Raw genomic sequence first — 42428 nt, 5'->3', positions numbered from 1 at the left:
CATAACAAAGGCCGCCTAAGCGACCTCTTAAATTGTTAGCATTTAACATCACAAACTTTATGCGATCCGACACGCAGTAACGTACTAATGCAAAAAATACCGCCAAAAAGCAGCATTTTAAAAGTTTTATTTACTGATGTTATTGTGAATCAGCTATTGTTGAATTTGGCGTTCTTTAAGAAGAACTTCAAAATCAGAGGGGTAGGCTGTAACTAATTTACTGTCCACATTTAAAGCTTCAAGGTTATCTCGAAGACTGGCAATAGTACGAGGTATAAATTGACTTGAATCCCCCATCATACCCCGAATTAAATCTTTACCTAAATTTTCCAACCCACCACTAACAATGTCAAATTGTGTATATATATCAATATGATACCCGCCATCATATTGCCATAAACACGTATAGAACTGAGTGTTTTCACCTTGAGAACTCATAGATGAATCTGTAGCCTGTGCATAAATTAATGCACCGTCACAAGTAGGACGTTTAGCCGCACCTCCAGCTAAAGCTGCGAGCGCTGAGTTATTACCAAAAGGATTAACCAACTGAAATCGAGGTGATTCTTTTGGTATAGGATACGGAGGTAAATCTTCAGTTATCCTCACACTAGATGTATTAGCCTGTAAAGCCGTTTTAATTGCTTTTGACATATCCGAAGAGGAAACACCTTTAGAGACCTTAAGATCATAAACTGCATAACTTCGCTTAGTCTCTTTAGTTTTAGCTAAAGATGTGCTTTTACAGCCAGCTAAACTGAAAGCAGCAACAAGAGCTATAGATATAATTTTGATGTTCATCGTTATAAATTCCATTTAATACTATAAGTTATGGATTTTATACACGCACAAAGACTATAAGCAATAACTTGCATTAAATATCTATTCATAATGTAACGAGCATCCTAAATCGAACACTGAACAGAGGCCGTTTTATATGAAAATTTAATAGCTACTATGTTTTTCCTAAAAACGGCTGTATTTAACAGTATGCATCTATCCCGCACTAACAACGTGATCGCTGTTCAGGGGAAATAGGCAGGATGAGAAGTATTTTGATAGGTTTGTTCATAATTAACATGAGATAAGTGAATTTGCTATTTTGTTAACCGTGTTATTGAAATCAAAAACACCACTTACACATAATCTCAAGCTTGGAAGTCTTGTAACCACCCTACAAATAAGATACCAAAAACAGAGAAACAAATTTAATTATATTAATTTCAACACCTTAAAACATATGCGTTATATTGCTCATCAAATTTATATCACCAATTAAGACCTATTTATCACATTTTCAGTCTCAATTTAATGTATAAAAAATACACAAAAAATCATTGCCGATAGATTACTTATTATAATAGGCCCATGAAAAAAGTGCTGTGGCCACTTGTCATGATGAGTTAAAGGCCTACGCCTAACCATCTCCGATTTGGCATCCATATCGCGTTAGGCCAAACAGACACTCCAGGGTGGAAGAAGCCTAAATTATTGGTAGGAAAGTCATGTAGCGGAGAGATATAAATCTCTTATTAGATATCTAAGTGCTGCGATTCAATTCATCACTCACATCACAAATCAGCAAGCGGACAAAACACAATCTAGATTTAACAAAAAATAAACATAATGAATTTATTTGCAGAGGATCACATAACCAAATGCACTTAATTGTATAATGTTTGAGCTATAAACAATTAAATGGATATATAGATTTGGCTAAACTTCTCTCAAAAACAGACAAAAAAAATTGTACGATTAACATACATACTGCAGCTCAGCCCGCCTTTAATTTTTTCCACAATCAAGCACACCTCTTCGATAAGACATTATTTAATAAGGCTACGCTAGATGAATTAAATAAAGACTCAACACTGCACGCGATTAGAATAGATAATAATGAAATCGCCATATTTTCAGGTTTCGAATACATAAGTTTTAACTTAACAAGTCTCGATCTTAAACAGCACACCATCATTGTTTTTAGCAACCTAGGCGATGAAGAAATATCACGGCAGGCATGGCGTTCTGTTCTGCGCACCATCATCTCATCTGTCTCTTCACAGTCTATTGAGGAATTAAGACGAAATTTAAATGACACAGTCCCTAGCTATTATATTAAATCTATTTTTAATAAAAATATTCTCTCACAAAAGAAGTTAGCCCTACTCACCTCTTCTTCTCGTGATACTTTAGCTAAGCAATACCAAAGAGAAAAACGGTCACACAAAAAATCATCATCTATTTTCCAACAACTAATACAGGAAGATGGAAGTGAATAAATCAGAAATTGAAAGTTACTTTAAAGAAAAAAATATAAATCGATTTTTTAAAGCCTTATTTCCTTTTGATAAAGAATACAATGCAGCTATTGCAAATGAAGTTTTACGACTTTGCTCATTATTATCGACGCAATACATTCAACATTTTAAAGAAGAAGTCCTATTAACGCTAGAAGCCAAAAAAAATATAATAGAAACACCGCCAGAATCCATTTTGGTATTAGAGCACATTACCCAAAAAAAACAACTTGGCGTCCACTTTATTCCTGCTTTTATTTGCTCAACCTTATTACGCACGTCTTATAACAAGCACAAATTCGATCAATATAAAGCATTAGCTTTACTTGTTATCACTCGTTTATCTTATATAGGTGAGCATGACGCCAAAATAAAATCACTTTGTGATGAAATTAGACTGTTTTCTTTAGGGAAAAGAGAAACATTAGCTGGCTTTCTTCCAGATATTGGTCGCTATAATTTCAGCGAGCTTGTTAAGCTATTTAATTCACTCGTAGATAAATCATCTCCAACCTCCACAATCGGTCCAATTAGAAATCAACTGGAACATTACAATCGACCGCTTAAAGCAAGTCACGATTTTAGTAGAGGCTACCATAGATATATATCTACGCAACGATTTCGACAAGCGGGCTCATTAACCATTAAGCCTAAAGAAGTCCTTAATGACGAAGGTGATCAAGCAATAGAAATATCACAACTGCATTTCGGACCTAAACACTCAGAGAGTTGGCAAAATGAGGACAGTGCAGATAACGACTCACGAAGTATTAATATTGTTACAAGCACAAATAACACATCAAAAAGCGAAGCTTTAGCAGCAATACAAGCTCGAACAATATTTGCACAGATCAAAAAAAAAGCAATGCATCTACCCTGTGACATCTATGCAACAACCGAATTAGAATTAACGACTCTACTGGAAGCTTGTGTCAATAATATTATCATTAACCAAGAGACTGATATCAGCAAATTATTATTATTAATGTTATTAACTGGTAGTAATGATGATCAAGTAAAACGTTTCAAACCTTACCGAAACGATAGGAAACACATCATAGGTATTTTAAGAAAACACACCTTACCTAGCCATTCCATCAGAGATGAATTAAAGTGCCTCACTCAACCAGTAGAGAATTCAATTTGTCTTCCACTACCCAATACCATTAGTTCAGGGCTCAGCAGCTTTAAATTTAAAAACATTGATAAAACGTCACTTAAAAATTTTTTACAAGCAATCAACAACAGTAAAGGCACTCACCTTACCCTAACAAAAATTAGCGGTTATCTTCATTACCATTTTTCACAATTACAAATTGATCCTGTTATAACGCATATTATCAGCGGCACTGATATTAAGGTTTTGCCGGCGCTGTATTACACACAATTACCCCTCTCTACGTTACTAAATCACTATCAACAGTATCTAGAACACCTAGCTCTTTTAATCAATACGGAACTGTTATCAATTAACCCAACAGATAAAGAATATCTTATTGGAACCACATTACATTTTGACGATAAAAAGTTAACGTTACTTTTTAGAGCATTAAAAAAACAAATTCAAAAATACCAGGAAAAAACTGCGAAACAATTTTCAGAACAAGCACATAATGACATTACAGTTATAACGCAATTAGTATTAATGCTCGCTACAGGTTATCGTCCTGTTTCTGGTTGGTTTGGAAAACGGGTCGATTTTCACTTACCCACCAAAAGCTACTGGATTGCAGATAAAGCCTCATCCATTGGAGATAATAGCCGCTGTATAATTCTACCAAGTATCGCCATTAATTATTTACAGGACTACATAGACTATTTACGTCAGGCGATTATCTACCATGAAAACCAATCACCTGAAATCTATGACCGCTATAACGATTGTTTAAATAATCAAGCTCACTTTTTCTTTTTCAGACAAGAAAATAAGATCCTTGAGGTTCTACCTTCGAACTATACACATATCATTGATAGCACCTTTCCCATGCAACCCAATTGGGCCAGACATCACATCCGGTCACTGCTCTTCAAACATAATATTGCTCCAGAACTCATCTCTGCATGGATAGGGCATCAAGATATGGCTAAACCTGCATTTAATGCATTCAGTCAACTCAGTAGAAAACAATTACAACAAATAAGCGAAATTATTAATCAACATCTTATCGAAATTGGTTTGGGGGATTAGCGTGAAAAACGTCGGTGTTAACGCCAGAGAAGAATCACGAAGTAAGAAAAGGAATAAAGAAATTGAATTGCTTATCCAACACGCAACAGAGCTTTTTAAAAAGTCATTTCCTAATCCGAAAAATATTCCATCAAAGCAAGATTTTGAATCAAGGTGGCAACGATTTTTAGATAGTTGTGATAAGACTATTGGCACGAAAAAAAACTACAGACTGGCATTCAATTATGCAGTCAAAACTCTAAAGCAATATAAAGAGAACTATGGTTGGCCTTACTCTCCCCCTTCGTATTTAGTCTCTCACAAAGAGCCTCAACAATTACGTACAAAATCATGGTTAAACCAAGCATGGGCAGTGAACGACTTTTATCAGCACTGGTTTAATAATTTATTGTGTAGTTCAACACCACAATCAACGAAAGAAATTTATCGTAACCTTCTTCTGTCATTAGTTTTCCACAGCGGCCATTGCTTTGACAAAGTCATACTCTCTTTCCATCACCAGTTAACCAATGACAGTCTGATATTACATCATTGGAGTAAGCACGTCTTTTCTGCTCTAGAACTGACAACAACACAATTAAACACCAACTGTAAAATTAATGGTGAAAAGAAAACCATACAAACCTGTTACCTTCACCCTATAACGTTAGGGTTATTACGGCGGTGGCTAAAATGTAATAAAAACGGTTGGACGCCACCATCAGAAAAGAAATTATGCCATTTCCTAAAAGGAGGAGAGACACAGTCTGATAACTTTCCCAATACATTAAAAAGCTTTTGTCAGGCTGCAATTTATACCACTGAGCATTTCGATAGTGTCGAACTTAGTCAAGCTCTTGTCGAATATCGTATTGGTAAAATAAAATCTTACGGTATAGGACCAGACAATCTTGCAAGGATCAGCCAACCAAAAGTGAATGAACTGAATCACTTCGAATTCGATGTCACGGCAACCAATACCAGTCGCCCACAAAGCAACTTAGCGGCAGCCTTTAAACCAGCTTGTGATCAGCACTTCTTTACAAAATTTAAAGCCTGTTTCTATCAAGATAAAACCCAAACTAAGAAACTCACCAGTAACACTATTCGTTTTGAGCTTAATACTTTATTAACACAGCAAAAATGGTCTTTAGGCGAAAGAATATTATTAAAGTGGTTTATTCATAAAAGTCATTCGTGTGCTTCTTCAACGCTAAAACAATACCATGCCAGCTTAACAAGACGATGGTTGCACCTCTGCCAAGACTGCGATTTTTCTCAAATTGATGCAGAGTCATTAGAACACATCTACGAAGCAACGATAGATAAAATCGAAAAAAAACACTCACAAGAATACTTTGCCAAAAGACTTAAGGATCTCCATAGCTTTTCTGTTTTTAATGGATATTTACCAGAAATAAGCGTTCATTATTTTCATCAAGATGTTACACAACGTCATACACGAGCAGGTTTTATTGATGAAGATTTATTTTTGGCTCTACTTAACCATGTAGATAAACTGAATGATTTAGGTAACGATGAAAAGGGTTGCTTAAAAAGTTTATGCATTATCAGTTATCGCTGCGGGTTACGTCTTAGTGAGTTAATGAAGCTACAACTTAAAAATATTGAAGTCTCCGATATTGGGTGGATTAATATTCGAGACAATAAATATGGTAGCAATAAAACAGCAAGCAGCCTTCGTAAAGTACCACTCTATCCACTATTGCTTGAACATGAATCTGATATCATCAAGCAACACTTATCTCAAAAAAAACTACTCAGTAAAGCACCTGCAAGTCTGGCATTTAGTTTTGGTCAAAATCCATATCAACCTTTTGATACATTTCAAGTCTCAGCATTTGTTGGTAATACGCTAAAAGCACTTTCGGGACTGCAACATTTTGTCTTTCACCATCTAAGACATAGTTGCTTTAGCCGTCTTCAACTTATTTTTGAACTTGATAATCAAGAATTAAGTAACATCCCTAACCTCTGTGCTTATTCAACACAACAAATGGAGAGCATCAAAGAAGTGATTAAAGGGCGATCATTACAAAACGGTTACTTTGCTATCGCAGCATTCGCTGGGCATGAATCACCAGAGATGACATTTTCATACTACTTCCATTTTTCTGATTTGATTTCTTACTTGAAAATAAAACGTGCTGAATTCACATTAACGACGAAACAAAAAATCATGATCGGTATGACAACCAAGTACCAGATAAAGGATCCCAAGCATAATCATCTCGATTATCTGATTAAGAAACTCAACGTGATGGTATTACCTTCAACCGTTAAAAACGGGGTTACAGTGGATCACATCCATCAAACAGTATCAAATAACAGCTTAACGCTTTGTTATCGTGTACTTGAAGAATATCAAAAAGGAGTATCTCTTAAGGAAATCACACATCAATACCATATAAAGCAAAAAGACTTAGATAAGTGGTTAGCCAACGCTCATTTCATTAAATCATTACAAACTAATACGGCAATACCGCAATCTCGCCATTTCACTAAAGCAAGAGAGCACTTATTACTACCTGCAAAACTAACGTCAAATGGCGAAAATCAACTCATCAATAAGCTCATCGTTAAATTACGCAGTGAGTATAAAACTAATAAAACTGTTCTGTCAGATATGCTTGCTTACGCTTTAAATAATACAAGCGTTAGTAAATCAGGAATATATTTTAACGACCCCAAAAAACTAAAAATCTTCATTGAAACGTTTTCTTTTATGATCCCTAAATCATCATGGCGTGCAATCACCTTATACCATCAAAACAGCATCGTCTTAAATGAGTGGGAGTCTGCACTTAAAAGTATAAGGAAAAGACAGGGGAAAAAATCAAAATCTAAAAGCAAACTTGCACAAGGCGCAGTAAGGCTTGAATTTATCAGTCCAAACGAGGAAAAATTAAAAAAACAGCATGGATATAAAAAGTATTCAACACATACACTGCAGTATTTGTTCCATATGATGGGGATAATGATGTTGAAAAATAACACTATGCCAAAGAATACTCAGCAACAAAAAACCAATACAATAATTAACCCACCAAGAGTACGTAACGCCTTGGTCAGGTTAGTTTAATATGCGTATATGAGCGACATCCCCCTCATTTTTACCTTCATCTAAAGCGGCACTTCCTGCTTTTTTAGCTAAATCACCAACTGTTGACCAAATACTCATAATTATTATCTTTTTGCTTTTTATTAATTTATCATGCAAATTGATATAATTATGTGAACCAAGTCATCGTAATGATCTGATGCAACAAAGGCCGCCGAAACGACCTCTTTAATTGTTAGTATTTAACACCACAAATTTTATGCGAACAGATCTTGGTTTATTGATGTAATAGACTCTAATCCAAACATTGATATAGTCATAAGATCTGCTGGGTCTGAGTTATCAACAGGACACAAAACAATAGAAGTATCATCAAAACTAGCAACAATACCTATAAATTTCGCACCTGATATTGTCGTAATTTGGCATTCCATTTTGTGTACTTTTAGAAAACCTAAGCGACGCTGAATATGATTACTTTTATTACTCATTATAAATTCCTATTAATTCCATAATTTTATTAAAATCATGCTGTGTACGAACTTTTACTTTCAATAGATCACACCAAGCTAATTCAGGTATTTGTCTTAGATTACTGTTTCTACCATAAGGAGTCGTTTCAGGCGTTACCAAGGCATAATATTTGTATATATCATTCGGTAATACATCAATAAGGTCACTATCACCACAATAACGAGGAATAAAAATACTAGCGAATTTTGTTTTTTCGACAGCAATGACGATATCAATATTAGTACATAGAAAAGGGGTTAATTTGTTTGTTGGTTTATGTTCTGGGTGTGGAATAATATTAAAAACTTCATCAGAAAATTTCATTAATATATCTTCACTATACATTCGTTTATCTTCAGACATAGAACCAGAAATTAGAGCACTTAATACTTTTATAGTATTACGATGTTGTTCGTTTATTGCTTTTTCTAACCATGGAAGAAAAGCCTTATAATCAAATCGTAACTCTAAGCTAAGACCTAATATGCTAGTACGATCATGACAGTAGCGTTCTAAAGAACCTTTATCACCAATAATTTTTTTAAATGATTTTGAAAGAGCCTGGCTACGAACTATTAGTTTACTTTCAAGCTCAGGCATAATTAGCCCTTTAATACCTGCTAAGTCAGAAAAATCATAGATAATATCAATATTTGTGACGGGATATTGTCCTACGGGTGGAACTTGTGTGAAACGGCGTGAAGGATCATTTACCCATTTGAATATGGCAGGGTAATCATCACCGAATTCATTAAACTCTTCGTCTGAAAGCACTTTACTGGGTTTAGTTTTATCTCGACTATTAATCAAATTAATATCATCACAATTAGGGTTAATCTGATTGAAATAGTCATTATTGCAAGGATCTTCACCTTCCTCTTTCTTTTTCATTGCAAATAATAGAGCACAAATTGTTACATAAACATTTGTTTTAAAAATCATTTCATTTGCGATTTCAATGCTGTCTTTATCTATTAGAGTGTCATATTTTTCTCGTGATTTAAGTAATTGTCCTAAAAAAAGCACTTGGTTTTTAATGTGGTACATACTAAAGATGTAATCTTCATCAACTAATTTTTTTATGTCCCCCAAATAAAGCTGCTTAGCTGCAAAACGGCCAATATCATCACTAACTTCATCTTTTCCTAATTCAATGGTTAATGTTTCTCGCGTTGCCGCTTGGATTTCTTCAATGAATCTTTGGTTTAGTAATACCTGTGTCATGTATTGTTACCTTCTCGTCTTATAGGCATATCAAACACATTAGCCATCATTTGGTTTTGGTCAAATTTTTAATTAAAAAAAAGACCAAAAACCAAAAAAATAAATAAAAAGATCACAATTGGGTGTTTTTTTGTTGTTTTTTTTAGCTTGGACGTGCTAGCGTAAGTGTCATTGGTTACTAAGGATATTCATAATGCCTCAAAAAAAAACACCTAAACGCCTAGCGCAATACATTAATGCCGCAATTGTTAGATCGCCAAAGTTACAAACTGAAATAAGCAAAGAAGCGGGATATTCAACATCCAACAACCTAACGATGATAAAACAAGGGAAATCAAGGGTTGCACTGAATAAAATAGAGTCGTTAGCGAATGCGTTGAACCTCTGTCCAGTCACACTAATGAATTTAGCGCTGGAAGAATATGAGCCTGCTATATTTGAGTTTATTCAGAAAAAAAGCACGCTACTATCAGCGAATGAGCAAGCTATCATCGCGATTTATCGCATGTATGCGGGTACCAAAGAGCCAACACTCAGTGAAAGTACTACCGACAGGTTAAAGCAACTTTTTCTTGAACTAGACGCTTCATTACCTAAGAGGGAGAGTGTTGAATGATAAAAACTATAATGCGGTGATAACTACTATTTCTTCAACAGCTTTAGCCTCAAAAAAGTGAATTAATACTTATCAATTTAGATAAGTTAGCCAAGTTATAAGAAAAAGTACTTTCGTTAACATATGAATAATCAATAAATATCACTAAGTATGTAAATAGGAGTTTAAATGAATCAGTTACACCTAAAAATAACGAACGGAAATATAAAAAATGGTCACTTTTATATTCCAGCTGATTGTCCCATTTTCCCTGCAACCTCTTGGGGAGGGAAGAACAAGAGTGAGATGGGTAGCAAATTCAGTGTCAGTTTTGAAGGAACAGGCGAAACCGTAATGACGGATATTGATGGGAGTAAACGCTTATTGCGTATGGCGCGCGGACAAACATCTCGATTCTACAAGAAACACCATTTATCTGAAGGCGATATCATCTGTATAGCAAAAGAGGGGGATCTTAGGTTCAAAGTCTCAATATCTCGTTGACAGCAGCACCATGAGAAACCCAGATATATAAAAATATAGATAAAAGCGTGGCAGGCTTTAAATATTTACTTAGATCAAATGTTGATTGATAGAATCAGTGTACCCCGTAAGTTCGGCGATGAACTGCGTCAGATATATTTACCCTAAAAACGGTTATATTTAACAGCATGCCACTTCCCTCATCCACCACAAGGATTTCTATAATCAAATAGAGCGTATTGCATCTTGAATATAAATGGCACGAAATTAGATCCGACCATTATCAGATCTAGGTGATGATATTCAATTTTTGCTAGATCAGAATCTTCAAAGAAAAAGCACTTTGAACTTTTAATAAGCAGTAAGCCCCAAAAGAGGCTTACCTTTAATTGGCTTAGCTAGCTTGACGTTGCTCGCACACCACTTTTTCAGCTGTCGTTAGTGTACTGATCATCTGCTTAGCTACAGCATAGATTACATTCATACAAACTGAGTTACCAAACTGCTGATATATTTGGTTTTGCGACACAGCATCAACTTTAAAATTTTCAGGAAAACCTTGTAATCTCGCGCACTCGCGTGGTGTTAACTTGCGTGGATTTTTATTGAGCAGGGCTTGGTCAATTAGTATCTCTGAACCATCTTTATAATATCGAGCACTGATCGTATTCGTGTACTCACTCTCGGCATTGAAAAGTGAATAACCAAATCCATTGCCTTTAGTCTTATGCTCAGCTTTACGCTTTTGATGCCCTTCCCACAACTTATCTGAGATAGTAAAACGGTCTTTACCATACTCTTTATGGTCAGCAGCTAATTCTTCCTGTGTTTGTAGGATATCTCCAACACGTGTAGGTGTTTTTGGCGGCGTAGGCCAATTGAATATGTCGTCGAAGTTTACGCTCTGAAACTGGTCCTTATCAAAACCAATAATGAATACTCGTTCTCGGTTTTGAGGTGCACCAAAGTCCCCCGCTCGTAAAACGCGAACATCAACCCAGTAATTCAACTTATGTTGTAAAGCATGGCGTGCTTCTTCACCCATAGGTACATCTTCTGGGATCTGTTGTTCATGTTTTCCTTGTAAGATATCCATGATGGTTTTTAGTGTTTGACCTTTATCATGTCCTCTGAGCTGTTTGACGTTTTCAAGTAAAAAAGCTTTGGGCCTCTTCACAGCCAAAATCTTCTGGACCTCAAAGAACATCGTTCCTCTGGTATCACTAAATCCTTGTTTTAATCCAGCTTGAGAAAAGGATTGGCACGGAAATCCACCCAAAAGAACTTCATGATCTGGAATATCTTTAGCTTTAATTTGCACGATATCGCCATTTGGCATATCTCCATAGTTTGCCAAATACGTTTTTTGGGCGAATTTATCCCACTCAGAGGTGAAAACACAGTGGCCGCCTAATTGCTGGAATGGATAACGAATGCCACCTATGCCAGCAAAAAGATCAATAAAACGAAAATCGGCATCTTCGAGTCGGTCTTGCTTTAGTGGAGCTAAATCATGAAATTTTTTCATTTCATCCTCTAAATCGACAATCTTTGCCCATTTAAGAGGAGAAGGTTTATGCTCTCCTGCTTCCCAACCACGAATTGTTCGTTCGCCGTCCTTTCCTAATCCAATCAAATTTGCTAGCTCACGCTGCCCTAAGCCAAGCTTATCTCTTAACTCTTTGATATAATGGGAGGTATTCAATTTATTTACCATTTCTCTCTATTGATATCCGGTTTTTGTCCCGGTTAATGGTGGGAACTGTATATTTAGACATGTAAAAAAGCAAGTGGTTATCCGGTTTTTAACCCTGTGAATGGAAAATGAGAATGGCTTACAGAATTAAAGATGGAATGCTTGAACAAGATGGGATTTTACTAGAGGCTGAGCACCTGTTTAGTCTAGGGCGAATTTCAGCTTACTCAGGTACTGAAGAAGTTGAAATGGTTATATCAAAGCGTCCTACTCGAATCCATTTCGAATTTGAGGCAGAGCCAACTCCTCATTTTTTGCTGTTCTTTCGGGGACAACCATTAGATGCAGAGCAAACTCATTCTTTAACAAAGTATGACTACTTTATATCTGATGGTAAGAGGTTGCATTTCGTTAGCTCTCATCTCAGTGATCTATTAACTAGTGCTTTTGGAGAACTTCCCCTCCCTAAACTAATGAAACTTCTTCGCACTTTGCATTTAGAAGGATTTATGGATGAGTTTCCTTCTCATCTAATTGAAGTGCTAAGAAGCAACCAACAAAAACTAGCCCAGCATGACAAACTCTTTGTAAAGTCACTATACCCCTATCAAGAAGAAGGAGTTAACTGGCTGAGCTTTTGTGCAGAAAATGGGGTTGGAACAATACTTGCTGATGATATGGGCTTAGGGAAAACAGCCCAAGTGATCGCACTATGTTGTGATGTTTTGGAAAAGAGCCCAAATAGTAAAGTATTGATCGTTGTTCCCAATCCTTTGATTGATAACTGGGTTCGTGAATTTAACTTTTTTGCACCCAGCATTACGCCTTATCTGCATTACGGAAAAAATCGTCGTGGTGTTGCCTCCGCTTTCGATGACCACAGTGTTGTGATCACCCCCTACACGACAATGACTTCAGATATTACGATGTTTGAAGACGTCTACTTTAATCTCGCTCTGTTCGATGAAGCGAGTATGTTAAAAAACCCTAAATCTACTCGATCCCTCTCTGCTCGTCGTTTAGATATCGGTGTCACTGTTGCAATGTCTGGAACCCCTGTAGAAAATAGTTTGATGGATGCATGGGCCTTAACTGACCTTGTTTTTGAGGGCTTTTTAGGAGGACAAGAAAGCTTTAAGAGTCGCTACGTGCATTCTAACCTTTCTGAAACATTAGATAAAAACTTAGAAGAGCTCGAGAGCAGCTTGCGCCAAATTACGTTGCGAAGAATGAAAAAGGATGTACTAGAGCAATTACCAGAAAAGCTCGACATACACACAGCGGTCTCTTTAGGTGAAAGTGAAAAAATAAAATATGAAGCATTAATAGATGAAATGCAGCATGATTGCCAAAATGGTGGCGGTGGTATTCTCCCATTAATGAATAAACTTCAGCAGTTTACAGCTCACCCAGCACTGGTTGAATCGACCATCCCTCATGATGCTAACTCTCTTATCAAGAGCAGTGCAAAGTTTGAGTTACTTATGATGCAGCTCGATAAAATTGTACAAGCCGGAGAGAAAGTGATTATTTTTGCTACTTTTCATAAAGTTATTGATTTAATACAAGGCGCAATAAATGAAAGGTATGGCATATTGTCTGGAGTTATCGACGGGCGAACACCTAACGACGAGCGTCAATCCCTAATTGATACTTTCTCTGCATCGGAAGGTTTCAATGTCTTATTGCTTCACCCTAGAACGGCGGGTATGGGGCTAAATATTACAGCTGCTACGAATGTGATTCATTACTGTCGCCAATGGAATCCAGCCCTTGAAGAGCAAGCGACTGCAAGGGCTTGGCGTAATGGCCAGAAATCCGTAGTGAATGTCTACTACATGTATTATGCAGATACGATTGAAGAAAAAATTGATGAACGTATCCGCTTAAAGCAACAACTAAGTAACCGTGTAGTATCAGTCACTGATGATAAAGAAACAGACAAGCAGATCATGCTTGAATATTTGGAAGCGTTAGGCTCATGAATAAAAAAATAGAACTACCAGAAGAAGATGACTTTCGTCCCTCAGCGGCTCGGCTAGTCGAGAGTTTACGTGATACCGGTTATAACAAAGAGGCTGCGTTTGCCGATATCATTGACAACGCTATTGCAGCAAATGCAACTCATATTGAAGTTGAACTCCAATATATGTTTGGAGTGTTTAGAGTCATCATTAGTGATAATGGTGATGGTATGTCAGAAGAGCAGCTTCGAAATGCGATGCGTTATGGCTCGCCACGCCGTGATAACCCTAAATCACTGGGTAAATTTGGTATGGGTCTTAAAACTGCCTCTACCGCGTTCTGTCGCCGTCTTGTCGTGTTATCTCATCAAAATGGTAATAATGTAGGTCGAGCATGGGATATTGATAAAATCATTCAAGCAGACCGTTGGGAGTTAGAAACCCCTGATGAAGACGATTATTATGATGATTTTGATGCCCTGAAGGCTTTCTCAGAAACTAGCGGTACCATGATTATTTGGGAACATGTAGACCGTTTAGTGAAAACTGGCAGTGATAAACAAGTACAAGCGCAAATTCAGTCTCTTGGTAAAGAGCTTTCTTTAGAGTTAAGCGCTGTATTCTTTAAGTTCTTAGACTCTGGTGAAGTAACAATATCAATGAAAGTTGGAGACAACCCTGCCGTCAATTTAAAAGGGTGGGATCCTCTCTGCGCTGATTTGAATCGCAATACAGACGGTGCTCGCTCTCGTATACTGAAAGAGAGGCCTGTACCAATTGAAGTTGGCAATAAAGAACTTCATTTTACTGTCAGAGGTAGCATTATTCCCTCTCAAAACGAGCTTAATGCTGATGAACAAGATTTCGTACGTTATGGCCTAGATAATCAAGGACTTTACATCTATCGTGAGGGACGCCTTATCTGGCACGATGGCTGGCCACATCGTATGTATAAAAAAGAAAGTAAAATCACTCGTCTTCGAGTTGAGCTGAATTTTAGCCACGAATTTGATGATGTATTCAGTATTGATTTTCGCAAGAGTCGAGTCATTATCCCTGTTGAAGTGAGAGAAGAACTAAAGCGCCTCATTGCTCCTTGGCGTCAAGAGTTACTGAAGGGTCAAGAGCGCTTAACTTCTACTAACACCAAGCGAGCGCACGGACCTGCAGATAAAGCGATTGATAAACATAAAAAGCACACAAAGAACTCTGAAATAAAAGTTAATGGTGATACGGTCACAATCCGCAATCAAAATCAGATGAAGCCGACTGTGATTGAAGGTATCCGTGTATATGATGACAAAGCTGTGCGTGTACATGAAGAGGATTCATTACTTGGCGATTGTTTATGGGAGCCTTCGTGTGATGAAGAAGGAAATACATGCGTCACCCTTGGTAAGTCGCACCCTTATTTCCACAAGATGTATAACGTCTGCAAGGACAATGTTGAGGCAATGAAAGCTCTAGATATGTTGCTATGGAGTTTATCCAATGCTGAGCATGGTGAGTTCTCAGATACGAACAAGCATACGTTAAATGGATTTCGTCAAAAAGTAAGTCAAACACTACGTCATTTGAGTATCGAGTTACCTGATGTGGAGGAATATGAATGAGTTACCAATATGATTTATCTGACTTCAAACGCTACTTGAATGATAAAAATCCAAAGTACCGAGTGGATGGCCTGATTTTCTGGCAGAATAGAATTCCATTACCAATTGATTTGTTTAATAAAATTTTTAATGAATCTAATCACATCGTTACTGATTACGTCTATCAACTAGCGGCAAGTGCAGTTGTATTTAGCAATCGAGAGTTATTTGAAAGTACCTTTGAGGTTTCAGTGACCGACCTGCCCAAGGGTGACTTAAAGAAAAAACATGTCGCTCTGTTAAATTGGCTCAATGAACAATTACCAGAACGCTCTGAAATAACTCGTATGGCTTACGAGGTTGCAGATACTTTAGGGCTTGATTCATTTACCTTCTCGATTGAAAAAGTTGCGGAAGCATTGCAACACCAAGGTAAAAAATATGCTCGTATTTTTATGCCTGAGTCTGTCAAGGCACAATATGCTTTGATTCCTGATTGTGATGGTGTTGGAGTCGATAATACGGATATGTTCGGTAATATTATTGCTGACCGTTATAACATCTACCGCTCTGGTTTTAGTGATGCGCTTGCTATTATTTTCAATGCCTTATTAGAATTTCGTATTCATTGTTCTGGTCGTGGTGAGCATTTAAGTAGCTACAGAATAGTCGTTCCTCTGATCGAAGATATTGATATCCGTCTGGCGAAAACAAGTGATGGTTCATTATGGGAGCCAGGATATGAAGACGATCATTACATCACGCTTAATAATGAACATCCTCTTATGCGTAATCTATCGGAAGAGCAATCAAAACCGTTAGCCGAGTGTCTTTTTTTTATGGGTGAGTTTGAAAATAGTCAGTTTTCAGATACCAACAAGAAGCTTATCGAAAATTTACGGCAAGAGATCTCACGCAGCCTTTGGATCAAACACGATTAACCTCTACACAGCTACTTTCGGGTAGCTGTGATTGAACTTAGGGATAAGAAAGTTATGCTTTCAAAAATAAACACTGTCGGTGAATGGTATAAGAGTGAGCCGGATACTAGTTGGAACTTTCCAGAGTTAAAGTTTGATAATGATGCAAAATCAGCGTTTGAATCCCTAGCTCTTGATATTACCGTATCTGAGTCATCTGCAAAGGTTCGTATCGCTGGCAGTGATAATCACGCATACATATCTAGCCAATACTTCTTATATGTCATCAAGCTAGCTCCATTATCGTATTTGGTGAATCAATACTTACAAAAATTTGACCAACTCGTTAAGGCGATAAGCAAGCCTGATGATGTCGCTCAATTCATTAGTACTAGAGCTTCTAGTCAATCACAAATATTAGGCATAGATCCATATAGTTTAACCAATTTTTATGATGTTTTTGATATATCAAATGCTGATAATCGGCTGAAAGCAAAAGAAATAATCAACGGCTATGGTAAAGATGCGACAACCAAAATTCGTTCAAATGAAGATTTCTTAAAATCTATCCTTTTAAAAGCTTTACCAATCCCAAATAGTAGTTCCGGCATGTTAGGTGCATTAGCATCGGCATTTGCTAAGAACAAAGCGGCTTACCGTGTTTTAGTTGATAAATATAGTGTGTATCTTCCACATCTATTTAGGGCTCAAAGTGGAAATGAGCTGCTCTTTATGATTTTGTCTACGCTCGGGTGGCAAGGTAAATTGGATGCTGAATTAAGCCCAACCTCATCAGGGTTTTCTAATTGGGGCTCAATAGATAAAGCATTCTTGTTTAGACCTACTTCTATATCGGGTAACGGAGGATATGTTGAAGAGCCTATTCACTATCATTCCCCCTCACACCAATATGTATTTGTTAAAACAGGCTTACTTGATACTGATGAACTAAGAGCAAGTGTCTCTGAGCTTATCTCTAAGCTGTGGAATAACATGTCCATCCAGAAAGATGATGAGGCGTTTTTCTTTAAGTCCTCTCTTCGCTTTAACTCTAAAGCCCCAGCCTTTACGGGGGCGACTAATAAAATCTTTTATGGTGCGCCAGGAACGGGTAAGAGCCATCACATTCATAAAATAGAGTATAAAGAAGCTGATAAGATCGTCACTGTTTTTCACCCAGATACTCAGTACAGTGATTTTGTTGGGGCACTTAAGCCTAACATGGCGACAGACGAAGACGGTAACCCTTACGTTGCTTACCAGTTCCGCCCTGGCCCGTTTACTAAAGCATTGATAGAAGCAAAATTACACCCGCACAAACATATTTGCCTAGTGATAGAAGAATTAAACCGTGCACCGGCTGCTGCTGTCTTTGGAGAGCTATTCCAGTTATTAGACAGAGAATATGATGGTGAAAGCACTTACAAGATTGATGCATCAGATCCTGACATGTTGGCATACATCAATCAATCTCTTGAAAAAGCTGGTGTAGCAAGTATTGAACAGTTAGAAATACCAGCAAACCTTTCCTTACTGGCCACGATGAATAGTAGTGACCAAGCGGTGATGCCTTTAGATACAGCATTCAAACGTCGTTGGCGTTTTAAGTTCATAGATATTGATTTTTCTCATGCAGATGTCCCAAATCACGACTTTCATTTATCAACTAAAAGTGGCGTATTTAAGATTTCTTGGCCTACGCTGGCCTCAATAATTAACGATGTATTGATTGAGGCTCACGTTGCTGAAGACCGATTACTCGGCCCATTCTTTGTGAAAAGAGATGAAATTGAAACAACAGAAGCAGCAAAACAAACCCTTAGCAGTAAGTTGTTTGTTTACCTTTGGGATGATGTTTTAAGGCATATCGGTCCTAAAAAAATCTTTGCACCTGAATACCTTACTTATGGTCGCTTATCTTCTGCATTCATGAAAGACAAAGCTATCTTCAATAGCAAAGTAGAGGAAAGAATCGAAGAGAGCGGAACCCGATTAGAGGAGTCGGTGATAGATGCAGCTAAGTAACGTTAATCTATATCTAGATCGTACCTCACTGGACTCTGGTGAGGTGCCTTCGTCGGTAATAGATGCACTGATACGGGAGTGTATCATTCCTCAAGGGAATTCAAAAATTGAGTTTTGTGGTGTCATTACTTGTGATAACAAATTAGCTGTCTTTTTACCAAGAAATAGTGTGATTGTTACAGATAAAGCCTTCAATCTAGCTCGTCTGTTAGTTCAAGCATTACTAAAGTATTACGTTGATAAAGATACGGGAGTTCATGCTCAAGACAGTGGCTCTGAGGTCATAGGTGGTGAGTCGCTATCATTGGCTATATCCTTATTAGAAGACTACGCTACTAATGGTCTTTATGTACGTCGAATTAGAGAACGTACAACAAACAAAGGTAAGGTTGATTGGAGGCGTACAATAGCAAATAGAGTGCCTTTAACAAGCAATAATAGTCCTATCTACCTTGAACTTGACTCTTCACGCTCTCGTTACGATACCTCTAGTGAGGTGGCAAAAATTCATGCTCAAGTAATAAAGAATCTTTCATCGGTCTATGGATTACTATGGTTTGGTCAGAGCTCTTATTTTGATACTTCGTTGTCTCATGTCCTCCACCCCAACAACAATCTCGATGTGCAGATTGCATACCTCGAAAAGGAGCTTCGTCAAGTCTATTCCGATCGAGATATATTTTTGTTAAAGGGGTTGATTCAATGTTTAAAGAAGCAAAAAGGAGAAGAGGAAGGTACGTTACTTATTGGCGTTCGAAAATTTCACTCTTTATGGGAAGCAATGCTAGATGAATGTTTAATAGGAAAATATGCAGTGAATGCCAAATTACCGGTTCCTGTATATCAAACTAGCGCGGATAAATTTGTACCTGTACCTAAGAAAGCTCAACGAACTGATACAGTTTTGAAGCATATTATAGACCATAGATTTGCAGTTGTTGATGCTAAATACTATGACGCGAGTTCTGTTGCATCGGCCCCAGGCTGGCCTGATTTAGTTAAGCAATTTTATTATCACCAAGCTATATCCCAACTAGAAGGTAAAGAAACTCCCGTATCCAACCATTTTGTTTTTCCAGGTTCTAGTAATTATCTTAAATCGGCTCATGTTGCTAAACGAGGGGTTAAAGTAACAAAAACGTCTGACTGCATATCCGAATATTCAACGATTCATTGTCATTATCAAGACCCAATTGCACTATTAAACATTTATGTCAATGGCGGAAAGTTAAATCGGTTGACTAGTGTAATTTTTGATGTTCCTGACGAGTAGCCCCTTTCGGCAACCTGCTTTGTTTCGCGTACCACTTCAACTCAGGCTCTACAATAGTAAAAGTCACGCCGCGTTCGGTGTTGCTGAATTGGTCGGAGTCCTCTGTGATCGCCGAGAACGGCAAGAAGATTGTTACTAGAAAAGATTTTGAGCTATTTTTGGAACAAATAATCGAATGGCATAAATAGTAAAAAGCCAAAGCAAGTATTCACTTTGGCCTTTTTGGGATTGCTATTTAATTTACAACTAACTTACTCGATTTCTGGGCAATTTTAATCGCAATGAGGTCATCAATAATGTACTGTAGTTTATTTTTTAAATCAGCCTCTTTAGCCCAAACTAGAGGTAAAGTGATGTATAACCCTCGATCTTGTATGACTTCTATTCTTACTCCTGCTGGTAATTTTCCTTGTATCAGTAATAAATTAAGAGCTAATTGTCCCTTAAGTTTTTCCATTCCTTTGGTTCCATTAGCATCTATGAGTCGCCACGCGAAGAAACTCTCAGGTTTATACTCAAGCGAAAGATCAAATCCAGCCATAGGTTTAACGGCACAAAGCTCAAATATGCCTGGGCTGACACTTTTGAGCCAAGGTTCCTGATCTAGTATAAATTTGTTTTCGTCAGGGGAGATTTGTTCCTGAGTTGGAATTTGCTCGACTGGTTCACTCGTTAGCTCATCAGATGCATGGTTATAAAGACTTGCATTTAGCAACTGAAGCTGTGTTCTATCTTCGAGCATGTTTCTTTGCTCTACACTCAGGTAGCTGTAACCAGTCCTAGCTCCTACAAAGATATTTGCTAGCGAGTAGACTTTTTCACCTAAATGTTCTTGAAGGCTAACTTTCATAGCATTGATATTATCTTTCTCTGGATTGAGAAGGACAAGGATCATCGCTCTTAGAGCGATATTCTTATCATCAGAGTAAATAAGGTTAACGTCTTCATTTTTTATTATTTTTTGAGCAGTTTCGAACCAACGTTTTACATCATCGGAGTTTGCTTTTGATGGTAAAATTTTATTAAAATTTTCAACAACTTCTATTAATTGCCACCCAGCATCTATGTTGAAAAAAGAACATGTTTTGAAAAACGCAATCGCGATAGCTAGTTGGTTAGTATCGTCCAAATAATAAGTTAGAATAGCGCTTAATAATTGCTCGGCATGACCTTTAAAGTTGGGCAACTCTGTTGCGAATTGTGGATACACTAATAGATGTGAATGTGTTGCCGCTACAATTGCGTCATTCAACGCCATCTTCAATGTAAAAGTATGTTTGTCTATTACTGAAGGCTCAACAATATCTATTGCTAACTCTGATGGCTCATTACCACTTGTCAAAGCGTAACATTCGATATTGCGTGAATCATAGTTTTCGTAGCTGCGCTCTACAAACATATTCAAGCTATCTTGGTCAGCGAAACCAATATTAGATATATTACTGTATGGTAGGTAAGACCCACCTAAGTGTTGTGTTAGACCTACAACTACATTTTTATCCCCCACCTTCCCTTGATTAATAAGGGAATGCACTGTGGAACGATCAAAAACCTTTTGCCCATTCACATCAAAGCAATACTCTAGAGGAAGAAGTTCGTAAGTGAGAACGTAACGACTAAGGTAGCGTTTAGGAAGCATAACGTAGTACGTTGTATTAGGGGTCATTTCCATTATTCTTGTTCTCTATAATCGATTAATCCAGAGGCACGGTTCGGAAAGTGCTTAAAAAAAGCAGGGTTAGCTTTAGTGCCATCATTACATAAGAAAACTAGTTCTTCACGTGCTCTTGAACACATAACGTAGAGATTCATCTTAAAGGTTGTCAGGTCAGCATCATCAACAGTAAAAGACTGTAATTGAGGGATAAAAACAATATCAAATTCTAGTCCCTTGCAGCTCTTACGATGTAATACAGTCACTACTCCTTGCGTGTCAAATACCAAGTCTTCACTACTTTTATAGTTCTTACTACTGTATGATTGCACAGTGTAGTTAGTCAAGCGATCAGCTATCTCTTTGACAAATAGTTCCCGATCTGTGTCATTGTCAACAATTACACCAACTTCTAATGCTGCTCTGTTTTTTAGTGAACGACAAATATATTGAATCTGCTGCTCAACGTTACTTACAACAACCAGCTGAGGCTTGTTCCCTTGTCGATTAGGTAATTTTGGAACACCAGTTGGTAGCCCCACATAAAAATGACTTGCTACTTTTGCTATTTGATATGTATTTCTGAAGTTAATTGTTAAAGAAAATTCACGCTCAGGTTTCTTGTTCAATTTAAGAGTCGTTCTAATATCTTCTAAACTAGAGTGACGATTCTCCTCCAGTCTTTGATTCTCATCCGCAAGAATCGTTAATGCTCCATGCTCTAATTGCTTAGATGTCAGATGTAAGAACGAAAAAAGGCCAGGTTCGAAATCTTGTGCTTCATCAATAATCAAGTGTCCCCAATCGACCATTTTTTCTTGAGGTTGATCTAGGTACAAATCACGCATTGCTAACCAATTGTATTGCCATCGTGCAAGTTCTAATGGTTCATATGAAGTTCCTGTCCACTCGTTATAGATACTAGGATCTGAGTCATACCGGCTTTTTGGGACGTACCACATCCCTTTTTTATTTGTGAATGGGTTGAATTTATTTGCTCCCCATTTTCCGCCAACTTTCTTTAACTTGTCCTTATCCTCATAAGGGCAGCTCACAAATACTCGGTCCCCATCAATAATGAGTGTTTCAGAGCTATGACCTGTAGCGATTCTATGTGACCTCCACCACTCGGGAAACCAAGTATGCATCGTTTTTGATTGGACGTTTCCGTCTATTTCGGCTGCCACATTCTCGGTGTAACGCCTTAGAACACGGTTGTACATTAAAACAGTTACGTCACAGTTCTTATTAGCTAATATCTGCGCTCTAAGGAAGGCAATTACTGTTTTACCTGTTCCTGGAGGACCTGCAACCAGAATGCTTCCATCGATAGGTGCATCTTCAAAAATGTCTTGTTGTTCTTCGCTTATTTGACGCACATTAGGCATTCTCATTAGCTAAACTCCTGCTGCGCATTATTGATAATTTTAGTAAATAAGCCTTCATAATTATCTGTACCGATTAAAATCTTTCGGTCCAGTAAAAGGTTGTTATTCTCGCAACTAGTTTCTGAAATTATTGTACAAGAGTGACATGCAGCTTGGTTTAATCCCATAATGCCTAACTCTTGCTTTTCACTACACACTGGGTCATTAGAGCACCAATATGCAGTTTCTAACGCTGCTAATATTGCTGGGAATAATCTGTGAGCCTCGCCTTGCTGAACGAGTCCTCCCAAACTTCCTTCTGAATCACCATCAGCTGTATATATAAGCAGTCCGGCTTGATCATCATCAGCATAGATTCTCTCTCTTAGAGAACTACTAGAATACCCACTTTCAAAACTTAGCTGTCTAATTAATAGATGGGCTAAAGTATGTAGAACTAAAAACTTTACGTTTGGAACAGGCAAATAAGTAGAGCTGAGATCCGTATGATGCTTCTTCAACTTTTCAATTCGCAGCTTTAACTCTTGTGGTATATGCTGTTCCCAAGAGTTAATGACAGAGTTATCCATTTCAATGAATATGCCTTCGCCATAGACTTCAGTAGCAGGAAGCCACGATCTATTCTCCAAAGCGGTTTTGGGGCTAACAATGTTATCGCTTGGTGATACGCGCTCAAATCCACAAAATGCACGTACTTCACGTAATTTATCTAATAAAACAACTCGCTTTATTACAGAATCAAAGCCAAAAGTGGGATAGTTAACCCAGTCTGCGACCTTAGCTTTAAAAGTTTTAGTCTCTTTACTCGCAATATCTGGAGAAGAAAGAATAGCCCACTCAGCAACTCTTAAGTCTTCATCTTTCGGAACTTTAAACGTCCGTTGTTCCTTTTCTTTACCAGTTACTGCGTTCAAAACTTGTTCTTCAGTAAGATCAAACTCTTCTGCAATTTCTTCAATATATGCGTTAATTACACGCTCTTTTCCATCAGATAAAGCAGTCATCAAACTTTCAAAATCATTTGATTCTTTTATCTTGAGATATATTTGGTTACCAGAGCTTTTCTCTGAATGAGGGATATCCAATGCGGAGCGTACTATTGAGTAATAGAGGTTGCTTGCTCCCCTTTGTAATACATGTAGCGGTTCATCACATTGGCGCTCTGCAGGATCTTTATATTCCCAAGGCTGAGTATCATTGCATTTAACACCTGCAAGCCCTGTCTGACTCATTATTTCTTTAAGAGAGTTTTTTGAACCACACTCTGGATTTTTACACTCAACATAGAGAGCATCCAAACCGCTACCAAGTTCGGGATTAGACAGGAAATAGAGTTCTGGGTTTTCACAAGTATTCTGCCTGCTATTTTTGTGAGCCCAATACACCCAAGGAATATCTTGAAGGTGCCCTTTCTTACACGCGGCGACAAAACGCATAGGAGCAAGAACTTTTTGCTTACATAAGTTATTTGCACATACAGGTATCCCATCTGAGTTGAGGTGACCGGTTTCTTTTTTCCAAAGTTCCATACGTTTACAACGTGGACAGAACATCCATTTAGGGAAACGGACTGTCATTAAAGCGTTATGGGGACCGGCTTCATCTCTCTTATTCTTGATTACCGGCGGTTTTTTCAAAGCCCATACGCCAGCTTCGCTAGATAAACGCTCAAGTTTTATCTCTTCAAGCTTTTTAGGCCAATAAATCGGGTCTGCTAGTGAAAGAGATTCGTCACCAAGCTCAATGATAGAGCCAGGGCCAAAAGGTGAAATCAATTGAGAACTACGGTAAGCGCGGTTTGAATCTGCCATTAGTTCTCTCCTCTAATAAACAAACAGGTTTCAGTATCAACATTTCTCATTGAATTTAGGGTACGCCACGCTTCATCATGTTGCGCACTTTCATAAGGTTGGATTAACGGTTGAAATTGCTTTTCTCCCGTATAGTGGCTTAAAGGCCTAGACGTTCTATCACAACGTTCCTGCCATGTGTCGACTAAAGATTGAAGGTATTCTAGAGTCTCGTCTTGCTCCTTTTGTGGCATACCGTTCATAGCCTTTACGATACGCTTTTTAAATACCGCCAAGAGTGTTTTGAACTCAGAATGGGACACATCAAGGTGTTTCGCGTTTTCATTTTTTCTTAGGTACCCCGTAACTCTGACTACTGAAATTAAAGCAGCATGCAGAGCTCGTTCAAGTGCTGGTTTAGCCCAAGGGGTAATACTAGTAGGCTCAACGTAACGATATAGGGCTTGATGATAGCTCTTGAAAGTTTCGTAGTGTGAGCGATCTCGTGGCTTAGTCGGAGAGTATTGAGTGATCACAATGCCTGGAGGACGTTTTTTACTTCGTCCTACACGGCTTGATGCCTGTATATATTCAGCAGTAGCTTTCGGCTGTCCAACAATCACCATCATACCAAGACGTTCAATATCCACACCGACAGAAATCATATTCGTACACGGTAATATATCGACAGCATCAGGCACAGGCTTACTTAGTTTCGTTAGTACTTCCGGTATTTTGGAGCCTTTGACACCTGCGCTCAGCTCCTCGACGCTTTCAATCTTACGAGTATCATGCATATTATTAGAAATGACTTTGATACGTTCAGGAATATCGTCGCGTCCTAGGGTCATAGTTTTACCTAGTTCTCTACGGCTATTGTGATAAATAGGTAGGGTCCAGTAACTATCAAGTAGTTCATACTCAAATCCCCGCTCATAAGGAGCTAAAAGAGCGGCTGCGCTTGTTTGAACAAGTGAAGTTTGCCCTGTATGCCCTGCGGGCATTATACCAACATACATTCGACCTGGTTTATCAAGTTCTTCTTTTGAAAAGAAAGAGTCGGCTTGGTCTGTCCCTGATGGAGGAAACACGTTAACTCTTCTGCCAAATAAACGTACACATTGCTGCTCTGCCGCACGAATCGTCGCTGTTGCAGCTATTACCTTAGGTTTCTGGCCAAGGACCTCAATGATAGAATCAAAACCAGCTTCATAAATACCAGCAATGGTACCTAAAGGACCAGAAATTAGATGTAATTCGTCTTGAATTATAAGGCTTGGAGGTAGTACTTTTTTATCTCCGAAGAAAGCCGCAGCTTCAGCCTTCCAAGTTAGGCGAGCAAATTTGTCAACCGTCCCTATTAGAAGACTAGGTGGAGAAGCATATAAGGCCTCGTCCACAACTTGTATAGGTAAGTGGTGATGAAAATCGCACCCTTCATTTGGACAGAAAAATTCAAACTTGTTATCAGGATTTGAGCGGATACCATATGAAAGATACTCAGAGGTATAAACCTTCGGTATTATTTCAGTACCGCACCAAGGACAGTTTTGTAATTGGAAACTATTCTCAGGTTCAGGGTCGTCGCGTGTGATCACAAACTTGTTATGAGCATCTTTATAACTATTAGGTGTGCTATCCATACCAGCCCACAGACCAAGAGAAAATGGCTCTTGTCCTAATCGAGAATCATTTTCGCGTAATTTTTCTAAAGCGCAGATTAAGCTTCCTGCCCTTTGAAACTGTTGAGATGTTAGCAAGCGTAATGTGTAGCGTTTAATAACTGCAGTACCTGCGCCACGTTTCCCTTTAGTCAAACGACGGTATATCATTTCCCATGCTGCAACAGCTAGGTAGGCTTCGGTTTTACCACCACCAGTAGGGAACCATAAAAGATCTACTTCTTCATGAGATTTAGGTAAATCACCTGTATCTTCGTTCGGAATAAGAGATTCTAAAACGAGCAATTGAAAGGCTAACTGGAATGGGCGCCATTTGAAGCTCTCAACTACATCATCAGCAAAGTAATCAGGGCTTACATACTCAAAGTCTTTTGACTTAGCTTCTCCGGCATACTTTTTCCCAGAATGTAGCATTTGCATCAGCATAGCCTTGTTAGCGATACGGAAAGCTTCCATTGCTAATGAAGAGTTTTGTAGACCTTTAATTCCATCCTCCATTCTTTGAGCTGCACTTCTCAACCTCTGGATAATGCGCGTTTTCGCTGCAAGATATCTATTATCTAAAACTTCGTTATCAAGTTCATTAATCCAAGTTCGGTAGGCTAAAATAAGTTCCTGATATCCAGAAAGTAGCTGTTGATCAGTTACCGCATCAACATCCGCTATTCTGGTTATGCTAAGAATGTTACTGCTGAGGTTTGGGTACTTACTCTGATCTATTTCAGTACTAAAGTCTTTCACTTCATGGGTAGGCATCGCCTCTGTGTATAATTGGGTTGGACTTGCTTCCCCATCAAAAGACCAATCAACAGCAACACCATGACCAACAGCCCAAGGAACCCGTTTTCTATAAGCTAAGTTCAGTTCCTGCTGCTCATCATCGAGTTTGAATCGTTCACTACTTGGGTACTCTCTGATATTACCTTCTAAAACAGAGACCTTGATACCGCACTGGTATAAACATTTTTCAGGATCTAAGCGCTCGCCTGAGCTTGCATTGTTTGACATTGCGATAGTTACAATCTTCCCTGAAGTTATAGGTCTTACCGTAATATCTAGGCGTGCGCGTCCATCAAATATTTCACTCTTTCGAATGACTACTTTTTCAAGATTTTCTTCATGAGATAGTTCAGAGCGTTGCCACTCAAGCATTTTTCCTTTGGTATAAGAGCCTGCTGTAATATTCAGCCGCAACAATGTATTTGATTGGATTGCGAAAGATATAGCCATCGATGATGGTTTAAAATCATTGGCTAGAGCTTTGGTTGTAGAATCATCGTCTTTGTCGTCATTTGTATCATCGATACAAGCAGCAGCAGGAAAGAGAGTCCCCATAAGATAGCGTTTATGAGGAGCATCTTTTAACCTCTCTTCCACACCACCTACAGGCCCAATAAGCTGTGTTTTTAAGTAATCAATTAGCTCGAGCCTTGCTTGGATAAATTCGTTCATTTGAATTCTCTATAGTATTATTTTGACAGCGCCAAGCAAAAAGTATCCCGTACGGTATGGGGTTAAATTTAGTTGATTAACCTTATGTTTAAGGTAACCTTCAAGTTAACTTACTTGGAAATTATTGGCATAGCAGCCTTATCTTACTGCTTGGATAATACTCAACTTATTGCAATTCAAAAAGAGTGAACCCGTAAGTATTTATCATCGTGTGACGGTGCTCTATCTTATTATCGTTTACTAATGTAGTAGTACATTAAATTTGGCCACCTACTCAGAGGTGACATTATGACAAATCGTACAAGACGATTATTTAGTGCTGAATTTAAGCTTGAAGCAGCACAATTAGTTCTAGAACAAAATTACTCCTTAACAGAAGCAATTGATGCGGTTGTTGTCATGATCCAAAGCATGATTCACCCTCTAGTTAATTTCATGATAAAAAACAGAAGTAATATTTTACCAAAACCACTTACCAAGCAATTTTATTTCTATTTAATTAATAAATATTAGTAGCTTACGTACATTAAGGCATACTGAATTCAATATCATTGATGAAAAATGTTATGTGGGCGGTAGATATTTGAATGGGTATGAACTGTTGCCGTTTGCATAAGACGTGATCTTATTATTGGTATTAAGTGATTGGAATACGGGGAGTATGACACGCTTACATTCGTGCGCACACTTCTAACACTTTACTAGTAGGTTATATTTTATTCTAAGCTATTAAGTTTACGGTAATAATCCACATTAGAATTATAATGTTTTATATCTGTGCGCACATATACTACCGCAATAAATATCTCTTATTTACACAACGATCTTACCGCAACACGCGTCCATGCATGACCAGACGTCGTTTTCATTTCTAACTGATTTAATTTATTAGATATTTGCTGATGAAATAACCCTCGTGATAACCAATACAATGCCAACGCTTGAGCTTCATTATCGAGCGTGGCATCGACATCTGTGCGCACAAGGTCTTCAACGTTATCGTCAAGTGTGCGCACACTTTCAACCGAGTTGTATCGCTGATTTATTTGATTGCGGCATGCTTGTTTTACCCATGATGAAAATGACTGTTTTTTCGCTTTAACTGATTCTATTTCAAATAATAATTCATGTTCAAATCGAATGTTTTTCTTTTGTGTTTTTAGGTTAGTATTCGTATTTATTACGATTGGATATTTCTGCATGTACGCACCCGTTAAAATAAAATCAATAGATTGTGCGCACACTACAACTTTCGTTATTACGCACGATTTTCATTTAAAATTAAAAGAATGAATGTTGAATATATAACTGATGGCTTAATGTGATCTTCATTTCTAATGTTTTCAAAATCCAGCCAGGATCTTTTGCCCATTGATGCCGCTTGCATTGCAATAAAACAAATAAGATTTCATCACGCACAGCACAAATAAACAAATGTTCAGCTTGCTGTGGCCCTGATACCGTTAATCGCATACGTGCAATAATAAGAGAATAAATATCATCCTTATAACTTTGAATTTCACTCATGCTAATAAAGTGAAACTTATCATCAGAGACAACATCAAGACATAAGCTGGTGCAATGTACGGTAAGGGGTGAATAATGCATACTTAACTTCCTCCATGATTCAGAAATTTTTCAAATGCACTACCATCTCGACGAGTAAGGTTCGGTACAAAACGCGAATAAACACGAAATAACATTGTTGTTGTCGAATGCCCCATTTGCTTAGCGATCCATTCAGGCGACTCTCCCGAAGCCAACAGCAAGGTTGCGTAGGTATGACGTGTCTGATAAGGATTACGATGACGCAAGTTTGCTTTATCCAGTGTCGGATACCATATCGTACGTGATACGATAGTATAGTTAAGGGGCTTATGATGACGGTTAGTAAAAACAAACTTATCTGATAAGTCTGCTGTTTCTTTATGCTTTTTCAGAGCAGCAACAACGCGATCAATTAAATCAATCTCACGATAAGAGCTATCTGTCTTTAATCCTTTCAATACGCCTTTAACTAAACTTTGGCGTACTAAAATTATTTTATTTTTGAAATCAACGTTATCCCACATCAATCCATCAATTTCACTTGTACGCATTCCGGTAAAGAAACGCGTGATATAATAAGCTTTATATTCTTCTGGCGCGCATTCAATTAACTGTTCGATTTCTGACAAAGAAAATGGGTCAATTTCACTACGGCCAATTTTTAATGCTTTGATATTTTTCCACGCTGAGGTAAATTCATAACGATCAGCGGCTTCATTTATCAACATTCTTAGCGGCGTCATAATATGATTGATACGTGATGGGCCTAAACCCCCCTCTTTTTGTCCCGGTACTTTGGTAAGGATGGAACGAAACTGCAAAATTTGTTGTTTGGTGATGGCGCTGATCTTTTGATTACCGAACGTAGGGATCAGGTATTTCGCCAAAATACCGTCTACGTCATCATAATGGCCTTTACTCCATTCGATTTTCTTTTCTTTCAACCAAATATCAGCAAATTCAGCTAAACGTGGTGAATTAGGCGACTTTAGTGCTTGAATCGCATTTGTTTCCCGCTGCTCAATCTCTTTAAATTTCACCACAGACTTACTTTTTGGGAAATATTTTTGATAATCAAAAATACCCAGTGTAATTTCTGCTTCAATTGTTTTAATTAAGCCTCCAAGCCGCTTACGGTTCACCGGAGTATCAATTAATTGAGTTTGTTCTCGACAACGGATCCCTCGATATCGAAAATCAACAAACAACTTACCTTGCCGACTATTAACTGCTGCCATATACCCTCCTAATTCCCTGTGAATAATGATTGAATCGAAATACCAACAAGCATTTCCTCTTCAACACGCTCCCAAATAAACAATATTTTTCGTCCACCAAAAGGACGGATATAGTGAACACCTTCAAATAGCACGGTGTCTTTTAGCTGCTCTCTAATGACACGCTTATCATATTTAATACGATCAGCGAGTTCTGCTGTTGTAAGGTAGGTATTGTCCATCGTACAATCTCCTATAACACGATTTGCTTTACAAAAGGCTTAAATGCCCTCCTACAGAACAAAATGTACCACAATATTGACCTATTGCAACCATTTTTAACCTACAGGAGAACATTTTTAACAGGAGAAGAACATGTTGAAGTGTCATTTATCCAAATTAATGGGTGAAAAACGCTTAAAAATATCTGATATTTCACGAGATACTGGTATTAATCGAGGTACGCTGACACGTTTATATAATGAAACAGCAACTCGAGTAGACTTAGAAGTTATTGAACAACTATGTGATTATCTCGATATTCCTGTCGGGGAATTATTTGAAGTACAAAAGAAGACAGTGGATTAGTTTATATAATAGCTAGATTTGAGTAACGCTATTTTATGATGTGCTTAATCAATGCTCCATTCACAAACGGTGGTCACCATTTTGGTCACCGTTTGGACACACCACTATTTGCAAGCTATTTTCTCCAGACGTAAAAAAGCCCGCAATTTCTTGCGGGCTTCTCTATTTGGCTCCCTCTACTGGACTTGAACCAGTGACATACGGATTAACAGTCCGCCGTTCTACCAACTGAACTAAGAGGGAATTATTTGGAGCAGGTAGCGGGAATCGAACCCGCATCTCAAGCTTGGAAGGCTGGAGTAATAGCCATTATACGATACCTGCGATGTATCTTTACAAATTATGGTGGTGGGAGAAGGATTCGAACCTTCGAAGGCAGTGCCGGCAGATTTACAATCTGCTCCCTTTGGCCACTCGGGAATCCCACCGAAATTTAATGGTGCCGACTACCGGAGTCGAACTGGTGACCTACTGATTACAAGTCAGTTGCTCTACCTACTGAGCTAAGTCGGCACACTAATTTCTTTTTTATTGCCAAGCCTAAACTCAACAATTAAATTTGGCGGAGAGATAGGGATTTGAACCCTAGATACGCTATAAACGTATGCCGGTTTTCAAGACCGGTGCTTTCAACCACTCAGCCATCTCTCCGTAAGTGCGGTGAATATTATAGTTATCAGCTGCAACTGTAAAGCAAAAAAACACAAAAAAAATCTAACTAGCTATTCTTTAAGCAAGAAGTTCACAATAAATACATTTATTGCCAATTGTTACACTATTATCACCTCTCTTGGTTTGCATAATAGAATAGTTAAGTACAATTCAACTTCAATTATTTACATTTGAGCATTGTTTATGAAGCTACGTATTATCACTAGCGCACTGTTACTCTCTTTTAGCCAGTTAGCATCAGCACAAATTAGTCAGATTAGCCCCAAGCTAGCGAAAATCGAGCACCAACTCGGAGGCACAGTCGCTGTCGCTGTATATAACGCCAATACCAATACAAGTTGGAGCTACCATGGCGAACAGCGTGTGCCGATGATGAGTACTTTTAAAACCTTAGCCTGTGCCGACTTATTACATCAGGCAGATACTCAACGTATTGACTTAAACCAAGCTATCACAATTAAACAAAGTGATATTTTAAGCTATGCACCAGTCACAACTGATCGTGTTGGTACCAGCATGACGTTAGCTCAATTGTGTAATGCAACCATGTTAACCAGTGATAACACTGCTGCTAACCTTGTGCTTAATAATATTGGTGGGCCTAAGAGCGTCACGCAGTTTATTCGTACTCTTGATGACAAGATCACGCGTCTTGATAGAATTGAGCCTAATGTAAATAATGTCAGTACTGCTGAACTACGCGATACCACTACCCCTATCACGATAAATTCAACCTTATATCATCTTCTATATACAGACGCGTTATCAACGAGTGCTCGTACGCAGTTAAAACAATGGATGATGGACAATAAAGTCTCTGATCCATTACTTCGTGCAGTTCTACCCGCAGGCTGGCACATTGCAGATCGTTCAGGGTATGACAGTACATATGGTTCACGAGGTATTACGGCGGCAGTATGGCAGCAAGGTAAGCAGCCGATCATGATCAGTATTTATTTAGCACAAACGGGTAAACCAATGGCGGAACTCAATACCACCATCGCCAACATTGGCCAATTAATTTTTCAGCATTTAAAATAAATACCACTAAAGGATAAAGAGAGGATCTATTTAATCCTCTCTTTTGCTATTGTTTATATTATTTGTAAAAGATTAGATATGACGATGCTTTTATTGATTGCGGGGATAATGGATTTTTTAGGTATGTTGCTAACCTTTATCCATAATATTTTAGAGCTATTTAGATAACATTTTGATTTTAAATTTTTATCTGATTATTGATACTGCGAGGATAATACAATGCTAAATTGCCACCAACATGATTATATCGAAATAGCATGTATGCATCATTTGACGATAAAACTCACCTTGAGCGATGGTAGTGAGATGATAGGTATTGCTCACGATACATTTTATAATCAAAATCGTGAGGAATGTATGATGTTATTAGTTGAGCAACACCCACAACCTGTCATATTAGATAATCTAGTATCAATGATGGCGATTACAAAAAACCCGCATTTTTCGACAATAAATTTCAAGTAACACATTGATTAAAATAAGATTTACATTGTAAATACGATCAACTTTTCTTTGTGTTCAATAAAAATGGCGTTTCTATTTTTACTAATAGAAACGCCATTTTTAATCATTGGTACCGTATAGGTAATTATGCAAACCTTATTTCCCCTTGTTCATCTAAAGAAAGCGCAGCTTTTGCTTCACCAATCAATTGTGCTGCATAAGAAGGTGTAACTGCACGTAGCTCGCCTTTCGTTGATAAAAAAGTACCTTCCCATGCTTGATCTCGGTATGTACCTGATTCTAAAATTTCAATAACTACTTTCATAATAAACCCCTGCATTAATTAATAATGGCAAAAACATAAGCTCATTTGCCTTGCAATCGAATCTACCAGCATTAAATTAATTGTCATCCTACGTAAATTGCAACGTTAGATACACAAATAGAGTGAATTAAAAATCACTATCATTAAAAATGCTTATTAAAGCCCCTTTCTCATATTAAGATCACGACGTCCACATCATAGCCAAACGCCAACGTATTGTTTTTAAACAAAATTAAATACAAGCGTCTCTTTTAAGCAATTAAATGACAGTATTTTGCTATTTTGTCTATATTTCGGTTTTTTCAAATTTAATTAATAAAATAAGACAAAAGGTAGATCTCGAAAAGCAAGTTTTCATTTTTGATCACTTCAACACATCAAAACTGTCTAACTAGGTGAATTAATCACCACTATATTTCATTATTATCCCTAAAAACTTTATATAAACTATGGCTATTTATCCGTCGCAGTACATCATCTCTAAGATAGATAAGTTGCAATAAAAAGTGGGGATTTTTGCAGGAATAACTGTTGCTGGTATTGCTGTTTATCTAAAAATTCATAAAGCGCCGCCTGAATCAAAAGTACAACCCGCTTAATCGCAAAAAAGCTAGCGTGTAAACAGACTCTCACTTATTGATCTTCAACCAATGAGGGTCTGTTCATTTTATTATGCTGGCTTTTCGTTATTTAACAGACACATTCTGATAGCTAAATTTTCCATTATCTAACGCTTGAATATGTTCTTGTTTAGCATTGAAGTTGAGTGTTGCTAAGTCAACTCGGCGGATAGTGCTGTTGTACATTGTTTTGTAGTACAACTCGCCATTATTCTGATCAATAACTGATGTCCACTGAGTCGCACTTGGTAGATCGGGAATATGGGTTTTATCGTTAAACTCACTTCCAATTGGAATATCAAAATTATTTAGAATATGAAATGCTTGTGATACTGCCTGCTGTGCTGTTTTTAAAATTGGTGCGCTATTAACATAAAATGCGGCACGAACAAACCGTGACGGTGGTGAAATATCACCAGGTAAACCTACAAAATTAGAACCAACGCCAAAAGACTGCGCTTCTACTCCATTAATCTGCTGTGGTTTACTAATACCAGGATGTAAATTGATATAGTTATTAAGATTGGTCACTTGCCAATTATAATCAGGTGAGTTAGTTAGCACTTTAGCAGTATTTTTGTGAATATTAATCTTACCGTGATCCATAATTTCAATCACAATACTATTGCCCTGCTTATCAGATACTCGCCAATGTGCTGTAGGTGATGGCTGGCCTTTTTCATCAAAATAAACAGTCACGATCTTTATTTTATTCAAAGCCGCTTCAACTTCAGCAACTGTTGAGTATTGGCTTAACATCCAACGCACAAAGTCCATATCAGTAATATTATTGGCGGTATCTTTTGGATCATAAGTTGCTAGTGAGCCGTAACCACGAAAATAAAATAACCCTGCCGTTAAGCCCTTTTCATTGATCCCTTCAGCAATGAACTTATCATCACTAACAGATATGCCAGCAAAACCATACTTACTCTTCCACGTTAGTCCTGATTTCTGATCCGGCATGGTTGAGGTATAAGAATAATCACGTGGCGCAATAATTAATTTACTGTTGAGATTACTGTGTCCCCATTCAATGGTACGTGCTTGAATATGATCATTACCCGTAGTTGCTAATGTGATTCCAGTACAGGCATTGGCAGCTTGACTAAATCCAATAGCAACAACCAACGCTAATAAGGTTTTTTTCATAAATAACCCTTCCAATATTTATAATAAAAAATATATATACCAAAAGTTTACGCTTGAATATTGATAAAAAAAACACCAATGTAGAATTTTAGATACAAAAAAACCCGCGAAAGATCGCAGGTTAATTATCAATACTGAACAGTAGGTATTTAAATAGCCCAGCCGCCAGCATAAAAGACCACAAGTGCTATCGCAATAATAACAGTGCCTATATTGAGGCGTTTAAAATCACCTGATACTACACGCCCAATCACTAAACTTACAAAGCCAAGCATTATACCTGTAACAATATTACCCGTAAGAACGATGAAAACGGCACATAACAACCCTGATAGCGCATCAACAGAGTCGTTCATATCCAGCTTACTGACATTGCTAAGCATTAATAAACCGACATACATTAATGCAGGTGCAGTCGCATAAGAAGGCACTAAATAACTTACCGGTGCTAAAAACAACATCAGCACAAATAACAGCCCCACCGTCGTCGCTGTCAAACCGGTTTTACCGCCAGCTGCCGTACCCGCTGCTGATTCAATATAAACCGCAGCAGGTGAGCCACCGACAAAACCGGCAAAAATACTACTCACAGAATCAGCAGTTAATGCTTTACCACCACTAATAATATTACCACGATCAGTCAATAAATTAGCTTGGCCAGCAACAGCACGAATTGTACCCGTTGCATCAAAAATAGCCGTCATCACTAACGCTAATACTGTCGGTAAAATAACTGGATTAAGCGCGCCCATAATATCAAGAGAGCCTAATAACGAACCGTCACCACCAAATGTTGGCAACGCAAATAAACCGTGATATTTCACATTGGGATCAAAAATCAATCCAAACACCGAAATCGCAATAATCACCAGTAAAATACCACCAGGCACACGACGCTTTTCAAGTCCAAGAATAGCGGCTAAACCCACCAATGACATAATCACTGGTAGTGACACAAAATCACCAAAAGCAACCGGCAAACCAGCTTGTGGATTTTTAATAACCAGACCGACACCATTAGCGGCAATTAACAATAAAAACAGACCAATACCGATACCTGTGCCGTGTGCAATACCGGTTGGCATGTTTCTCATGATCCAACCACGAATACCGGTAACCGTAATAAAAGTAAACACAACTCCCATCAAAAACACTGCACCTAATGCAACCGGAATACTTACTCCTTGTCCAAGCACTAAACTAAATGCAGTAAAAGCCGTTAATGATATCGCACAACCAATAGCCATTGGCAGACGCGCCCATAGCCCCATCAACAATGAACCAAAAGCCGCCACTAAACAGGTCGCAATAAATACTGCACTTTGATCAAACCCTGCCGCGCCCAGCATACTTGGTACCACAATCACCGAATAAACCATGGCTAAAAAAGTGGTTAACCCTGCGATAATTTCTTGTTTAACGCTGCTACCACGTTCTGATATTTGAAAGTAACGGTCTAAACCACGTATTGATTCATTTGGAGTGTTATGTGTACTGTCAACAGACATGATGTCTTCCTATAATTGTCTGATTTTAATCTGCTATCATTGGCAGCTAATCCTCATTTACCGCCAACGCAAACGTTTACTTTTTTAGAGAAAATAAAAGGCTGGTATTATTACACCTCAGCCTTTAGATCATCCTTTACCTGACAATGATACCTAGAAAGTCACTCACCCTGCCACTATAAACTAATATTCAAGTCTAATTAACAATAATATTGTTATCATCACCATAAAAACGAACCTCACCACCAATAAAAAATACTCCCAACAAAAGCGTGATGTGTATAACATTATTTCACCATTTAATATTTAAGTAGAAAAGTATTCTAAAAAATATAAGTGCAAGTATGTAATATACGATTTTTTTCTATTCGACTAAATGTATACTCGAAATCAATAACTAACATGTAATGTTAGCTACATATTGAGATAGCAAATATTTAAATTTGCTTTAAATTCGTAATTTTTGATTTTTATATAAATCGTTAGGTGATTGCAATGAAACACACATTTTGGCCGACATTTATTGATGTTGTAAAACGCGATGTTGTTCCTGCATTAGGTTGTACTGAACCTGTATCTGTTGCACTCGCCGCAGCAATAGCTGTGAATAAACTTAATATAAATTATCAGAATATTACTGCGATTAATGTGCAGGTTTCAGCCAATTTAATGAAAAATGGTATGGGAGTAACCGTTCCTGGTACTGGTATGGTTGGACTTGAAATTGCAGCCGCTGCTGGTGCTGTAGCTGGTGATAGCAATGCACAATTAGAAGTGCTTAAAAACCTTACCGCTAATGATGTTGCTATCGCAAAAAACATGTTAGATCAAAAAATGGTGACTGTTAGCGTTGCTAATGTGAGTAACATTCTTTATTCCAAAGTCACCATCTTTAGTGCCGATCGTTCTGCTAGCGTGACCATTGCAAATAGCCATACCCATGTATTAGCCATTGAAGAAGATGGGATAACAACTTATATTGCCGATCCACAACCTACATCAACAACAAAATCTATTACAAGTAATCCTTTTACAGATGCCTCTGCACAAGATATTTTTGATTTTGCAACCCAGGCACCGTTAGCTGATATTGCGTTTATTAAACAGGCTTATCAACTTAACAACGACCTTTCAATTGAAGGCTTAGAAGGCAATTATGGTCTCCAAGTTGGCGCGACATTTAAACGTAGTATGGAGCGCGGTTTACTTGCCAGTGGCCTATTAACCGATGTATTACTTCGTACTGCCGCAGCTTCCGATGCGCGTATGGGCGGCGCGATGAAACCAGCCATGAGTAATTCAGGCTCTGGCAACCAAGGGATCGCTGCAACCATGCCTGTTGTAGTGGTGGCTGAATTTATCAATGCCGATGATGAACAACTTATTCGTGCATTAATGTTGTCGCATTTAATGGCTATTTACATTAAAAGCTATCAAAATAAATTATCAGCATTATGTGGCGCAACAACTGCATCAATGGGTGCTGTGGCGGGTATGACATGGTTACTCGGTGGTGATATCAAGCAAATTAGCATAGCGATTAACAGTATGATTGGTGATATTGCAGGTATGATCTGTGATGGTGCCAAAACCAGTTGTGCAATGAAAGTATCATCATCAGCTGGCTCAGCTGTAAAATCAGCATTAATGGCTTTAGATGGCATTGGCGTTACGGGCAATGAAGGTATTGTTGCTCACGATGTCAACAGTACTATTCGTAATTTATCAATGCTAGCCAATGGTTCAATGACACAGACCGACGTGCAGATCCTTGATATTATGATTAATAAATAACCATACATTCACTAATACAGTAGATAACTTCTCTAGATATACATATAAAGTAAGATAACTGATTTGCTTTTTTAACTTTATCTAGAGGATTATATTGCCCTATTTGTACAGTTATCAGCAAAAAACAGTAAAAACCGCATTTCCCCCTATCTTAATATTCCTTTTTGTTATATCTAATCACTTCTAGTTATTTATGAAATACTTTATTAGCGCAATAATCCAGTCATAAACAACACAAATGCTATTAGAAATAACCACCATCTGACCTAATAAAATCGCACAATTCTGCTTTTTATATTACACCATCTTATGCATTTACATATTATGATTGGTTTTGATATGTGGATCTAAAATATTAAAAACATAAACTTAAAGTGCATTTCATGAGCAATCAATACTCATTCTGCTGCTATTTGGTTATAGTTTGACTGCTTTATATTTCTAATCAGACGCAAAAAAGCCAGCATTTGCCGCAAAAATAATAATCCAAACACTGTGATTTGGTTAACTATTCAGGCTGAAATTAATATGAGTCAAACAGTCAATATATCTCCAGCAGCAGCGACTAACACACCGCTGCATGTACAAGCGAATATGACCCAACAACAATGGCGACAAGCGATCAAATTTGACAATGTCGACATCGGCTGGATAGTGATGAGCATTGGTATGGCGGTTGGTGCTGGTATTGTATTCTTACCCGTACAAGTGGGTGTAATGGGGTTATGGGTATTTTTACTGTCAGCAGTGATTGGTTATCCGGCCATGTATTTATTCCAAAAATTATTCATTAATACATTAGCAGAATCGAAAAAATGTACTGACTATCCAGGTGTCATTTCAGGCTACCTCGGAAAAAACTGGGGCATTGGACTTGGGATCCTATATTTTTTCATGTTAGTGATCTGGGTGCTGGTCTATTCATTAACCGTTACCAATGATAGTGCCTCTTACTTACACTCATTTGGCATAACTAAAACCCATCTTAACCATAACGTCTTTTATGGCTTAGCCCTGATTAGCTTATTAAGTTATATCGGTTCTAAAAGTGAAAAGTTCTTATTTAAGATATCAGGGTTTATGGCTGTCACGGTATTGCTGTTAGTTGCAGTGATGAGCTTGTTATTAGTTCCTCACTGGAGTTTTGCTAATATCACACCGGTTCAAGACTGGGGATTAATGCTTAAAAATGCGATTATTACATTGCCATTTACCCTTACATCGATTCTGTTCATTCAATCATTGAGCCCGATGGTTATCTCTTACCGCTCACATGAAAAATCGATTGAAGTCGCACGTTATAAAGCTACTCGTGCAATGAAAATTGCGTTTACTATTTTATTTGTTGTTGTGTTTTTCTTTGCCGTATCATTTACTTTCGCGATAAATCAAACTGCAGCCAAGCATGCGATGGAATTAAATATTTCAGCACTGGCAATGATTGCACATTACCTCCCTGGTAGCTGGGCAACAATTGTTGGCATAATAATTAATATCTTTGCGGTTGTTACGTCCTTTTTTGGCGTATTCCTCGCCTTTAAAGAAGCTTGCCGCGGTCTTATGATGAACTTATTAGAACGTAAATTTGAAGTACACAAAATTAACACCAAGCTGGTTGATAAGTTTATTACTGCTTTTATTATTCTAATTGCATGGGGCGCAGTTGCTTTAAATTTACCCATCCTCTCCTTTACATCTATTTGTTCGCCTATCTTTGGTATTGTGGGCTGCTTAATTCCGGCATATTTAGTCTATCAAGTGCCGAGCTTACATAAATATAAAGGTACAGCAACCAACCTAATTATTGCCACTGGTGTTTTATTATGTATTTCACCCTTGTTAGCTTTTATTTAAGTATTCACATCATTTAATAGCAAAAAAAACGCCGCAATCATGATGATTGCGGCGTTCTTTTTGAGTATAAAATAGGCCTATATTAGGCAGTAACAGCATCAACTTGTTTCTTCGCTTTCACACGTTTTTGTGCCATTCCAACCCCAGTTAATACCATAAGACCACCAATATAATGGTAGCTATGTAACTGCTCACCTAGCATCACACTCGCAATACCAGCAGCCATAATGGGCAACAAATTCATGAACATTGCTGTTCTATCTGCACCTAAGCGTTCAATACTTTGCATCCATAACCATGGCGCTAATACTGACGCTAATAATGCAGCATACATGATTAGCGGCGCTGCTGCGGCAGTAATCGCCATACGATGACTGGTTAACAATAATGGCGTTAACATAGCTACAGCAAAGAGACACTGCACATACACCGAGTGCCAGTTTGAGATCGGCATTTTCCAGCGTTTAAGTAACACACAATATAATGCATACACAACAGCGGCTATCAGCATTAAGCCATCACCCTGTTTAATCCCTTGGCTCACCAAGTTACTAATGTGGCCATGGCTGAGCATTAATACCAAACCACTTAATGATAGAACCGCACCAACTAGAGCAAAAGCAGATAAGCGTTGGCCTAATAATGGCACACTTAAGAACATACTCACCAAGGGTACAAATGAAATAATCAATGCAATATTGGTCGCACTGGTGGTTGCAGCAGCAAAATAGCCTAATGATTGGTTAAGCACCATACCTAGCAAGCCTAAAAAAGCTAACTTGGTGAGGTAAGGTTTAATAACAGCTCGTTCGCGCCACACAGACTTAGCTAAAAAAGGGGTTAACGCAACTAAAGCAAAAAACCAGCGATAAAAAGAAATCGCCCCAGGATCAATGACACTAAATGCCATCTTATTGACAATGGCATTCCCTGCCCAAATTGCAACAGTAAAAAAAGGTAATAAATAGAACATTGTCGGCCTTAGATAAAACAGTCATTTCAATAAAGGACATTGAAATAGATAACAACACTATTTTGTCATTTCCTATGGGAAACATATATTCGCAATCGGACATAGAAAATGCTTAGTCGGACATTTATGTGACTTGGCTAAATGGTTAGCGACGATTCAAATAACAAAACCCTAAATTTCTCACTGTCTATATCAGAATGAGAAATTTAGGGCTTCAAAGTAAAGCGAATATGTATCAGGCTATCATTATTTATCGTCAGTTAGTGGCTCTTTTTCACAAAACATCGTCGCTGCTAATCGAGCCAGGTTATAAGCATCAACATAACCTGAGTGCTGACGCCCTTCCCATTCCACCCCAGCAATTTCCATTGCCGCTCGTTGCCCTAAACGCTTATTAGTGACATGGCGCTGTAATTTAAATAATGTCGCTAAATTTAAATATTCACGAAACGGCATTTTTAACTCTTTGGCTACACACTCTTTGTGTAAAATACGATCATCATGGCCCCAAGCCGCATAAATTTTATGGCGGCCACCAAATTTTTGTTCAATCGAACGTAAAATAGTTGCCAATGGCTTACCATTTTTTTCAATCAAATCAGGCTTAATTCCGGTTAATTCGCTGCAAAACGGCGAAATTTCATCATGTTCAGGTCGTACATAATGCTGAGCACGTCGCACAATACGTCCTGTATTTAAATCCAGCTCCGCTACTCCAATTTCGATGATTTCACCAGTTCGCGATGTACGGCCATCATTCCAGCAGCACATTTCGAGGTCAAAACAGACAATACGATCAAAATTCATTAAGTTATCCAAGAGTCACGGCGTAAAATGGGCGCAGATAATACCATTTTGTCACCATGGGTTCATCCTTCCACGGCAGATTATTGTT

33 protein-coding genes and 5 tRNA genes are annotated in these 42428 nt (G+C 37.9%); 16 read left to right on the top strand and 22 right to left on the bottom strand.

Annotated elements, in window-relative coordinates:
* Window positions 1–153 precede the first annotated feature (153 nt).
* Window positions 154–801 carry a hypothetical protein gene (locus tag BTN98_RS12630; protein WP_060996930.1) on the bottom strand — a complete coding sequence of 216 codons (648 nt, stop codon included), beginning with the start codon at window positions 799–801 and terminating at the stop codon, window positions 154–156.
* A 911-nt stretch (window positions 802–1712) separates the two neighbouring features.
* On the opposite strand from BTN98_RS12630, the gene BTN98_RS12625 reads away from it, so the two are divergent.
* From BTN98_RS12625 to BTN98_RS12615, 3 genes are read left to right on the top strand one after another with little or no spacing between them, the layout of a single operon-like run.
* On the top strand, window positions 1713–2279 hold the full coding sequence (locus BTN98_RS12625) for a hypothetical protein (protein WP_060996929.1): 567 nt from the start codon (window positions 1713–1715) through the stop codon (window positions 2277–2279).
* Complete coding sequence (locus BTN98_RS12620; RefSeq protein WP_231730619.1) at window positions 2272–4485, top strand: integrase; 2214 nt, start codon at window positions 2272–2274, stop codon at window positions 4483–4485. The genes BTN98_RS12625 and BTN98_RS12620 overlap by 8 nt, the downstream gene beginning before the upstream one ends.
* A gap of 1 nt (window position 4486) precedes the next feature.
* Window positions 4487–7567 carry a site-specific integrase gene (locus tag BTN98_RS12615; RefSeq protein WP_060996927.1) on the top strand — a complete coding sequence of 1027 codons (3081 nt, stop codon included), beginning with the start codon at window positions 4487–4489 and terminating at the stop codon, window positions 7565–7567.
* A gap of 236 nt (window positions 7568–7803) precedes the next feature.
* On the opposite strand, the gene BTN98_RS12610 is transcribed toward BTN98_RS12615, so the two are convergent.
* Complete coding sequence (locus BTN98_RS12610) at window positions 7804–8037, bottom strand: hypothetical protein (protein WP_060996926.1); 234 nt, start codon at window positions 8035–8037, stop codon at window positions 7804–7806.
* The gene (locus tag BTN98_RS12605; protein WP_060996925.1) at window positions 8030–9283 is read right to left on the bottom strand and encodes a hypothetical protein; all 1254 of its coding nucleotides are present in this window, start codon (window positions 9281–9283) and stop codon (window positions 8030–8032) included. The genes BTN98_RS12610 and BTN98_RS12605 overlap by 8 nt, the downstream gene beginning before the upstream one ends.
* Before the next feature lie 193 nt (window positions 9284–9476).
* Between BTN98_RS12605 and BTN98_RS12600 the strand changes: the two genes are divergently transcribed.
* Window positions 9477–9899 (top strand): hypothetical protein, encoded by a 423-nt coding sequence (locus BTN98_RS12600; RefSeq protein WP_060996924.1) that lies wholly within the window; start codon window positions 9477–9479, stop codon window positions 9897–9899.
* A 168-nt stretch (window positions 9900–10067) separates the two neighbouring features.
* Window positions 10068–10382 (top strand): hypothetical protein, encoded by a 315-nt coding sequence (locus BTN98_RS12595; RefSeq protein WP_060996923.1) that lies wholly within the window; start codon window positions 10068–10070, stop codon window positions 10380–10382.
* A 373-nt stretch (window positions 10383–10755) separates the two neighbouring features.
* Here BTN98_RS12595 and dcm read toward each other — a convergent pair whose 3' ends face one another.
* On the bottom strand, window positions 10756–12078 hold the full coding sequence (gene dcm, locus BTN98_RS12590; RefSeq protein ID WP_060996922.1) for a DNA cytosine methyltransferase: 1323 nt from the start codon (window positions 12076–12078) through the stop codon (window positions 10756–10758).
* Window positions 12079–12191: 113 nt separating this feature from the next.
* On the opposite strand from dcm, the gene BTN98_RS12585 reads away from it, so the two are divergent.
* The 5 genes from BTN98_RS12585 to BTN98_RS12565 are packed head-to-tail and all read left to right on the top strand — an operon-like array spanning window position 12192 to window position 19831.
* A complete protein-coding gene (locus tag BTN98_RS12585; protein ID WP_060996921.1) occupies window positions 12192–14042 on the top strand; it encodes a DEAD/DEAH box helicase in 1851 nt (616 codons plus the stop codon).
* Window positions 14039–15634: an ATP-binding protein gene (locus BTN98_RS12580; protein WP_060996920.1), complete on the top strand. Its 1596-nt coding sequence runs from the start codon at window positions 14039–14041 to the stop codon at window positions 15632–15634. The genes BTN98_RS12585 and BTN98_RS12580 overlap by 4 nt, the downstream gene beginning before the upstream one ends.
* On the top strand, window positions 15631–16554 hold the full coding sequence (locus BTN98_RS12575; protein WP_060996919.1) for a helix-turn-helix domain-containing protein: 924 nt from the start codon (window positions 15631–15633) through the stop codon (window positions 16552–16554). Before BTN98_RS12580 ends, BTN98_RS12575 begins: the two co-directional genes overlap by 4 nt.
* Before the next feature lie 54 nt (window positions 16555–16608).
* Window positions 16609–18558, top strand: coding sequence for an AAA family ATPase (locus tag BTN98_RS12570; RefSeq protein ID WP_060996918.1), 1950 nt, complete (start codon window positions 16609–16611; stop codon window positions 18556–18558).
* On the top strand, window positions 18545–19831 hold the full coding sequence (locus tag BTN98_RS12565; RefSeq protein WP_060996917.1) for an LlaJI family restriction endonuclease: 1287 nt from the start codon (window positions 18545–18547) through the stop codon (window positions 19829–19831). Before BTN98_RS12570 ends, BTN98_RS12565 begins: the two co-directional genes overlap by 14 nt.
* 235 nt (window positions 19832–20066) lie before the next feature.
* Here the strand turns inward: BTN98_RS12565 and BTN98_RS12560 are convergent, their stop codons facing one another.
* The 4 genes from BTN98_RS12560 to BTN98_RS12545 are packed head-to-tail and all read right to left on the bottom strand — an operon-like array spanning window position 20067 to window position 27797.
* Entirely contained in the window at window positions 20067–21503 is a 1437-nt protein-coding gene (locus tag BTN98_RS12560) for a hypothetical protein (protein WP_060996916.1), read from the bottom strand.
* Entirely contained in the window at window positions 21503–22879 is a 1377-nt protein-coding gene (locus BTN98_RS12555; RefSeq protein ID WP_060996915.1) for an AAA family ATPase, read from the bottom strand. Before BTN98_RS12555 ends, BTN98_RS12560 begins: the two co-directional genes overlap by 1 nt.
* Entirely contained in the window at window positions 22879–24684 is a 1806-nt protein-coding gene (gene drmB / locus BTN98_RS12550; RefSeq protein ID WP_060996914.1) for a DrmB family protein, read from the bottom strand. The genes BTN98_RS12555 and drmB overlap by 1 nt, the downstream gene beginning before the upstream one ends.
* Window positions 24684–27797, bottom strand: a complete 3114-nt coding sequence (locus BTN98_RS12545) for a helicase-related protein (protein WP_060996913.1) — start codon at window positions 27795–27797, stop codon at window positions 24684–24686. The genes drmB and BTN98_RS12545 overlap by 1 nt, the downstream gene beginning before the upstream one ends.
* 288 nt (window positions 27798–28085) lie before the next feature.
* Here BTN98_RS12545 and BTN98_RS20845 point away from each other — a divergent pair, with 288 nt between their 5' ends.
* Window positions 28086–28310: an IS3 family transposase gene (locus BTN98_RS20845; RefSeq protein WP_060996912.1), complete on the top strand. Its 225-nt coding sequence runs from the start codon at window positions 28086–28088 to the stop codon at window positions 28308–28310.
* A 296-nt stretch (window positions 28311–28606) separates the two neighbouring features.
* Here the strand turns inward: BTN98_RS20845 and BTN98_RS12535 are convergent, their stop codons facing one another.
* The 4 genes from BTN98_RS12535 to BTN98_RS12520 form a co-directional block, all read right to left on the bottom strand.
* Window positions 28607–28999 carry a YlcI/YnfO family protein gene (locus tag BTN98_RS12535; RefSeq protein ID WP_146107018.1) on the bottom strand — a complete coding sequence of 131 codons (393 nt, stop codon included), beginning with the start codon at window positions 28997–28999 and terminating at the stop codon, window positions 28607–28609.
* A gap of 79 nt (window positions 29000–29078) precedes the next feature.
* Entirely contained in the window at window positions 29079–29405 is a 327-nt protein-coding gene (locus tag BTN98_RS12530) for a hypothetical protein (protein WP_060996910.1), read from the bottom strand.
* 2 nt (window positions 29406–29407) lie between these two features.
* On the bottom strand, window positions 29408–30583 hold the full coding sequence (locus tag BTN98_RS12525) for an Arm DNA-binding domain-containing protein (RefSeq protein ID WP_060996909.1): 1176 nt from the start codon (window positions 30581–30583) through the stop codon (window positions 29408–29410).
* 8 nt (window positions 30584–30591) lie between these two features.
* Window positions 30592–30804 (bottom strand): hypothetical protein, encoded by a 213-nt coding sequence (locus BTN98_RS12520; RefSeq protein ID WP_060996908.1) that lies wholly within the window; start codon window positions 30802–30804, stop codon window positions 30592–30594.
* A gap of 133 nt (window positions 30805–30937) precedes the next feature.
* Between BTN98_RS12520 and BTN98_RS12515 the strand changes: the two genes are divergently transcribed.
* A complete protein-coding gene (locus tag BTN98_RS12515; RefSeq protein ID WP_060996907.1) occupies window positions 30938–31150 on the top strand; it encodes a helix-turn-helix domain-containing protein in 213 nt (70 codons plus the stop codon).
* 167 nt (window positions 31151–31317) lie between these two features.
* Here the strand turns inward: BTN98_RS12515 and BTN98_RS12510 are convergent.
* From BTN98_RS12510 to BTN98_RS12490, 5 genes are all read right to left on the bottom strand, one after another.
* Window positions 31318–31393: transfer RNA gene (locus tag BTN98_RS12510), tRNA-Asn, on the bottom strand.
* Window positions 31394–31399: 6 nt separating this feature from the next.
* A tRNA-Gly gene (locus BTN98_RS12505) sits at window positions 31400–31474 on the bottom strand.
* 19 nt (window positions 31475–31493) lie between these two features.
* Window positions 31494–31578: transfer RNA gene (locus BTN98_RS12500), tRNA-Tyr, on the bottom strand.
* Window positions 31579–31587: 9 nt separating this feature from the next.
* Window positions 31588–31663: transfer RNA gene (locus tag BTN98_RS12495), tRNA-Thr, on the bottom strand.
* Between the two features lie 47 nt (window positions 31664–31710).
* Window positions 31711–31801: transfer RNA gene (locus tag BTN98_RS12490), tRNA-Ser, on the bottom strand.
* Between the two features lie 204 nt (window positions 31802–32005).
* Here BTN98_RS12490 and bla point away from each other — a divergent pair.
* Together bla and BTN98_RS12480 are read left to right on the top strand one after the other, a co-directional pair.
* On the top strand, window positions 32006–32863 hold the full coding sequence (bla, locus tag BTN98_RS12485; RefSeq protein ID WP_060996906.1) for a class A beta-lactamase: 858 nt from the start codon (window positions 32006–32008) through the stop codon (window positions 32861–32863).
* A gap of 219 nt (window positions 32864–33082) precedes the next feature.
* Window positions 33083–33328, top strand: a complete 246-nt coding sequence (locus tag BTN98_RS12480) for a Rho-binding antiterminator (RefSeq protein ID WP_060996905.1) — start codon at window positions 33083–33085, stop codon at window positions 33326–33328.
* Window positions 33329–33452: 124 nt separating this feature from the next.
* Here the strand turns inward: BTN98_RS12480 and BTN98_RS12475 are convergent, their stop codons facing one another.
* The 3 genes from BTN98_RS12475 to BTN98_RS12465 all read right to left on the bottom strand — a co-directional run bounded on the left by BTN98_RS12475 (window position 33453) and on the right by BTN98_RS12465 (window position 36912).
* Window positions 33453–33632, bottom strand: a complete 180-nt coding sequence (locus tag BTN98_RS12475; RefSeq protein ID WP_060996904.1) for a hypothetical protein — start codon at window positions 33630–33632, stop codon at window positions 33453–33455.
* A gap of 686 nt (window positions 33633–34318) precedes the next feature.
* The gene (locus tag BTN98_RS12470; protein ID WP_060996903.1) at window positions 34319–35404 is read right to left on the bottom strand and encodes a linear amide C-N hydrolase; all 1086 of its coding nucleotides are present in this window, start codon (window positions 35402–35404) and stop codon (window positions 34319–34321) included.
* A 149-nt stretch (window positions 35405–35553) separates the two neighbouring features.
* Window positions 35554–36912 (bottom strand): NCS2 family permease, encoded by a 1359-nt coding sequence (locus BTN98_RS12465; protein WP_060996902.1) that lies wholly within the window; start codon window positions 36910–36912, stop codon window positions 35554–35556.
* 495 nt (window positions 36913–37407) lie between these two features.
* On the opposite strand from BTN98_RS12465, the gene BTN98_RS12460 reads away from it, so the two are divergent.
* Together BTN98_RS12460 and BTN98_RS12455 are read left to right on the top strand one after the other, a co-directional pair.
* Complete coding sequence (locus BTN98_RS12460) at window positions 37408–38706, top strand: L-cysteine desulfidase family protein (RefSeq protein ID WP_060996901.1); 1299 nt, start codon at window positions 37408–37410, stop codon at window positions 38704–38706.
* 528 nt (window positions 38707–39234) lie between these two features.
* Complete coding sequence (locus tag BTN98_RS12455) at window positions 39235–40560, top strand: SLC5/6 family protein (protein ID WP_060996900.1); 1326 nt, start codon at window positions 39235–39237, stop codon at window positions 40558–40560.
* 82 nt (window positions 40561–40642) lie between these two features.
* Here the strand turns inward: BTN98_RS12455 and BTN98_RS12450 are convergent, their stop codons facing one another.
* Together BTN98_RS12450 and BTN98_RS12445 are read right to left on the bottom strand one after the other, a co-directional pair.
* A complete protein-coding gene (locus BTN98_RS12450) occupies window positions 40643–41533 on the bottom strand; it encodes a DMT family transporter (RefSeq protein WP_060996899.1) in 891 nt (296 codons plus the stop codon).
* A 246-nt stretch (window positions 41534–41779) separates the two neighbouring features.
* The gene (locus BTN98_RS12445) at window positions 41780–42340 is read right to left on the bottom strand and encodes a 3'-5' exonuclease (protein ID WP_060996898.1); all 561 of its coding nucleotides are present in this window, start codon (window positions 42338–42340) and stop codon (window positions 41780–41782) included.
* Between the last annotated feature and the right edge of the window lie 88 nt (window positions 42341–42428).

The organism is Photobacterium aquimaris (genome assembly GCF_002954455.1).
Taxonomy (GTDB): domain Bacteria; phylum Pseudomonadota; class Gammaproteobacteria; order Enterobacterales; family Vibrionaceae; genus Photobacterium; species Photobacterium aquimaris.
This window is presented reverse-complemented; position numbering and strand designations above follow the sequence as displayed.

Excerpts from the sequence above, each read along its gene's own strand:
- BTN98_RS12630 (WP_060996930.1), bottom strand. The coding sequence starts at position 801 with ATGAACATCAAAATTATATCTATAGCTCTTGTTGCTGCTTTCAGTTTA.
- BTN98_RS12610 (WP_060996926.1), bottom strand. The coding sequence starts at position 8,037 with ATGAGTAATAAAAGTAATCATATTCAGCGTCGCTTAGGTTTTCTAAAA.
- BTN98_RS12605 (WP_060996925.1), bottom strand. The coding sequence starts at position 9,283 with ATGACACAGGTATTACTAAACCAAAGATTCATTGAAGAAATCCAAGCG.
- BTN98_RS12600 (WP_060996924.1), top strand. The coding sequence starts at position 9,477 with ATGCCTCAAAAAAAAACACCTAAACGCCTAGCGCAATACATTAATGCC.
- BTN98_RS12595 (WP_060996923.1), top strand. The coding sequence starts at position 10,068 with ATGAATCAGTTACACCTAAAAATAACGAACGGAAATATAAAAAATGGT.
- dcm (WP_060996922.1), bottom strand. The coding sequence starts at position 12,078 with ATGGTAAATAAATTGAATACCTCCCATTATATCAAAGAGTTAAGAGAT.
- BTN98_RS12585 (WP_060996921.1), top strand. The coding sequence starts at position 12,192 with ATGGCTTACAGAATTAAAGATGGAATGCTTGAACAAGATGGGATTTTA.
- BTN98_RS12580 (WP_060996920.1), top strand. The coding sequence starts at position 14,039 with ATGAATAAAAAAATAGAACTACCAGAAGAAGATGACTTTCGTCCCTCA.
- BTN98_RS12575 (WP_060996919.1), top strand. The coding sequence starts at position 15,631 with ATGAGTTACCAATATGATTTATCTGACTTCAAACGCTACTTGAATGAT.
- BTN98_RS12570 (WP_060996918.1), top strand. The coding sequence starts at position 16,609 with ATGCTTTCAAAAATAAACACTGTCGGTGAATGGTATAAGAGTGAGCCG.
- BTN98_RS12565 (WP_060996917.1), top strand. The coding sequence starts at position 18,545 with ATGCAGCTAAGTAACGTTAATCTATATCTAGATCGTACCTCACTGGAC.
- BTN98_RS12560 (WP_060996916.1), bottom strand. The coding sequence starts at position 21,503 with ATGGAAATGACCCCTAATACAACGTACTACGTTATGCTTCCTAAACGC.
- BTN98_RS12555 (WP_060996915.1), bottom strand. The coding sequence starts at position 22,879 with ATGAGAATGCCTAATGTGCGTCAAATAAGCGAAGAACAACAAGACATT.
- drmB (WP_060996914.1), bottom strand. The coding sequence starts at position 24,684 with ATGGCAGATTCAAACCGCGCTTACCGTAGTTCTCAATTGATTTCACCT.
- BTN98_RS12545 (WP_060996913.1), bottom strand. The coding sequence starts at position 27,797 with ATGAACGAATTTATCCAAGCAAGGCTCGAGCTAATTGATTACTTAAAA.
- BTN98_RS20845 (WP_060996912.1), top strand. The coding sequence starts at position 28,086 with ATGACAAATCGTACAAGACGATTATTTAGTGCTGAATTTAAGCTTGAA.
- BTN98_RS12535 (WP_146107018.1), bottom strand. The coding sequence starts at position 28,999 with ATGCAGAAATATCCAATCGTAATAAATACGAATACTAACCTAAAAACA.
- BTN98_RS12530 (WP_060996910.1), bottom strand. The coding sequence starts at position 29,405 with ATGCATTATTCACCCCTTACCGTACATTGCACCAGCTTATGTCTTGAT.
- BTN98_RS12525 (WP_060996909.1), bottom strand. The coding sequence starts at position 30,583 with ATGGCAGCAGTTAATAGTCGGCAAGGTAAGTTGTTTGTTGATTTTCGA.
- BTN98_RS12520 (WP_060996908.1), bottom strand. The coding sequence starts at position 30,804 with ATGGACAATACCTACCTTACAACAGCAGAACTCGCTGATCGTATTAAA.
- BTN98_RS12515 (WP_060996907.1), top strand. The coding sequence starts at position 30,938 with ATGTTGAAGTGTCATTTATCCAAATTAATGGGTGAAAAACGCTTAAAA.
- bla (WP_060996906.1), top strand. The coding sequence starts at position 32,006 with ATGAAGCTACGTATTATCACTAGCGCACTGTTACTCTCTTTTAGCCAG.
- BTN98_RS12480 (WP_060996905.1), top strand. The coding sequence starts at position 33,083 with ATGCTAAATTGCCACCAACATGATTATATCGAAATAGCATGTATGCAT.
- BTN98_RS12475 (WP_060996904.1), bottom strand. The coding sequence starts at position 33,632 with ATGAAAGTAGTTATTGAAATTTTAGAATCAGGTACATACCGAGATCAA.
- BTN98_RS12470 (WP_060996903.1), bottom strand. The coding sequence starts at position 35,404 with ATGAAAAAAACCTTATTAGCGTTGGTTGTTGCTATTGGATTTAGTCAA.
- BTN98_RS12465 (WP_060996902.1), bottom strand. The coding sequence starts at position 36,912 with ATGTCTGTTGACAGTACACATAACACTCCAAATGAATCAATACGTGGT.
- BTN98_RS12460 (WP_060996901.1), top strand. The coding sequence starts at position 37,408 with ATGAAACACACATTTTGGCCGACATTTATTGATGTTGTAAAACGCGAT.
- BTN98_RS12455 (WP_060996900.1), top strand. The coding sequence starts at position 39,235 with ATGAGTCAAACAGTCAATATATCTCCAGCAGCAGCGACTAACACACCG.
- BTN98_RS12450 (WP_060996899.1), bottom strand. The coding sequence starts at position 41,533 with ATGTTCTATTTATTACCTTTTTTTACTGTTGCAATTTGGGCAGGGAAT.
- BTN98_RS12445 (WP_060996898.1), bottom strand. The coding sequence starts at position 42,340 with ATGAATTTTGATCGTATTGTCTGTTTTGACCTCGAAATGTGCTGCTGG.